Annotated in this window: 58 protein-coding genes, 1 tRNA gene and 1 pseudogene (2 of these 60 cut by a window edge); 36 read left to right on the top strand and 24 right to left on the bottom strand. The window is 54.8% G+C overall.

Annotated features, from left to right (window positions below; genetic code table 11):
• Positions 1–616 carry the 3' portion of an alpha/beta hydrolase gene (locus ACOSDR_RS01355; RefSeq protein ID WP_420723029.1) on the top strand. 35 nt of this gene lie to the left of the window's left edge, so only the last 616 of its 651 coding nucleotides appear in the window; its start codon lies beyond the left edge, outside the window; the stop codon is at positions 614–616.
• Here ACOSDR_RS01355 and ACOSDR_RS01350 read toward each other — a convergent pair.
• Positions 613–1,698, bottom strand: coding sequence for an anhydro-N-acetylmuramic acid kinase (locus ACOSDR_RS01350; protein ID WP_420730176.1), 1,086 nt, complete (start codon positions 1,696–1,698; stop codon positions 613–615). The genes ACOSDR_RS01355 and ACOSDR_RS01350 overlap by 4 nt on opposite strands.
• A 104-nt stretch (positions 1,699–1,802) precedes the next feature.
• Between ACOSDR_RS01350 and tyrS the strand changes: the two genes are divergently transcribed.
• Positions 1,803–3,053: a tyrosine--tRNA ligase gene (gene tyrS, locus ACOSDR_RS01345; protein WP_420730174.1), complete on the top strand. Its 1,251-nt coding sequence runs from the start codon at positions 1,803–1,805 to the stop codon at positions 3,051–3,053.
• A 24-nt stretch (positions 3,054–3,077) separates the two neighbouring features.
• Here the strand turns inward: tyrS and ACOSDR_RS01340 are convergent, their stop codons facing one another.
• Entirely contained in the window at positions 3,078–3,668 is a 591-nt protein-coding gene (locus ACOSDR_RS01340; protein WP_420730173.1) for a TetR/AcrR family transcriptional regulator, read from the bottom strand.
• Between the two features lie 138 nt (positions 3,669–3,806).
• Between ACOSDR_RS01340 and ACOSDR_RS01335 the strand changes: the two genes are divergently transcribed.
• Positions 3,807–6,044 carry a xanthine dehydrogenase family protein molybdopterin-binding subunit gene (locus ACOSDR_RS01335; protein WP_420730171.1) on the top strand — a complete coding sequence of 746 codons (2,238 nt, stop codon included), beginning with the start codon at positions 3,807–3,809 and terminating at the stop codon, positions 6,042–6,044.
• Positions 6,045–6,132: 88 nt separating this feature from the next.
• Here the strand turns inward: ACOSDR_RS01335 and ACOSDR_RS01330 are convergent, their stop codons facing one another.
• The 7 genes from ACOSDR_RS01330 to panB all read right to left on the bottom strand — a co-directional run bounded on the left by ACOSDR_RS01330 (position 6,133) and on the right by panB (position 12,261).
• Entirely contained in the window at positions 6,133–6,930 is a 798-nt protein-coding gene (locus ACOSDR_RS01330) for a sterol desaturase family protein (protein ID WP_420730169.1), read from the bottom strand.
• A 110-nt stretch (positions 6,931–7,040) separates the two neighbouring features.
• Positions 7,041–7,910 carry a phytanoyl-CoA dioxygenase family protein gene (locus ACOSDR_RS01325; protein WP_420723023.1) on the bottom strand — a complete coding sequence of 290 codons (870 nt, stop codon included), beginning with the start codon at positions 7,908–7,910 and terminating at the stop codon, positions 7,041–7,043.
• A 37-nt stretch (positions 7,911–7,947) separates the two neighbouring features.
• A complete protein-coding gene (locus ACOSDR_RS01320; protein WP_420723022.1) occupies positions 7,948–9,291 on the bottom strand; it encodes a TRAP transporter large permease in 1,344 nt (447 codons plus the stop codon).
• A gap of 4 nt (positions 9,292–9,295) precedes the next feature.
• A complete protein-coding gene (locus ACOSDR_RS01315) occupies positions 9,296–9,817 on the bottom strand; it encodes a TRAP transporter small permease subunit (RefSeq protein ID WP_420723021.1) in 522 nt (173 codons plus the stop codon).
• Positions 9,818–9,897: 80 nt separating this feature from the next.
• A complete protein-coding gene (gene dctP, locus ACOSDR_RS01310; protein WP_420723020.1) occupies positions 9,898–10,959 on the bottom strand; it encodes a TRAP transporter substrate-binding protein DctP in 1,062 nt (353 codons plus the stop codon).
• 87 nt (positions 10,960–11,046) lie between these two features.
• Positions 11,047–11,349: a DUF6166 domain-containing protein gene (locus tag ACOSDR_RS01305; RefSeq protein WP_420730168.1), complete on the bottom strand. Its 303-nt coding sequence runs from the start codon at positions 11,347–11,349 to the stop codon at positions 11,047–11,049.
• A 42-nt stretch (positions 11,350–11,391) separates the two neighbouring features.
• A complete protein-coding gene (gene panB, locus ACOSDR_RS01300; RefSeq protein WP_420730167.1) occupies positions 11,392–12,261 on the bottom strand; it encodes a 3-methyl-2-oxobutanoate hydroxymethyltransferase in 870 nt (289 codons plus the stop codon).
• A gap of 125 nt (positions 12,262–12,386) precedes the next feature.
• Between panB and ACOSDR_RS01295 the strand changes: the two genes are divergently transcribed.
• The 4 genes from ACOSDR_RS01295 (at position 12,387) to ACOSDR_RS01280 (ending at position 15,120) form a co-directional block, all read left to right on the top strand.
• Positions 12,387–12,761 carry a hypothetical protein gene (locus ACOSDR_RS01295; RefSeq protein ID WP_420723017.1) on the top strand — a complete coding sequence of 125 codons (375 nt, stop codon included), beginning with the start codon at positions 12,387–12,389 and terminating at the stop codon, positions 12,759–12,761.
• A gap of 34 nt (positions 12,762–12,795) precedes the next feature.
• Positions 12,796–12,984: a hypothetical protein gene (locus tag ACOSDR_RS01290; protein ID WP_420723016.1), complete on the top strand. Its 189-nt coding sequence runs from the start codon at positions 12,796–12,798 to the stop codon at positions 12,982–12,984.
• A 118-nt stretch (positions 12,985–13,102) separates the two neighbouring features.
• Positions 13,103–13,801, top strand: a complete 699-nt coding sequence (locus ACOSDR_RS01285) for a GntR family transcriptional regulator (protein WP_420730166.1) — start codon at positions 13,103–13,105, stop codon at positions 13,799–13,801.
• 98 nt (positions 13,802–13,899) lie between these two features.
• Positions 13,900–15,120 (top strand): threonine synthase, encoded by a 1,221-nt coding sequence (locus ACOSDR_RS01280; RefSeq protein ID WP_420730164.1) that lies wholly within the window; start codon positions 13,900–13,902, stop codon positions 15,118–15,120.
• Positions 15,121–15,129: 9 nt separating this feature from the next.
• Here the strand turns inward: ACOSDR_RS01280 and ACOSDR_RS01275 are convergent.
• Positions 15,130–15,881: pseudogene (locus ACOSDR_RS01275) on the bottom strand (IS5 family transposase).
• Positions 15,882–15,952: 71 nt separating this feature from the next.
• Positions 15,953–16,453, bottom strand: coding sequence for a hypothetical protein (locus ACOSDR_RS01270; RefSeq protein WP_420730163.1), 501 nt, complete (start codon positions 16,451–16,453; stop codon positions 15,953–15,955).
• A 481-nt stretch (positions 16,454–16,934) separates the two neighbouring features.
• On the opposite strand from ACOSDR_RS01270, the gene ACOSDR_RS01265 reads away from it, so the two are divergent.
• The 14 genes from ACOSDR_RS01265 (at position 16,935) to ACOSDR_RS01200 (ending at position 29,282) form a co-directional block, all read left to right on the top strand.
• Entirely contained in the window at positions 16,935–17,165 is a 231-nt protein-coding gene (locus ACOSDR_RS01265; protein WP_420730162.1) for a hypothetical protein, read from the top strand.
• A 149-nt stretch (positions 17,166–17,314) separates the two neighbouring features.
• Positions 17,315–17,728 carry a hypothetical protein gene (locus ACOSDR_RS01260; protein ID WP_420723012.1) on the top strand — a complete coding sequence of 138 codons (414 nt, stop codon included), beginning with the start codon at positions 17,315–17,317 and terminating at the stop codon, positions 17,726–17,728.
• A 184-nt stretch (positions 17,729–17,912) separates the two neighbouring features.
• Positions 17,913–18,509, top strand: coding sequence for a TetR/AcrR family transcriptional regulator (locus ACOSDR_RS01255; RefSeq protein ID WP_420730161.1), 597 nt, complete (start codon positions 17,913–17,915; stop codon positions 18,507–18,509).
• Between the two features lie 171 nt (positions 18,510–18,680).
• A complete protein-coding gene (locus tag ACOSDR_RS01250; RefSeq protein WP_420723010.1) occupies positions 18,681–19,718 on the top strand; it encodes a hypothetical protein in 1,038 nt (345 codons plus the stop codon).
• Between the two features lie 30 nt (positions 19,719–19,748).
• Positions 19,749–20,210 (top strand): CoxG family protein, encoded by a 462-nt coding sequence (locus ACOSDR_RS01245; RefSeq protein WP_420730160.1) that lies wholly within the window; start codon positions 19,749–19,751, stop codon positions 20,208–20,210.
• A 5-nt stretch (positions 20,211–20,215) separates the two neighbouring features.
• The gene (locus tag ACOSDR_RS01240) at positions 20,216–21,088 is read left to right on the top strand and encodes an FAD binding domain-containing protein (protein WP_420730159.1); all 873 of its coding nucleotides are present in this window, start codon (positions 20,216–20,218) and stop codon (positions 21,086–21,088) included.
• The gene (locus ACOSDR_RS01235) at positions 21,085–21,555 is read left to right on the top strand and encodes a (2Fe-2S)-binding protein (protein ID WP_420730158.1); all 471 of its coding nucleotides are present in this window, start codon (positions 21,085–21,087) and stop codon (positions 21,553–21,555) included. Before ACOSDR_RS01240 ends, ACOSDR_RS01235 begins: the two co-directional genes overlap by 4 nt.
• A complete protein-coding gene (locus ACOSDR_RS01230) occupies positions 21,552–23,873 on the top strand; it encodes a xanthine dehydrogenase family protein molybdopterin-binding subunit (RefSeq protein WP_420723006.1) in 2,322 nt (773 codons plus the stop codon). Before ACOSDR_RS01235 ends, ACOSDR_RS01230 begins: the two co-directional genes overlap by 4 nt.
• Entirely contained in the window at positions 23,863–24,693 is an 831-nt protein-coding gene (locus tag ACOSDR_RS01225; RefSeq protein ID WP_420730157.1) for an alpha/beta hydrolase, read from the top strand. Before ACOSDR_RS01230 ends, ACOSDR_RS01225 begins: the two co-directional genes overlap by 11 nt.
• 69 nt (positions 24,694–24,762) lie before the next feature.
• Entirely contained in the window at positions 24,763–25,929 is a 1,167-nt protein-coding gene (locus ACOSDR_RS01220) for an amino acid ABC transporter substrate-binding protein (RefSeq protein ID WP_420730155.1), read from the top strand.
• A gap of 74 nt (positions 25,930–26,003) precedes the next feature.
• Positions 26,004–26,891 (top strand): branched-chain amino acid ABC transporter permease, encoded by an 888-nt coding sequence (locus tag ACOSDR_RS01215; RefSeq protein WP_420723003.1) that lies wholly within the window; start codon positions 26,004–26,006, stop codon positions 26,889–26,891.
• A complete protein-coding gene (locus tag ACOSDR_RS01210; RefSeq protein ID WP_420730154.1) occupies positions 26,888–27,829 on the top strand; it encodes a branched-chain amino acid ABC transporter permease in 942 nt (313 codons plus the stop codon). The genes ACOSDR_RS01215 and ACOSDR_RS01210 overlap by 4 nt, the downstream gene beginning before the upstream one ends.
• On the top strand, positions 27,826–28,572 hold the full coding sequence (locus tag ACOSDR_RS01205) for an ABC transporter ATP-binding protein (protein ID WP_420730153.1): 747 nt from the start codon (positions 27,826–27,828) through the stop codon (positions 28,570–28,572). The genes ACOSDR_RS01210 and ACOSDR_RS01205 overlap by 4 nt, the downstream gene beginning before the upstream one ends.
• Positions 28,569–29,282, top strand: a complete 714-nt coding sequence (locus tag ACOSDR_RS01200) for an ABC transporter ATP-binding protein (protein ID WP_420730152.1) — start codon at positions 28,569–28,571, stop codon at positions 29,280–29,282. Before ACOSDR_RS01205 ends, ACOSDR_RS01200 begins: the two co-directional genes overlap by 4 nt.
• Before the next feature lie 197 nt (positions 29,283–29,479).
• Here ACOSDR_RS01200 and ACOSDR_RS01195 read toward each other — a convergent pair whose 3' ends face one another.
• Positions 29,480–30,049: a hypothetical protein gene (locus tag ACOSDR_RS01195; RefSeq protein ID WP_420730151.1), complete on the bottom strand. Its 570-nt coding sequence runs from the start codon at positions 30,047–30,049 to the stop codon at positions 29,480–29,482.
• 361 nt (positions 30,050–30,410) lie between these two features.
• Positions 30,411–30,485: transfer RNA gene (locus tag ACOSDR_RS01190), tRNA-Gly, on the bottom strand.
• Between the two features lie 206 nt (positions 30,486–30,691).
• Here ACOSDR_RS01190 and ACOSDR_RS01185 point away from each other — a divergent pair.
• The 5 genes from ACOSDR_RS01185 (at position 30,692) to ACOSDR_RS01165 (ending at position 33,692) form a co-directional block, all read left to right on the top strand.
• Positions 30,692–31,207: a prolyl-tRNA synthetase associated domain-containing protein gene (locus ACOSDR_RS01185; protein WP_420722999.1), complete on the top strand. Its 516-nt coding sequence runs from the start codon at positions 30,692–30,694 to the stop codon at positions 31,205–31,207.
• Positions 31,208–31,299: 92 nt separating this feature from the next.
• On the top strand, positions 31,300–32,223 hold the full coding sequence (locus ACOSDR_RS01180; RefSeq protein WP_420722998.1) for a tetratricopeptide repeat protein: 924 nt from the start codon (positions 31,300–31,302) through the stop codon (positions 32,221–32,223).
• Between the two features lie 118 nt (positions 32,224–32,341).
• Complete coding sequence (locus ACOSDR_RS01175; protein WP_420722997.1) at positions 32,342–33,007, top strand: LON peptidase substrate-binding domain-containing protein; 666 nt, start codon at positions 32,342–32,344, stop codon at positions 33,005–33,007.
• Positions 33,008–33,057: 50 nt separating this feature from the next.
• Positions 33,058–33,285: a Trm112 family protein gene (locus ACOSDR_RS01170; protein ID WP_420722996.1), complete on the top strand. Its 228-nt coding sequence runs from the start codon at positions 33,058–33,060 to the stop codon at positions 33,283–33,285.
• On the top strand, positions 33,282–33,692 hold the full coding sequence (locus ACOSDR_RS01165; protein ID WP_420722995.1) for a gamma-butyrobetaine hydroxylase-like domain-containing protein: 411 nt from the start codon (positions 33,282–33,284) through the stop codon (positions 33,690–33,692). Before ACOSDR_RS01170 ends, ACOSDR_RS01165 begins: the two co-directional genes overlap by 4 nt.
• Here ACOSDR_RS01165 and ACOSDR_RS01160 read toward each other — a convergent pair.
• The gene (locus ACOSDR_RS01160) at positions 33,676–34,320 is read right to left on the bottom strand and encodes a glutathione S-transferase family protein (RefSeq protein WP_420730150.1); all 645 of its coding nucleotides are present in this window, start codon (positions 34,318–34,320) and stop codon (positions 33,676–33,678) included. The genes ACOSDR_RS01165 and ACOSDR_RS01160 overlap by 17 nt on opposite strands.
• 243 nt (positions 34,321–34,563) lie before the next feature.
• On the opposite strand from ACOSDR_RS01160, the gene ACOSDR_RS01155 reads away from it, so the two are divergent.
• Complete coding sequence (locus ACOSDR_RS01155) at positions 34,564–35,859, top strand: GAF domain-containing sensor histidine kinase (protein WP_420722993.1); 1,296 nt, start codon at positions 34,564–34,566, stop codon at positions 35,857–35,859.
• Between the two features lie 21 nt (positions 35,860–35,880).
• Here ACOSDR_RS01155 and ACOSDR_RS01150 read toward each other — a convergent pair whose 3' ends face one another.
• Positions 35,881–37,110 (bottom strand): UbiH/UbiF/VisC/COQ6 family ubiquinone biosynthesis hydroxylase, encoded by a 1,230-nt coding sequence (locus tag ACOSDR_RS01150; protein ID WP_420722992.1) that lies wholly within the window; start codon positions 37,108–37,110, stop codon positions 35,881–35,883.
• 397 nt (positions 37,111–37,507) lie between these two features.
• On the opposite strand from ACOSDR_RS01150, the gene ACOSDR_RS01145 reads away from it, so the two are divergent.
• From ACOSDR_RS01145 to ACOSDR_RS01125, 5 genes are all read left to right on the top strand, one after another.
• A complete protein-coding gene (locus tag ACOSDR_RS01145; RefSeq protein ID WP_420722991.1) occupies positions 37,508–37,846 on the top strand; it encodes a P-II family nitrogen regulator in 339 nt (112 codons plus the stop codon).
• Between the two features lie 14 nt (positions 37,847–37,860).
• Positions 37,861–39,171 carry an ammonium transporter gene (locus ACOSDR_RS01140; RefSeq protein ID WP_420722990.1) on the top strand — a complete coding sequence of 437 codons (1,311 nt, stop codon included), beginning with the start codon at positions 37,861–37,863 and terminating at the stop codon, positions 39,169–39,171.
• A gap of 260 nt (positions 39,172–39,431) precedes the next feature.
• Positions 39,432–40,667, top strand: a complete 1,236-nt coding sequence (locus ACOSDR_RS01135) for an aminotransferase class I/II-fold pyridoxal phosphate-dependent enzyme (RefSeq protein WP_420722989.1) — start codon at positions 39,432–39,434, stop codon at positions 40,665–40,667.
• A 23-nt stretch (positions 40,668–40,690) separates the two neighbouring features.
• Positions 40,691–43,075, top strand: coding sequence for a DNA translocase FtsK (locus ACOSDR_RS01130; RefSeq protein ID WP_420722988.1), 2,385 nt, complete (start codon positions 40,691–40,693; stop codon positions 43,073–43,075).
• Positions 43,020–43,775, top strand: coding sequence for a LolA family protein (locus ACOSDR_RS01125; RefSeq protein ID WP_420730149.1), 756 nt, complete (start codon positions 43,020–43,022; stop codon positions 43,773–43,775). The genes ACOSDR_RS01130 and ACOSDR_RS01125 overlap by 56 nt, the downstream gene beginning before the upstream one ends.
• A 9-nt stretch (positions 43,776–43,784) precedes the next feature.
• Here the strand turns inward: ACOSDR_RS01125 and ACOSDR_RS01120 are convergent, their stop codons facing one another.
• The gene (locus tag ACOSDR_RS01120) at positions 43,785–44,591 is read right to left on the bottom strand and encodes a DODA-type extradiol aromatic ring-opening family dioxygenase (RefSeq protein WP_420730148.1); all 807 of its coding nucleotides are present in this window, start codon (positions 44,589–44,591) and stop codon (positions 43,785–43,787) included.
• A 493-nt stretch (positions 44,592–45,084) separates the two neighbouring features.
• Here ACOSDR_RS01120 and ACOSDR_RS01115 point away from each other — a divergent pair, with 493 nt between their 5' ends.
• Entirely contained in the window at positions 45,085–47,103 is a 2,019-nt protein-coding gene (locus ACOSDR_RS01115; RefSeq protein WP_420730147.1) for an aminopeptidase P family protein, read from the top strand.
• A gap of 6 nt (positions 47,104–47,109) precedes the next feature.
• Here ACOSDR_RS01115 and ACOSDR_RS01110 read toward each other — a convergent pair whose 3' ends face one another.
• Both ACOSDR_RS01110 and ACOSDR_RS01105 read right to left on the bottom strand, forming a co-directional pair.
• The gene (locus tag ACOSDR_RS01110; RefSeq protein ID WP_420730146.1) at positions 47,110–47,895 is read right to left on the bottom strand and encodes a DUF6980 family protein; all 786 of its coding nucleotides are present in this window, start codon (positions 47,893–47,895) and stop codon (positions 47,110–47,112) included.
• A complete protein-coding gene (locus ACOSDR_RS01105; RefSeq protein ID WP_420730478.1) occupies positions 47,855–48,091 on the bottom strand; it encodes a colicin E3/pyocin S6 family cytotoxin in 237 nt (78 codons plus the stop codon). Before ACOSDR_RS01105 ends, ACOSDR_RS01110 begins: the two co-directional genes overlap by 41 nt.
• On the opposite strand from ACOSDR_RS01105, the gene ACOSDR_RS01100 reads away from it, so the two are divergent.
• Positions 48,008–48,220, top strand: coding sequence for a M24 family metallopeptidase C-terminal domain-containing protein (locus tag ACOSDR_RS01100; RefSeq protein WP_420730145.1), 213 nt, complete (start codon positions 48,008–48,010; stop codon positions 48,218–48,220). The two genes, ACOSDR_RS01105 and ACOSDR_RS01100, sit on opposite strands and share 84 nt — an antisense overlap.
• Before the next feature lie 6 nt (positions 48,221–48,226).
• Here ACOSDR_RS01100 and ACOSDR_RS01095 read toward each other — a convergent pair whose 3' ends face one another.
• The 6 genes from ACOSDR_RS01095 to ACOSDR_RS01070 all read right to left on the bottom strand — a co-directional run bounded on the left by ACOSDR_RS01095 (position 48,227) and on the right by ACOSDR_RS01070 (position 54,417).
• Complete coding sequence (locus ACOSDR_RS01095) at positions 48,227–49,012, bottom strand: DUF6980 family protein (RefSeq protein WP_420730144.1); 786 nt, start codon at positions 49,010–49,012, stop codon at positions 48,227–48,229.
• Entirely contained in the window at positions 48,972–50,474 is a 1,503-nt protein-coding gene (locus ACOSDR_RS01090) for a colicin E3/pyocin S6 family cytotoxin (RefSeq protein WP_420730143.1), read from the bottom strand. Before ACOSDR_RS01090 ends, ACOSDR_RS01095 begins: the two co-directional genes overlap by 41 nt.
• Positions 50,475–50,864: 390 nt before the next feature.
• Positions 50,865–51,425, bottom strand: coding sequence for an RNA 2',3'-cyclic phosphodiesterase (thpR, locus tag ACOSDR_RS01085; protein WP_420722982.1), 561 nt, complete (start codon positions 51,423–51,425; stop codon positions 50,865–50,867).
• Positions 51,426–51,470: 45 nt separating this feature from the next.
• Positions 51,471–52,523, bottom strand: a complete 1,053-nt coding sequence (locus ACOSDR_RS01080) for an NADP(H)-dependent aldo-keto reductase (protein WP_420730142.1) — start codon at positions 52,521–52,523, stop codon at positions 51,471–51,473.
• Positions 52,524–52,567: 44 nt separating this feature from the next.
• On the bottom strand, positions 52,568–53,716 hold the full coding sequence (locus ACOSDR_RS01075; RefSeq protein ID WP_420730141.1) for an FIST signal transduction protein: 1,149 nt from the start codon (positions 53,714–53,716) through the stop codon (positions 52,568–52,570).
• Complete coding sequence (locus ACOSDR_RS01070) at positions 53,713–54,417, bottom strand: arylesterase (protein ID WP_420730140.1); 705 nt, start codon at positions 54,415–54,417, stop codon at positions 53,713–53,715. Before ACOSDR_RS01070 ends, ACOSDR_RS01075 begins: the two co-directional genes overlap by 4 nt.
• Between ACOSDR_RS01070 and ACOSDR_RS01065 the strand changes: the two genes are divergently transcribed.
• The gene (locus ACOSDR_RS01065; protein ID WP_420730139.1) at positions 54,416–55,147 is read left to right on the top strand and encodes an ABC transporter ATP-binding protein; all 732 of its coding nucleotides are present in this window, start codon (positions 54,416–54,418) and stop codon (positions 55,145–55,147) included. The two genes, ACOSDR_RS01070 and ACOSDR_RS01065, sit on opposite strands and share 2 nt — an antisense overlap.
• Position 55,148: 1 nt before the next feature.
• Positions 55,149–56,674, top strand: partial view of an ABC transporter permease gene (locus ACOSDR_RS01060; protein ID WP_420730138.1) — the 5' portion only. The gene runs 994 nt beyond the window's last position; 1,526 of the gene's 2,520 nt are visible here — the first part of the coding sequence; its start codon is at positions 55,149–55,151; its stop codon lies off the right edge, out of view.

Below are 56,674 nucleotides of genomic sequence, written 5' to 3'. Positions count from 1 at the left end.
CCTTGAAGGGCGTTACACCCACGGAACCGACAGCAATGCGCCCATCGCCCTGTTCCTGCACCCGCACCCACAGCATGGCGGCACGATGAACAATCGTATCGTCTATGAAATGTATCATACTTTTGCCAAGCGCGGGTTTTCGTGTTTGCGCTTCAATTTTCGGGGGGTTGGGCGATCGCAAGGCGTGTTCTCCCGGGGCGAAGGCGAGTTGTCCGATGCAGCGACGGCATTAGACTGGCTGCAGACCTATAATGAAAACGCTCGCGATTGCTGGATTGCCGGATTTTCCTTCGGGGCTTGGATTGCGATGCAATTGCTGATGCGCCGACCGGAAATCAATGGGTTCATTTCCATCGCGCCGCCTGCCAATCAATATGACTTCACCTTCCTGGCACCCTGCCCCTCTTCCGGGTTGATTTTGCAGGGTGATGACGATGACATCGTCCCCCATGAAACGGTTGGCAAGCTGGTGGACAAGTTGCGGGCGCAAAAGGGCATCACGATCGATTACGAAGTCATGCCCGACACGAATCATTTCTTCACCGGTAAAGTCGATGATCTGAAGGACAGCGTCAGCACCTATCTGGATAAACGCCTCAGCAACGGCCCTTTCTAAGGTTTTGACACGAAGCGACCCCCCGTCAAAGGGGCTTTAACGCCAGTTGTCATTGGGAAACTGATCGGCAGCCCCTGGCGGCTGCGTACGGCCATATAGGCGAAAGCCTGTGCCTCCAGCACATCCCCGTTCCAGCCAACGGCCTCAACAGATTGCACGGGCAGGTTCAGGTGGTCAGCCATGCCTGTCATAAAGGTTGGATTATGACGCCCCCCGCCGGTGACCAGGATTCGAACCGGCCGGACCGGCAGCAACTCGATACCTCTAGCCACGCTTTCAATTGTAAAGGCAGCCAGGGTCGCTGCACCATCCTGAAGAGACAAATCCGCCACAGGGCCGGGGTCAAACGCATTGCGGTCCAGCGATTTCGGGTAAGGCTGATCAAAATAGGGATTGCCCATCAACTGATCCAGCGCACCAGCATTCACCGATCCTGAACCGGATATCCGGCCATTTTCATCCATGTGGCCCGCACCATTTCGACTGATCCAATCATCCAACAAGGCGCTGGCAGGACCAGTATCAAAAGCAATGGGATCGCTGTCGGGGCCTTCAAGGAAGGTGATATTGCCGACACCACCCAGATTCAGGATTGCCACAGGCATTTCCAGGGATTTTGCAAGGGCGCGATGATAGACCGGTGCTAAAGGGGCCCCCTGTCCGCCTGCCGCCACATCCGTGCGCCGAAAATCATAGACTGTATCGATCCCCACAGCCTTTGCCAGCCGCCCCCCCAGCCCCAATTGCCAGGTCCATCCCAGATCAATGCGATGATTGATGGTCTGACCGTGGAACCCAATCACATCAATGCAAGGGGCCGATAGCCCGGCCTGATCCAGCAAACGGGTTACTGCAACAGCATGCAGGTCGGTCAATTCCCGCTCTAGGATATCAATTGCGGCATTGCGTTCCACTGCACCCAGAACCGACCGCAAGCGCGATCGAAATGCCGGGTCATAGGGCAGCGTCAAATACGGACCAAAGGACTGAACTCTATCCCCGTCGGTTTCAATCAACGCCGCATCAATACCGTCCAGGCTGGTGCCGCTCATCAATCCAATAGCGCGACTGTTTTTTGTCAATTTTAGGTTCCTCCCCAACCCGGTTTAAAGCAGCTTGGTTGCCGGGCCGTGACCGACATGCTATCTCGCGCTTCCTATTTTCTACAAACAGCAGTTTGCACATTATGACACAAATACGCTCGGAATTCCTGAAAGCCGTCCGTGACCGGGGCTTTTTGCATCAATGCACGGATATGGACGCCTTGGATGCGCGTGCCATGGAAGGACCAGTTCCCGCCTATATCGGTTTCGATGCGACGGCTGATTCGCTGCATGCTGGGTCTCTGGTGCCAATCATGCTGCTGCGTCTGCTGCAACAGACCGGCCATAAACCCATCGTCTTGATGGGCGGCGGTACGACCAAGGTTGGCGACCCCAGCGGCAAGGACGAAGCACGTAAGATGCTGACCGATGCCGATATCGACCGCAACATTGCTAGCATCAAACAAATTTTCCAGAAATTCCTGACCTTCGGGGACGGTCCTACTGATGCTGTGATGGTCAACAATGACGAGTGGTTATCTGGAATCAACTATATCGATTTTCTGCGTGATTATGGTCGGCATTTCTCTGTCAATCGCATGCTGAAATTCGACAGTGTCGCGCTGCGCCTGGAGCGAGAACAGCCGCTGAGCTTCCTGGAATTCAACTATATGATTTTGCAAGCCTACGACTTTGTGGAGTTAAATCGGCGTCACAAGGTCTGTCTGCAAATGGGGGGATCGGACCAGTGGGGCAATATCGTCAATGGGGTCGAATTGGGGCGTCGCACCGATGACAGTTCGCTTTTTGGCCTAACGGTTCCACTGCTAACGACATCTTCTGGCGCAAAGATGGGCAAAACAGCCTCTGGTGCTGTCTGGCTAAATGCGGATCGGTTGAGCCCTTATGACTATTGGCAATACTGGCGCAATACTGAGGATGCTGATGTCGGGCGCTTCCTGAAACTGTTCACGGATCTGCCGCTGGACGAAATTGCACGTCTGGAAGCCCTGGATGGCGCAGAAATCAATGCCGCGAAAATTGTGCTGGCCAATGAGGCAACGCGCCTGTGCCATGGTGATGATGCCGCCCGGGCCGCGCAGGAAACCGCCCATAAGACCTTTACCCAGGGCACGATTGGTGATGACCTTCCAACCATCGATGTGACCGCTGCGGAAATAGAGGCAGGCATCGGGGTTCTGGAAGCCCTGACACGTGCGGGTCTGACACAAAGCAACGGGGATGCCCGACGCCAAATCAAAGGCGGCGCGGTGCGCATCAATGACGAAAAAGTGGACGATGATCGCCGCGTTCTGGGGTCGCTGGATGTTTCAGAGGGCGTGATAAAACTGTCTTTGGGCAAAAAGAAACATGCCCTGATCAGGGTTGCCTGATCAGGATTTGCCGCAGCGTTGACGTCAGGAAACGGGGGCCAATGCGGCGGCGATGGCCTGATCGGCGATCTGTCGCAGGGCGCGGGCATCCGGATTCACTTTCGAGATAACCTGCAGGCCCTGTATCGCGGCCAAAAGCAGCCGAGCGCGGGCGCGGGCATCAGCCTGTGCCGGCACCTCCCCCGTTTGCTGGCCCCATCGCAACAATCGATCAAACGCGTTTTCGACACCGGCCAGTGCTATGCGTGTCTGGGCCAAGATATCGGCATCCTGACTGCCGAACTCCGCCACTGTATTGGTTATAAAACAGCCCCGGTTTCGCCCATCTGACATCAAGTCCAGGACCTGATCGATATAGGCCTGTAAGGCGGCTCGCACCCCACCCTTGCGGGTCGAGGGATCCAATTCAATGATCGGCCCTGTTTGGACATAAAGCTGAAGCGCTTTCAGAAACAGGTCCCGTTTGTCCCCGAACGCGCCATACAAGCTGGCGCGGTTGATCCCCGTACACGCGACCAGATCCTCAATGGACGTTGCCTCAAATCCCCGTGCCCAAAAGGCATGCATCGCCCTGTCCAAAACACTATCAGGATCAAAGGATCGCAACCGGCCCATGCATTATTCTCCTTTTCTTTACCAAAAACAGCTTATCAGCATTTACTGGAATGATCATTCAATAATTATGGGAATTTTGGTGTTTGTCCGGACCGTCTGGCATTGCTAAACCTAATTTAAGACAGGAAGGAACAGGCAATGACAGAATTTACAGGCACATCGGTACATCGGGTTGAAGATCAGCGACTGCTGACCGGCTTGGGGCAGTTTGTTGAGGATATTCAACTGCCAGATACTGCCCATGCCGTAGTCCTTCGTTCCCCCATTGCGCATGGTCGGATCACCAGCCTGGATATCAGTGACGCAATGGACATGCCGGGCGTTCTGGCGATCTATACGGGGGCTGATCTGGAACGGTTGGGGTGTCACCCCATGCCCTGTGTAACCGCCCATCCCAGCAGCGATGGCACCCCGTTCCAGGCACCAAACCGGCCCCTTCTGGCACAAGACACGGTGCGGTTTGCAGGCGATCCCGTCGCCTTTATTGTCGCCGAGTCAGAAGCCATGGCGATTGAGGCGATGGAACTGATTATGGTCGATTATGAAGAAGAAGATGCCATCACAGAACCGACCCAATCACAGGATATCGCCTGCATCTGGGAGGAAGGCGACAAAGCGGCTGTAGATCAGGCGTTCGCTGGGGCCTCACGGGTTGTGGAAATCACCCAGCGCAGCGACCGTATTGCCGTTAGCCCGATTGAAACCCGCTCTGCCCTTGGCACGTTTCAGGACGGCCAGTACACATTGCATACCCAAAGCCAGGGTGTGCATTTCATGCGCGACATGATGGCAAAGACGATTGGCGCGGACCCGGCCACGATCCGCGTGATCACCGCCGATGTAGGGGGAAGCTTTGGCATCAAGATTACAAATTATCCCGAGCAGAGTCTGGTTCTGGTGGCCGCCAAAGACCTAGGTCGTCCAATACGTTGGGTTTCCAGCCGCTCTGAAGCCTTCCTGACCGATGCCTATGGGCGTGGCCAGGCCAGCACAGCAAAACTCGCCCTGGACAGCGAGGGCGGTATTCTCGCCCTCTCCGTCGACTCCATTGGGGATATGGGGGCCTATGCCTCTGCGCTTGGGATCAGTGTCCTGACAAAAGGGTTCGGGAAGACGCTGGGCCATGTCTATGACATTCCCATGCTGCATTACCGGGTGAAGGCGGTCTATACTAATGCCGCCCCGACGGATGCCTATCGGGGGGCCGGTAAGCCCGAAGCGCAGTATCTGGTGGAACGCCTTATCGACAAGGCCGCGACTGAAACCGGGCTGGGAGCCATTGCCTTTCGCCAGAAAAACCTGATCCCGCCCAGCAAAATGCCCTACACAGCCGCCAACGGCTTCCCCTATGACTCCGCGCATTTTGAACAGGCCATGATGGCGGGGGTAAAGGCTGCGGATTGGGTTGGCTTTCCAGCACGCCGTGCGGCCTCCGAAGCAAAGGGTCTGAAACGGGGCATCGGTATTGGTGTCTATCTGCATCTGACTGGTGGAAGCCCTAAGGAAAAGAGCGAAGTTCTGTTGCAACAAGACGGATCAATCCTGATCCTGACCGGCGTCCAGGCATCAGGTCAGGGGCACCAAACCGCCTTCGCCCAAATGGTCGCCGACCGGCTGCAAATCCCGATGGAGCGCATTGATGTCGTCGAAGGCGACACCGCACAGGTCAAGACCGGTGGCGGGACTGGCGGGTCGTCGTCTCTGCCCATCGCCGGGGTCACGATCCTGAAGGCGACGGACGCCCTGATTGATCTGGCAAAGGCACAGGCAGCCGAGCAATTGGAAACGGCCATCGGGGATATTGAATATGGCAATGGGGGCTTCACCGTGATCGGGACCGACAAGCGCATCAGCTTGATCGAACTGGCAGTTGCCCAACCGACTGAGGGCGAAAAACTGTGTGGCATGGCCGACAGCGATCATGAAACCCAGACCGTGCCCCATGGTGCCTATATCGCAGAGGTTGAAGTGGACCCCGAGACGGGACATGTCGCATTGGTAGCGCTAACCGCTGCAGATGATCTGGGCCGCCGCGTTAATCCAATGATCGCAGAAGGCCAAATTCATGGCGGTCTGGCCCAGGCAATCGGTCAGGCGATGTTTGAACGCACCATCTTTGATCCCGATACCGGGCAATTGCTCAGCGGCTCCTTCATGGACTATCAGCTGCCCCGCGCCGGGGACCTGCCCAATTTTGATTTACATGATGTCGATATTCCAACGGATAATAATGTCCTGGGGATGAAAGGCGTTGGGGAAAATGCCTCCATCGGTGGCCCCGCCGCCGTCATCAATGCCATTGCAGACGCTCTGGGCACACAGGATATCGATATGCCCATGACCCCGGAACGGGTCTGGCGTGCGCTGTCGCGTTAAGTGATATTTCGTTAAGGTTCCACAAAAGAACAGGACCTCAGATTTCCTGAGGCCCTGTACCAACTCCCACCCTTAACGAGATATGACTTTAGCTGGCCATGCTGGGCGCTGTGCTGGCAGGTGTCGCAACTTTCGGGGTCTTCGAGGTTTTGCGCATGTCCTTACGGATATGTTTTGTGCTGTAGCCGTTGAAGATGTGCCCCAGCAAACCGCGATTGAGATCCGATGTCCCGAAGAACCAATCCGCAATCGGGAAGGTCAGGTTCATATTCCGCTCCATCATTAAGGATTGATCATGATGGGCGGTATGGTGGCGGCGGATCGTGTTCACGAAGGGCATGTTGCGCACGAAGGAGTTTTCCTCCACATGGCAGCAGAAATGCATGAATTCATAGGTCAGATACATGCCGGTCGTCGTGCACATTGTCAGCCAGCCCACGGTCGGGGAAATCAGCCAGCCAAGTACCAACGCGCCTGGGATGGTTGCCAGAATGAATGTTACCAGCGCGTAGGGCGGGAAAAATGTAACACGCCAGTCTCGCTGATCGGCGAAGCGCATTTCATTTTCCGTGAAGAACTGGTGATGCATCAGGGTGTGGCGCGTATAGATCGCCCGCAGGCCGATGATGTTCAGCGGCCGGTGCATAACATGGCGGTGCAGGAACCATTCAAACAGATTGCATAACAGGAACACGACCGGCACGGTCAACCATTCCCACCACAACGGCGACTGCATATTGCTGATGTAAATGTACAGGGCCGCGATGCCGATCGTATAGATCACGGCGACATGCAAGAAACCATTGTACCATCCGGCAATACGATCCCGGTACTCACCACGATACTTGCGCTGGCGGTCCGACATGGGAGACGTTTGAAGTTCCATTGCTCTCTCCTTTAGATGCTCTGCGCGATGCCCGATGAGATAATCAGGTTCGCCCCTTCATCTGATATATCAGTTGCACATCATATATTCAATGGTAAACGCATATGACATCACATCTGTTCGCGCTGTTGTGTCGCAAAGATTGAGGTATAGCCCCCGCTCCAATCCGGCGGAACGATGTAATCGCCATCCTCATGATGCGCCCAACGCGCCTGTTGGCCGCGAATAATCGCCTGCTCATAGCGCGATGGCAGCGGTTGCGAGGTATAGGGCAGTGAATCCGCTGCGGATACGACATTCAGCAGAAGGGGTCGCCCCCGCCCGGTCAGGTTCGGTTTGGACCCATGCACCGTGCGATAATTATGGAATGTCACGGACCCGGCTGGACCGTGCAGATAGCGGACATTATCGACATCCAGCTTACCCAGATCCTTGTCCTGAATGTCGCCGGTCCAGTGCCCGTCTTCTGTATAGTGATCATAGATCGGGCCTTTGTGACTGCCCGGCAGGATGGCCAGCGGCCCCTGATCCATATCGCAGTCGTTCAGATACAGGCCACAGGTCAACACACTGGTATTGGTGTGGGGAAAGAAGGGGGCATCCTGATGCCATTTCACCTCTGCCCCACCCTTGGCCCATTTGAAATTCAGTTTGGACTGATAGAATTTCACATTCGGACCCAGCAGATCTTCAAACGCATCCCCAATCTTGGAATCTGTCAGGAATTGCCAGAACACCTCATCCTGATCGCACGGGCTGGAAACACGACGCAAGCGCGGCTCTTCTGCGGTATGATCACGCTCCAGATCAAAGATTGAACCGCTTTTGGTTTCTGCGCGGCTCAACTCGATCTGCCGATCAATCGCTGCGCGTAGTTTTGCCAGCCATTCCGTACCAATCAAGGCGGGAACCACGACCGCGCCATCATTGAAATATTCGTCGCGTTGCGCCTGACTCAATACTTTGGCCGGACGGCTCATTATGTCTTCTTTGCGCATCGTCCCATCACCTCATCAGTTAGTTAAAGCCGAGAAGCTGCTTAGGCAGCCACAGCGTGATTTGGGGGAAAGTCATGACAATCGCCAGGGTTATGCCCTGTATGACCAGGAATGGCACAACGCCCTTATACATATCCTTCAGCGTAATCTCCGGCGGCGCGATGCCCCGCAGGTAGAAGATCGCCGGTGCCATAGGCGGGGATAGATAACTGGATTGGATCATGACCAGAATCAGCATGCAGAACCACACTGGATCGAAATATCCGCCATAGCCGGTCGCGGCCCAGCTTTCCCGAATGAACGGGATGAACAGAGGCACAAAGATCAGCAGGATCGAAATCCATTCCAGGAAGAAACCGGCAATAAAAACCAGGGCCAGGAACAGAAATAACAATCCCCATGGACCCAGATTTACCGCTTCAATCAGCTCGCGCATGATACTCATGCCGCCAGATCCAACAAAAACCCCGGTAAAGATGCTGCCGCCCAACAGGATCAACATGATCATCGCCGTCACGGTCAGGGTTTTTACAATGGCTTCTTTAAAGGTCTGCCAGGTGCATTTGCCATATAGAACCGTCAACAGGAACGCACCCAATGCGCCTAGGGCGGATGCTTCCGTTGGCGCAGCCCATCCCATCATGATGGAGCCCAGTACAGCGAAAATCATCGCAACCGGCGGCACCAGAGCCTTTGCCGTGATGATTAGTTTTTCGGCAAGCGGCAATTCGACTTCACCAGGTGCCAGAGTCCGGCGCGGGCCCGCTTCAGGCTTCAATATGCACAGGCCCAGAATGTAGACGATGTACAGGAAGGATAACAGTAAGCCGGGGAAGATCATCCCGACCATCAGGTCGCCAATGGATACATCGGCAATGGGACCCAGAACGACGACCACGACGGAGGGGGGAATAATTGTTCCCAAGGATCCGCCTGCACAAATCGTCCCGGAAATCAGGGACTTGTTGTATTTGTACCGCATCATCGCTGGGATCGCCAACAAACCGACCACGGTTTCCGTGGCCCCGACCACACCGGTCGATGCGGCGAAGATGATGCACATGATGATCGTCCCGATCGCCAGACCGCCTGGCAGTCGCCTTGTCCACAAATGGACGGCGCTGAACAGATTTTCGGCAATACCAGACCGTTCCAGCATAGCCCCCATAAAGACAAACATAGGAACTGCAGCCAGCACGAAATTACTGGCTATATCCTCAATCTTCTGGGTGTACAGAAAGAACGACGCCTCACCAAAGGCAAACAAGCCAAAGACAAAGGCAACCCCCATCAAGGCGAAGGCGACCGGCACGCCCATAAAAATCAAAAACAGCAATGCCGGGAACATCAAAAGGGCTTCCATTGCCTTATCTCTCCACGTCAGAATAGGGTCGATTGAGCAGGGTCAGCAGGCTTTTCAGGCATTCTGCGATGACTTGCAGTGCCAACAGGGTAAAGCCACAGGACAACAGCACGCGAAACGGCCAGATCGGCGGATTCCATGCAGAATTACCGGACCGCTCTCCACTGGCGAAGGCCGCCAATGCGTAATGCCAAAGCGCATCGTTCAACAAAACGAGGAAAGGAAGAAACAGCGCCACATAGAAAGCCAGGTTCACAAGCGCCCGCGACTTTAAGGACAGTCGATCATATAGGATATCAATTCGAACATGGCTGTCGCGCGCCAAGGTGATCGCTGCGCCAATCAGAAAATGCGTACCGGTGATCATGTACCCCAGTTCATAGGCCCAGATCGTCGGCGCGCCAAAAACATAGCGGGCGAAGACCTCATAAGTCGCGGTCAGCACCAGCGGAATAATGGTCAATGAGATCAAAAAGCCTGTCCGTGTTGTCAGGCTTTCGATCAGGCGAATGATTGAGTGCATCATAGCCCTCTTTGTAAAAAGATACCTAAGAAGGATTCGGTCGAGAGGCCTGTTGCACCTCTCGACCGAACTTATTCACAGTGCTATTCGCTGATAACGTTGCGATAGCGGTTGGCATCTTTCCAAAGGTCTGCGAAGGCTGCCTGATCATCCAAAACTCGTTTGAACCAGGCATTTTCCGCCGCGATTTTATTTGCCCAATCGATCCCCGCATTATGCGCGGCAATCTGGGTTTCTGCATCCAATTCAATGATTTCATTGCCCTGGGCCCGATAGAAGGCCAAGGCTTTGGCATCTTCCTGACCAATCGTCAGCCAGGAATTCATCGTTGTATCAAACGCAGCATCCCTGATCAGCTTCTGGTCCGCTTCGGACAAGGATGCCCAGGTCTCGCTGTTGATCACCAGTTCAAACGGGGCGGTCGGCTGATGCACACCCGGAATGATCACATATTTCGTGACACGGTGGAAACCAGGAGAAATGTCTTCCCACAAAGTGCCCCATTCCGTTGCATCGATTGCGCCGCGTTCCAGGGATGCATAAACGTCACCACCCGGCATCGTGACCGGAGCAGCCCCCATGCTTTGTGAGATTTCCAACCAGGCACCGGCCGTACGCAATTTCAGGCCCTGCAAGTCAGCCAGGGATTTCACAGGCTTGCGGGAATGCAGGAACACTTCCGCAGTCCGGATGAACAAAGGCATTGAAACAAGGTTGAATTTTTCCTTGCGCCATTCCGCCTGCAGTTCAGCACCACCGGCACGATACAGCCAATGCAGCATCCGTTCCGTGTCGAAGCTGCCGGCATAACCGCCGAACAACACAGCCGTCGGATCCGCGCCCCAGTCATATCCTGCCCAGGTGTGACCCATTTCCGCCACACCACTGCTGACTGTTTCTGAAACCTTCAGACCCGGGCCAAGCGTCCCGGCGGCAAACACTTCAACTTCAATCCGGCCATTCGATGCTTCTTTGACACGATCCGCGAAAGCCTTCGCGCCGATTTCCATCAATGGCCCACCGGCCCAACCGGTCGCCATCTTGAATTTATGCTCCTGCGCGAAAGCCGTGGTCGCCGCAAAGGACATCCCAAAAACTGCCGCACACAGGGTCGATACGACCCCAATCTTTTTCAGGTTAAACATAGCAATCCTCCCACTCTTCCTTGGGGCCCCGCTTGGCCACCTTGTTGATGAAATCTGGTGACTTTTTGTCACCTTATTGCGCGGTTGTTATTTCAGTGCCACCTGGTCCGACACGGCGTCTTTAATATCGCCTTCCGTCATGACCCATTCATTGGCAAAATTCGCGACCACCCTTTTCATCAGGGTGTCACAGACCTTCAGGGCCAGCGCGTCATCACCAAAAACATCTGCTGCCAGCGCCAGGGCCAGTTGTGTCGGGGCTGTTCCTTCATATCCCCATTCAAACCCCAATTCGCTGAGCGTTTTCAGATCAAATCTGGGGTCAAGGGGCGCGCCATCCACCATGACTTGAACGCCATCTATGGTGCGGTCTCCGGTATAAGTTTTCACAGTCGTTTCCCCTGGTCGTCCGCAGGTTTATCCCTGCGGTTTTCAATGTTGTTTACGCTTCTCAATCAAGGTCTGGAATTCCTCCAGCACGCCATCGGCGACCGAATAGCTGTGATCGTCATCGGGGAACTGGCTTTCCTTAACCTCCCGCACATATTCTTTCAGACCCGCAACAGCGACATCGGTCAGATTGGCGTATCGTTTTGTGAATTTGGGTTTGAAGTCGGTAAAGACGCCCAGTAAATCGTAGCTGAGGAGAATTTGACCGTCGGTGCCAACACCGGCCCCGATCCCAATTGTGGGGATTTCCAACTGTTCAGAGATCAGCTTGGCAATCGGCGCGGGAACGGCTTCGAATTCCAGCATGAAACATCCGGCATCCTGAATGGCCAGGGCATCTTCCAGAATCACCATGGCGGTTTCCGCCGTGCGCCCCTGAATTTTGAACCCGCCAAACATGGCGATCGTGTGGGGCGTCAATCCGATATGGGATGCAGTGGGAATACCTGATTCCACCAACGCCTTCAGGATATGTGCTTGCGACTTACCGCCCTGGGGTTTGACCGCATCACAGCCTGCATCCTGCATGAAGCGGGTCGCATTCATCAGCGCCCGATCCACCGTGTTATAGCTTTGATAGGGCATACAGCCCAATGTGAAAGTATTTGGAGCCCCGCGCCGCACGGCAGCGGCATGCATCACCATCATGTCCATCGTCGCGGGGATTGTGCTGGGATATCCATGGGCGACCATCGCCAGGCTGTCACCAACCACACAAACATCGACACCAGCAGCCTCTGCCCAGCGCGCCGACGTATAGTCTGGCACAGATGTGTAGACCATTTTCTCGCCACTGGTTTTGGAATCTCGTATCTCCCCGATGGTCCGCTTCTTTTTTTCTTCGGCGGTCATCAAACTCTCCCTTTTCACAAACACGCAACTGATATATCTGTAATATCTGTAAGGGATATTGAAACAGCTGGTCAAGTAGTGATTTCACCAAAGTCCAACGAATTCACGGAAAGGACGCCCGAGCCGTGTTTGTGCAATTCCTTCCCGGTCTGATTACTCTGTTTGGCACGGTGGCCCTGTTGACGGCAGGCATCATTCTGTTGGCCGGGTTTCTGCCAATGGATATGTCAAAGAGGGATGGTGCCAGCATCGCAATGACCTTGCTGGTCTGTGCGACAGGCGTAGCGATTGCGGTCTGTGCCGTTTCTCTGATTGTGTGGTGCATAGACAGCCTGCCCGTCAGTTGGGCTATTGTCGCCGCCGGGCTGGGACTGTTAACCGGCCCTTTGGTGTTTCAAATACTCCCGAACCCGTTGCGCAATCAACCAATGGGGTTGATCTGTACAATGGGCGTAAGTCTGATAACAGGTTTCCTGCTACACGGGACCATCCCGGTATGATAGAAACAGAGCAAAAGAATTAGGAGGATTATTCATGCCAGTTCCCTTTAAAATTCTACTGACCGTCTTGGTCGCGCTAGTCGCAGCCACCGCCCATTTCTGGCAAATGGATATCGGGAATGTTGTGCCTGCCTGGGTAGTGCTGGGTCTGGGCGCCTTCATGATTTTTGCACTGTGGCTTTTTCCGGAAACCAAACGCCGCAGCCCTACCAGTCGCAAGTGAGCTCATCGGAACTAGGAATAGATGTATTCCATTGCCGCATGTCAGGGACTCCGCAATACTGAGCGAACGACAGTTTGATCACGCGATTGAACTGCACAGATTGCAGGACGGGTTTTAGATGGATCGTGGTTTGGAGCGCAAAGAAGGGGTACCTGTAAAGGCAGAGGCACGCCTTAGTCTGACAGAACAGGCCTATCGCCAGATAGAAGAGCGAATCGTGACGTTGCGCCTGGAGCCTGGTGAGGTTTTGTCCGAAGCATCGCTGTCGCTTGAACTGGGAATTGGCCGCACCCCGATCCGGGAGGCGCTGCAACGGCTGGCCCGGGAAGGATTGGTCAATATTCTGCCCCGTCGTGGCATTCTTGTATCTGATATCAATGTGCGTAACCAGTTGGAGTTGCTGGCCGTTCGGCGCGAAGTGGAACGACTGATGGCGCGTCTTTGCGCTGTTCGTGCCAGTCAGGAAGAGAAAAACGCCTTTCTGACATTGGCCGCGAACCTGGAAGAAACGTCGCACACTGCCGATGACGTTGAGTTCATGCGCCTGGATCGTCGCATGAATGGCATGATCTCCCGTGTCTGCAGAAACGACTATGCGCGCAGTGCCATGGGCCTGATGCACGGACTGTCGCGCCGATTCTGGTATCAACACTACAAGCAGGTGTTGGACCTGTCGCTATGCGCACGCCTTCATGCGGCGGTAGCCAAAGCCATTGGCAATGGCGATTCCAGCGGTGCGGCAGCGGCATCCGACACCCTGATCAATTACATCGAGAAATTCACCCGGGCGACCCTGGATCAATCGAATATCAACTGATCCTTCGTGAACAATCGACGATTCCCTTGCGCGTTGACCGACCAATTGAGGAGGCGTAAGTCTGCACTCCCTTCCCTTGGCATCGCAACGGAGCTCCCATGACCGACACCCCCACTTTCGTTTCCCATCTGGAATGTTCCATGACTGGAAAAACCTATCCGGCAGATACGGTGCAAGGCCTGTCAGAAGCTGGGCGGCCCTTGCTGGTTCGCTATGATCTGGATGCGCTGGCGAAAGCCGTGACCAAGGAAGACATCGCCAAGCGCACGGATGGCTTTTACCGCTATCGCGAGTTTCTGCCGATACGCCGGGATGAAAATGTTGTCAGCCTGGGCGAGGTTGTGACGCCCCTAATTCCCCTGCCCCATACAGCAAAGCGCCTGAATGCGACGTCGATTATCGTGAAGGATGAGGGACGCCTGCCAACCGGATCCTTTAAAGCACGGGGCCTGGCGCTGGCGGTTTCCATGGCAAAGGAATTGGGCCTGACCCATTTGGCCATGCCAACCAATGGAAATGCAGGGGCGGCGATGGCGGCCTATGCCACCCAGGCCGGAATTCGCAGCACTGTTTTCTGTCCCGCCGATACGCCGGAAGTCAATGTCTCTGAAATAGAACTGCAGGGGGCGACTGTTTATCGCGTCAACGGGCTGATCAACGATTGCGGCAAGATTGTTGGCGAAGGCAAAGGCCCGGTCGGCTGGTTCGACCTATCCACGTTAAAGGAACCCTATCGAATTGAAGGCAAGAAGACGATGGGGCTGGAACTTGCCGAGCAAATGGGCTGGCAAGTACCCGATATTATCTTTTATCCGACAGGCGGAGGCACCGGTCTGATTGGGATGTGGAAGGCGTTTCAGGAGCTGGAAGCAATTGGCTGGCTGGGCCAGAAGAAGCCCAGAATGGTAGCCGTTCAGGCAACAGGCTGCGCACCAATCGTAAAAGCCTATGAGGCAGGCGAGGAGCACGCCCCCCTGTGGCAGGATGCCCATACATACGCGGCGGGCATTCGTGTCCCCATCGCCGTCGGCGACTTCCTGATCCTGCGGGCCGTGCGCGAAAGCGGTGGCTTTGCCATTGCTGTAGAGGACGAGGCCATTGCAGAGTCTCTGGACGAAGTGGGCAAACAAGATGGCCTGCTGTTATGTCCGGAAGGGGCGGCCACGATGGCGGCCTATAAACAAGCCCTGGCAAGCGGCCTTGTGGATCGTGATGAACGGGCCCTATTGTTCAACTGTGCAACGGGGTTGAAATATCCCCTTCCCAAAATTGACCGCGCCCTGGACCGACACCAGCCCATCGATTACACGCAGTTCTAGGGTGTGGACTCAATTGATCCAGCATTTGATAGCGAAGAGATGTAACATGTTTCGGAAGTTGTTTCCGTGTTTCTCAAACCGCGTTGGCAGTCTTCGCATATCCTTCATCTTGCAGAAGAAGCGCTCAACGATGTTGCGCATGGCATAGATGTTCTTGTCATGGGGGACTGGAGTTTGGGCATTGCTTTTCGATGGGATCACCGCCAATGCGCCTTCGTCTGCGATTTGACGTCGTATTTTGGCGCTGCCATAGGCTTTGTCCGCGACGATGGCGAGAGGTGGTTTCGTCCAGTTTAAAAAGGCATCCATGACCTGGCTGTCATGGACGTGTCCGCCGGTGATCTCCAGCCTGTGCGGGCGACCCTTGGCGTCTACGGCCACGTGAACTTTGCTTGTGCGACCGCCGCGTGAGCGTCCAATACCTTCTGCCAGTTCCCCCTTTTTGAGCCTGACGCAGCGCGATGGGCTTTAACGATGGACGCATCAATGAAGAGGAAACTATCCTCGACCTCTTCGGCCAAGGCATTAAATATGCCTTTCCAGACACCCCGTTCGCCCCACCGCACATAGCGATTGTAGACCGTCGTTCGAGGCCCATAGCGCTCTGGCAAATCCCGCCAAGGCGCACCGGTCCGCAAAATATAGAATATCCCGTTGAGAACCCGACGATCATCCTGCCGACGCGGACCACGGACATTTTTTGGCAATAAAGGCGCAATAACCGCCCACTCTTCATCACTCAAATCAAATCGACCTATCATTCCCTCCTGTGTTACAGAAGGTGAATCATGATTTGCTAAGTCTCATCAATACCTTGAATTGGGTTCACACCCTAAAAGAATGGGTTTTCGACAAACTCAGTCTCACTTGCCTTCACCTTACCTATATTATTCACATAGTAGTGAATTTTCTGATCGGATCTATCTGCTCCATCGAGATACAATCCGTCTAAATTTTCAATGTATTCTGCATTTTCTAATCCACCACAAAAATAAATACTTGGAGATAAGTTATATTGTCCATCCGTCACAGAAATAACAAGAATAACCTCAGAGCAACCACTTCCGCCCGTTGTGGCGGCAAAAACAAAATAAAAATTATCTTTCTTATCACGTTGTATTTTACGAACCGAAAGATCAATCGAAGTTATTTCACCAATGCTGCTTCCATTGTAAGAAAAACTATAGGTTTTATAAATACCATCACTACTTAATTCCTCAACTGCAAGGCTGTAGTCATTTAACAAAAATTTACCTGACGCACTCCCACTACTTGAAAAAAGCATCAAACAAACCATCCCAATTAGAATCTTTTTGAACATGTTTTTTCCCATTTTAGATGCATCCAAATATCAGGCATTCACAAAAGCTTTATCAAATCCACTTCCTGTCCTTAAGAGGTGGTTTGGATATAGTGTAATCAAAGACTACTTCACGTTTTACGGGCAGTCTAGAGCGCAGTTAACGTCTTTACACTAGGGCAATGACTTTGCCAGGAACATCGAGACAATCAATCCCGATTCTCGCGTCTCCCTGGTCCTTTCCCTAGGCTCCCAGCAAACTAACTGTAAACTTCTAAAGAAAGCACTGTTCAGGTTCGATGTATCGGAGTCGGATAGTCAATAATACTGGAGGTAAAGGAAGCGCAGCGCATCTGCTGAAAGAGCAGAAGGCCAGAAAAGGAGTTGTGTTTAGGGTGTGAACCCAATTCAAGGTCAGAAAATTATATTTGCAGTGGGGCCTTGTCCGCCTCTGGAAAGTCCATTTGGGGCAACCGATATCCGGGCCTCACCCCTTCTGGAGTTTTCTGTCATCATGGCGGGCAAGCTTTCCTGGTATGTCACAGCAGCGGCTGCGTCGCTGCTGACTGGCATCGTGGTTTTTGGAACCATCACTGCCCTGGTCTGGGCGATTTTCAACAATTTCACCTTTTCTGTGCCGATACTGGATATTGCAATGCTAGTCGCAGCCCTGCCCAGCGCGGCATCGATATGGTTTCTGGCCGGCGCCGCCTATCGAGTGGAACAGCGGTTGGACCCGCTTTAGAGGTTGGAACCCTGTGCCTTGTTTGCGCGATTCAATCAGATTTGCCGGGCTGTATTCTAAAACAGAAGCGCAGATTTTGCATTCCTGGCCTGCTGTTTAGCCCCCTGCTCAAACGATCACAGTTGCCGAATCATAAAATCCGGCAGTCGATGAAGACACAGCCTGTCTGCGCACTGCCCTCCTCTTTCTTAGAAAGAACCATCATGTCACCGGTGCTCATGGATTTCACGATCGCGTTGGGTTTTACTGGTTTTGCTGCCCTTATGCTGCCCTTGGCCTATGCTTTTTTTGAACGTGTCCCGGCCAACAGGGATATCAGCATCCAACTCTCACTTGTCGCCTTTGCGATCACAGTGATTCTGTCTTTTGCCCTTCTGTATTTCGTAACAGCAGCGTTTTCTGCTGAAACTGTTAGCGCCACTCTAACTGTTGCGACCCTCAGCCCAATTGCTGTGGTTCTGCTTTTAGTGGTGATCTGGAAGCTAGTGGTTCCGTTTCTTGTTCACGATACATCAAAGCGTATTGGCCTGATGCAAGCGCCAATCGGTCACCTGCCCGCCTGAGAACCAATAAGAAGCAGGCCTTCATCGAAAACCGTGCTGCGGGAGGTAACGTGATTTACCTCCCGCTTTGGCATGTCCAATTCTCATTTGAATTGCATCTCCCCTCGTTTGGCGGGTAAGAAAGATGGGGGAGGATTTTCATTGTCTGATGTTTAGATGACACAATTTTGAGGGTTGCACCGCAATGGCGCAGATAAAAAAGCCTGAAATTCAGCAAGCTATTCTTGATGCCGCAGGAAAAATGTTTCGGGAATACGGGTATCACGGTGCCTCAATGGCTCAGATTGCGAAACATTCGGGCGTTTCCAGTGCCAATATCTATGTCTATTTCGCCTCTAAGCTGGAAATCCTTTTTACCCTATTTGATCCATGGCAACGGGCCCGGCTGGAACAACTGGAAGCCGATGTCATGAAAATCAAAAACCCCCGCGAACGGTTGCGGTTTATTCTAAAGACCCTGTGGCATGAAATTCCGGGGGAAGAAAATTGCTTTGCAAATAACTTGATGCAAGCGCTGTCAACCGCCTCTCCAAAAGACAAATATTCCCGTGAATTACTGTTTTGGGCCGAACAGAAATTATCCATGCTGATCGCATCCTGCCTGCCGGAAGAACGCCGATACCTGTGCGAAAGGGGCAGCATTGCGCATATACTGTTTATGGCCTTTGACGGATTTGCCATGAATCATAAATTGAATGGTCCGTCCAAACGGATAGACCACTCCGTTGATCTGATGGTCACCATGTTGGCGGGAAGCCATCCAGATCCAATTTCCGATTAAATAGAGTATTTTCGAAAATTTCTTAAAAAAATTATTGACGCTGAATTAAAACCGAATGATAGTCGGTAATAGAAATTCAAACGATCCCGCCACCCCGTGTTGGCGACAACCAAGAGAGAGAAACCAATGCACGTTGCTTCAATCCGACCTCAGGAAATGAACCCAGCCAAAATGGCGTCACTCTTTGAACGCCAATTCAAATTGTCCAATGTAAAAAAGGGCGAAACGATCTGTTGTGTCAGTGACTTGACGACACGCCGCGAATACATCCAGGCGTCCTTTGCCGCTGCCGATACATTGGGCGCAGATGTCTATGAAATGTGTGTCAATTCGATTCCCGGCTGGACCAAGGTCGGTGTTCCAACCATTGGCCAGTGCAAGGGCACATTAGAAGCAGCCAGAGCAGCCGATATTATCGTGATCTTCCATGTGCCGCTGTTCACCAGCTGGTTGAAGGATGTGCGGGATAATGGCACCCGTGTGCTGATGATCATTGATGCGCCCGATGATCTGGAACACCTGATTGCCCCTCCGGGATTGAAAGAAGCCTGCCAATACGCAGACGACCTGTATTCAAAGACGAAATCTGTTCGGGTTACGTCAGCCGCCGGGACAGATTTGACCTTCACCCGGGGAGAGTATCCAGTTATGACGCAATGGGGTTTTGCTGACGAACCCGGCCGTTTCGATCATTGGGGCGGTGGTCATATCCACACCTTCCCGGATGAAGGGTCCGCCAATGGCACCGTTGTTTTCGCACCAGGCGACATTATCATCCTTCCCTTCTGTCGCTATGTCGTGGATGAGGTTCGCCTGGAAATCAGGGATGGCTTTATTCGCAAGATCGAAGGCGGCCTGGATGCAAAACTGATGCAGGACTGGCTGGATGATAACAAGGAAAGCCCGGACGATATGGATCCATTTGCAGTTTCGCATCTGGGCTGGGGCTTGAATCCACAGGCGCTATGGTATGGACTGGCCCTGAATGGTGACCAGCCGGAGCGTAGCCGGGCAGCGGCGCGCACTTTCCCAGGCAATTTCCTGTTTTCAACCGGACCCAACACGCAAGGGGGCGGCAATCGCAGAACGCGCGGTCATTATGATGTCCCAATGCGCGATTGCACGATCTCCTTGGATAACAAGGTCATCATTGAAAATGGTAAGATTGTTGACCCGAAGATGATTGTGGAACGCGTCAAGATCGTGTGATGTCTATACGGTTCCCAAAAGGATCAGATAATGCAGATTGAACAATCTTTTACCGTCAATGCGCCGCGATCCAGGGTCTGGACTCTGATCCGTGACCCAGAGCAGATGATCACCTGTGTACCGGGCTGCGAATCCATCGAGGAAACCGGCCCGGACACCTACAAGGCAGCGGTCGTTGTATCGGTGGGGCCTATTAAGGCACGGTTCAGCATGACCATTAAGGTAATTGAAGAAACAATAATGGAATATGTCCGGACCGAGTCAAAAGGTGAGGAAGGGTCCCGCGCCAGCGTCGTACAGGCCATCAGCGATATGCGCCTGACCGACACGCCGGAGGGGGGAACAGAAATCCACTATTCTTCAACCGTTGAGATCAGTGGCAGATTGGGTCGATATGGGTCCGGCATGATGAAAAAAATCGCCACAAAATTGGCCGCGAAATTTGAAGACTCCTTCCGTGCCATGGCTGAAAAACAGGAAGAAGTGTGCTGACGTCTATGACGAAACAAGATTTTCATAAGCCAAAGACCGTAGAAGACGCCATAGCCTTGTTAAGGGAAGCTGGCGAAGATGCCCGCCCTATTTCAGGGGGCGCCACATTGGTCGCACTGATGAATGCAAGGCTGGTTCAACCATCACGGTTGGTCAGCCTTTCTGCTATTGAAGAACTGACACAATGCACGCATCAACCCGATGGGTCGGTTCGCATTGGCGCCATGCGCCGCCATCGCCAGACCGCCTTTGAAAGTGACCTGAAGGCGGCGCATCAGGTCGTATCCTGTGCGGCATCCCAAATCGCCAACCCACCCGTGCGCAATATGGGCACAATTGGTGGATCCATTTCCTTTGCCGACCCGGCGGCGGATTATCCGCCATCCCTGGTCGCCGCAAATGCGGAAATTGAAATTGCCGGACCGGAAGGACGCCGCTGTATCCCGGCGGAGGAATTCTTTCTGGGCTGGTACGAAACCGCCCTGGAACCCGGCGAAATCGTCACCGCCGTCATCCTGCCCCCGATGCCTGCAAGCTCGATCGGTCACTATGAAAAGCTGTGCCGTGTGGCCGGTGACTTTGCCCTGGCATCCGTCGCAGTGACGATTGATTTCGATGACAACAACACCGTCTCCAGCCTGCGCCTTGCCGTTGGGGGATGTGGCGGTGGCCCGGTTCGGGTTGCAGCCGCTGAAGACACCCTGATCGGCACCGAACTGGAAACCGACGCAATCACCGCCGCTGCGGAATTGTTGGTCGCGGAATTGGATCCGGTTGATGATGTTCGCGGTAGCGCAGAATACCGGCTGAAAGTTGTTCCGCGCCTGTTACAGCGCACTTTTAATAATCTTGTTGATATCCGGGAGCCCGCGCAATGAGCCACCCCGTCACCCTGACCGTAAATGGAAAAGAAAATGAAGTGTCCTGTGGGGCGACGACCACCCTGCTGACCGTGCTGCGCGACACCCTGGCGCTGACCGGCAGCAAACGTGGCTGTAACCAGGGCGTCTGCGGCGCGTGTACTGTTCTGGTGGATGGCACCCCTGTGCGCGCCTGCCTGACCCTTGCGGTCAATACCGAAGGCCAATCAATCACCACCATCGAAGGATTGCCCGAAGGCGGCGAATTAAAACCAATCCAACAGGCCATTATCGATTCTGATGCCGTCCAATGTGGCTTCTGCACGTCGGGAATGATCCTGACCGCCCATGAATTCCTGCAGCGCAACAACAACCCATCGATTGATGATATCCGCACGGCGCTGTCTGGAAACATCTGCCGCTGCTCTGGTTATCGTAAAATTGTCGATGCTGTCGCTCTGGCGGCGTCCCGGGGAGGTGCATGATGGACGGTCTGGATTTTAACGGCGTCGGCAGCAGCCCCCATCGTCTGGAAATCATGGAAAAGGTAACCGGTGCGGCGGAATACATCGCTGATCTGTCGCGCCCGAACATGCTGCATGCGGCGATCACGCAAAGCACCGTCGCCCATGCGAAAATCCTGGGCTATGACCTAGAAGATGCGCTGTCAGTGCCAGGCGTTGTCTGCATCCTGACCGGGGAGGATTTCCCCGATGGGCGCATGGGGGCGTTCATCAAGGATGAGCACGCCATCGCCAAAGATAAAATCCGCTACTTTGGGGAACCTGTCGCCGTCGTTGCCGCCGAGACCGAGGCCATTGCCCGCGAAGCTGCAAAACGCGTCATTGTAAAATATGAAGAACTGCCTGCCATCCTGTCGCCCGAAGAAGGCCTGGCAGAGGGTGCTGCCATCATTCATGAAGAGTTGGACGATTATATCAAGGTCTTTCCGGCGATCAGTTCCGGCAACATGGCATCCTATACAGAGTTAAACGAAGGAGATCTGGAAGCAGGCTTTGCGCAAGCGGATCTGATCGTTGAAGGCACCTATGACACAGCCCCGCAGGCGCATCTGGCAATCGAACCCTGCGGCGCGCTGGCGGATATCGACAAACAGGGACGTGTGACCCTGTGGTCGGCCAATCAATCCGTCTTCCGGGTACAGGCGAATGTCTGTGAAAGCCTGAAAATGCCCATGGGCAAGCTGCGCTGTCTGACACCGCGTGTTGGCGGTGGCTTTGGCAACAAGATGGAGCCCCACATCCAGCCGCTGGTCGTACAAATGTGCCAGGCGACGAAACGCCCCGTGAAAATGATCCTGAACCGAGAGGAAGATTTTGAATGCGTGCGCGCCCGCCATCCCTTCAAGGTGCGCTGCAAGACCGGCGTGAAAAAGGACGGGACCATTGTTGCGCGCGAAGTAGAAGTGTTGCTGGATTGTGGTGCCTTTGGTGACGATAGTCCGGGCGTGCTGGGCTACAGTCTGTTGATGTGCCTTGGCCCCTATCGCATTCCCAATTCCAAGGCGCATGGCAAGCTGGTTTATACCAACAAGCTGCGGTTTGGTGCTTTCCGTGGTTTTGGCAATCCACAGGTCGCCTTTGCAGGGGAAACTCAATTGGATCAGATCGCAGAAAAGCTGGGTATGGACCCGCTGGATCTGCGCCAGAAGAACCTGATTCAGCCAGGCGATCCTTGGTTCGGTGGCGGTAAAGTGGCCTCCAACGGGCTGCAGGAATGCGTGGATAAAGCCCGTGCGGCCTCTGATTGGGACAACCGCAAATCCCGCACCGCGCCCAAGGGCAAGCGTCGTGGCACCGGTGTAGCCCTGGCCGCCCATATCTCCGGCCTGCTGGGCACGGGGGCGATCATCCGCGTGTTTGAAGACGGCAGTGTCGCGCTGAACACAGGGGCAGTGGATATCGGTCAAGGGTCCGATACCGTGCTGAGCCAGATGTGTGCCGAAGCCCTGAAAATCCCGCTGGAAAAGGTCAGCCTGGCCAGCCCGGATACGGATGGTTCCCCTTATAACTGGGGCACCACAGCCAGTCGTGTCACCTATACCACCGGTCGCGCGGTTGTCGGCGCTGCGGCGGAAGTTGAAAAACAATTGAAGGAACATGCCGCACAGATGCTGGAATGTTCAGAAATGGACCTGGAACTGCGGCCCGGCGGCATTGTCGGAGTGTCCGGGTCAGACAAGGAAGTCTCCTTCCACCAGATATCCCTGCGTGCCCATTGGGCGGCGGGTGGACCGATTGTCGGTCATCACACCTGGGTCTTCAACCAGCCGACTGTCGATCCCAAGCGGGCTGTGTGCAGCGGCATTCCCTTCCCTCAGGTCGGTGTTTTCAGCTTTGGCTGTCTGATCGTTGATACCCTGACCGACGAGGCCAGCGGCAAGACAGAAGTGGTGGAAGCCTGGTCTGCAGTCGATGTTGGCAGGGCAATCAATCCGTCTTCTGTCGAAGGCCAGATCGTGGGTGGTTTCGTCCAGGGCATGGGCTTTGCCCTGACCGAAGAAATGGTCTGGGATGGTGCCAAATTGGCCAATCCCACATTGCTGGACTACAAGGTGCCGACCGCCCTGGATACGCCCTATGACATTCATTCGATCATTGTAGAGGCTGCCGAACCGGACGGGCCATTCGGTGCCAAAGGGGCGGGTGAAATAGGACTTGTCCCTGTCCCCGCCGCCATTGCCAATGCCATTGCCGATGCCATTGGCGGCCATGTGCACAGCCTGCCCATGAAACCGGAAAAAGTTCTGAACAAGATGTTGGAAATCGAAGATGCGACCTGAAGACTATCCACCGCAGGAGCCGTTCAGCGAATTGGGCTCGCGCCATCAAAAGGAAATCGCATCCCGTATCGCTGATATCGAGGGCGAAAACTTCATCATTGGTGAAAACCCCTATCAGTCCGTTGTTGTCTATCCGGCGGACCAGCCCTCAGGCGTGGTTATCGGCCTGATGCATGGTGGCGGATGGACCAATGGCTATAAGGAATGGATGGCCCTGATGGCACCGGGGCTTAACGCACGGGGTGTTACGGTGGTTTCCATTGGCTATCGCCTGGCCCCACAACATGTCTATCCCGCGTGTTTCGATGATTGCGCGGATGCTGTCGCGTGGATGTACAAGTCCATTGCAAAATGGGGTGGCGATCCGGACCGGATTTATGTTTGTGGTCATTCTGCCGGGGGTCATCTGGCCGCCTTGCTGGCACTGAAGACCGACTGGCAAGGCGAGCGTGACCTTCCCGCCACAGTCATCAAAGGGGCGTTGCCGATTTCCGGCACATTCCAGTTCGGCCCGGAATCGGGCCTGTCGATGCGCCCCAGATTTCTGGGCGATCCAGCCGATAATGCAGAGGTGGATGCCTCCCCGCAAACGCATTTGCGCGCGGATGCACCCCCTTTTCATGTGTCGTACGGCACGAAGGATTTTCCACATCTGATCAAACAATCTGAAAAGTTCGCAACGGATTTGGAAAAATTGGGCGTCACGGTGGAAACCTTGGCGCTAAATGAATGCGATCATCTGGGCGCAAGTTATGCGGCCGGGGAACAAGACGGACAATGGGTCAAGTCCGCGGTTAAATTTATGAATTCGGGGACGTAACAGGTGCATGGCGGATATTCCGCAGGCCTGCAAATCTAAGCCAAATGGCTTAAAATGGGAGAAGAAGGAATGTTAAAAAAGATTGCACAGGGACTGGCATTGGCAGCCGCGCTGTCGCTGCCGACCGCAGCACAGGCTGCTGATACACTGAAAATTGGCTATTCCATCGCCAAAACCGGACTGTTCTCACAAGCTGCGCCGTCACAGGTCAATGCCTATGACCTGTGGGCGGAACAGGTGAATGCTGCCGGTGGGTTGGATGTCGCCGGGGTGAAGCATCCAATTGAACTGGTCTGGTATGACGATGAATCCGACCCGGTCAAATCCGCACAGATTTACGAACGCCTGATCAGCGACGACAAGGTCGATCTGCTTCTGGCGCCCTGGGGCACCCCCCATCACCTGAATATCGCGGGTGTTTTGGAACAGCATGGCTTCCCCATGGTTGGCAACACTGCAGGCTCCGTCGCCATCCGGGAAGTTGAGCCCGGCAATATCTGGTTCCCAACCGCTGTGCTGCCCGACCGGATCGGCCCTGCGCTGGTTGATATGCTGGCGGCAAATGGCGTGAAATCCGTTTCGATCATCGCCAACGTCCTGCCTTTCAGCCAGGAAAACCTGCAATTCCTGGTCCCGGCCCTGGAAGCGGCGAATATCGAAATCAAAATGAATGAAAGCTATCCGCCGGATATCAAGGACATGACCCCCCTGCTGACGCAGATGAAATCTGCCAATGCCGATGCGGTGATCGCCCTGACCTATCCGTCAGATGCTTTCCTGTATACCGGTCAGGCAAAGGAATTGGGGATCACCACACCCTATCAGTTCCTGCTGATCGGCCCGACGATTGCTGCCTATAAGGATGCTTTTGGTCCGGTTGCCGACGGGATCATCACTCTGGGCCATTGGTCACCTAAGCAAAAGGACTGGCCACGGGCACAGCCTTTCTTCGACGCCTATGTTGCAAAATATAACAGTGCACCAGATTACTTGGACTCCGCGCTGGCCTACATGTCCTGTGAAATTCTGCAACAGGCAGTGGCGAAGGCAGGACTGGACCACGACAAACTGCGTGAAGTCATTTCCAATGACACATTCGATACCATCAATGGTCCGGTGAAGTTCAAAGGCGTGGAAAACATCATCACCCCCAGCGCCTTCCTGCAGATCCAGAAGGGCGATATGGAACTTGTCTGGCCGAAATCGATTGCTACAGCCGATCTGATCAAACGCTAAGACCAGCGCGTTAAATCCCCAACGGCACATTTGTGTCGTTGGGGTCGTGCTGTTGCTTCATAGAAAGCCCCTCGATGGAGAGTCTTCTTTCAGGACAACTATTATTCGCCGCGCTTGTTCTGGGCGGGCTTTATGCGTTGATCGCCCTGGGCTTGAATCTGGTCTATGGGACGATGCGCCTTTTGAACATTGCCCATGGCGATTTGCTGATGATTGGCGGCTATGGTGCGTTCTGGTGTTTCACGCTGACCGGCATGTCCCCCCTGTTGGGCCTGCCCGTCATTGCGGCGATCACCGCCGGTCTGGGCATTGCCCTGTATTACCTGCTGTTTCGCGGCCAATTATCCTCAGGCAAGCCGATCCCGCAAATTGAAGCAAACTCCCTGTTGTTGTTTTTTGGTGTTTCTGTCGTCACCCAGAATGTGATCGCGCTGGCCTTCAGCGCGACCCCCCGGGCCTATCGCTATCTGGACGATGTCTATCAATTCGGACAGGTTGCCATGACCGGTAATCGTATCGCGGCCCTGGCGATTTCTCTGACCTGTCTGGTTGCCATCATTCTGGTTCTGAACCGCACCATGTTTGGCATGTCGATCAAGGCCCTGATCCAGAACCGGGACGCCGCACGCATTGTCGGCATCAATGTAGAACGCGTTCAGTTAACCAGCATCGCGCTTGGCTTTGGCGTGGCTGGCATCGCTGGTGGCCTGGTCAGCATGGCCGAACAGATCTCCCCCTTCATGGGCTTCCCTTTCACCATTGCCAGTTTTGTGGTGATCATCATGGGGGGGCTGGGCAATGTGTTTGGCGGCATTATTGCAGGGTTCCTGCTGGCCTTTATTGAGATTTATGCCGTTGCCCTGACCTCTGCCAATATGCGATCGATCCTTTTATACGGGATCTTCGTGGCTGTCTTGATCCTGCGCCCCCAAGGCCTTTTGGGGAAAGCCCGCCAGTCATGACCATTCCCTTTATCAGGACCAACAGCTCGCTTCCTGCTGTAAGCGCCACGCTGATCGGCGCCGCCCTGATTGTCGGCCTGGGGGTCACGATGGGGTCCTATTGGACAGTCGTTGCCCTGAACCTGTTCATGTGGATCGCGTTGACGCAAAGCTGGAGCCTGTTCAGCGGCATGACCGGCTATATCTCTCTGGGTCATGTGGTCGCCTATGGCATCGGGGCCTATCTGGTGGCAATCACCTTTAAGATGATCCCCCTGTGGCTTTCCATCCCTCTGGGCGGATTGGCCGCCGGGTTGTTTGCCCTGATTGTCGCCATCCCTGTCCTGCGGGTGCGCGGCCCCTATTTCGTGATCCTGACATTCGGCCTGGCGGAACTCGTAAAATATATCCTGCTGTACACAGAAACCACCTTCGGCAAATCCAGCCGCCTGCTGTTCGGGGCCCCGAAGACCGAAATCCTGTTATACTGGGTCGCAGCCCTGGCCGTCATCGCAACATTGATCACCTATTTCGTCGGCCGTTCCCGCTTTGGGAAGGGACTGGCGGCGGTGCGTGAAGATGAGACGGCGGCAGAAACCATTGGCGTCCCCGTCACCCGACTGAAAGTGCTGGCCTTTGCGGCATCGGCCGTCATTCCCGGCATGATCGGTGGATTGATGGCGATGCGATCCACCTATTTCGATGTGCTGCAGGTCTTCAATCCAACCATCTCCTTCTCCATTGTGACCATGGCGATCATAGGCGGGGCGGGTGATGCGCGCGGTCCGATCCTGGGGGCGCTGTTCATGCTGGGACTGGCGGAACTCCTGTGGAGCACCGCGCCACAGCTTTATTTCATCCTGCTGGGCCTGTTCCTGATCGGCTTTGTCCTGTTCGCGCCCAACGGTCTGATCGGCTTGATCAAGCGGCGCAAACAGCAAAAGGGCGCTGTGTCATGAGCCTGCTGTCGATCAAATCACTCAGCAAGAATTTCGGCGGGTTGCAGGCCTTGAACCAAATCACCCTGGATGTGGCGGAAGGCAGCGTCCATGGCCTGATGGGCGCGAATGGGGCCGGCAAGACAACCTTGTTCAGCATCATCGCCGGCAATCAGCGGGCGTCGTCTGGCGCCATCCTGTTCGCGGGCCAGACGATCAGTGGACTGCGCCCGGATCAGGTCTGTAAGCGGGGGATTTCCCGAACCTTTCAGATCGTGCGCCCCTTTGCCGGTCTGACCGTGCGCGAAAATGTTGAAATCGCCATTTTATATGGCCGCCAGGCGCCCCCAAAAGTGTCTGAAGCCGCTGCCCTGGCCCAGGACATCCTGGCCGATATCGGCCTGGACGCCGTATCGGACCAACCGGCCGGATCTCTGACTCTGTCCGGGCGTAAACGGTTGGAGGTTGCCCGCGCCCTGGGCACAGAACCGCGCCTGTTGATGCTGGACGAGGTCATGGCGGGTCTGACGCCGGTGGAAGTCACCGACATGATCGCCAGCCTGCGCCGGGTCAAGGACGGCCACGGCCTGACCATCCTGATCATCGAACATGTGATGAGCGCCCTGACCGATATGTCAGATACCATCACGGTTCTGCATCATGGGGAAAAGATCGCCCAAGGCACACCACAGCAGATTGCGGATAATGCGGCGGTCCAGGAAGCCTATTTCGGTATTGCGGAACCCCTGGAGGCACCGGTATGACCCCATCCCTTCTGGTCACCGATCTGACAGCTGGCTATGGCGAGGTGCAGGTCCTGAAGGGTGTCTCCCTGACGGCCAGGTCTCAAGGGGTCACAGCGGTCATCGGCTCCAACGGGGCGGGCAAGAGCACCCTGATGCGCCGCCTCGCCGGTCTGCTGCCCCACACAGGCGGACAGATCACCTTTGAGGGTCAGGATATCAGCACCCTGGCCAGCCACGATCTGGTGGCCCGTGGCGTCGTCCTGGTGCCGGAAGGCCGATTGATCTTCTCTGACATGACGGTTTTCGAGAATCTGACCATCGGCGCGGTCAATCCCCGCGCCAGGGCGGACCGGGACAATACGCTGGAAACCGTCTTCGACTTCTTCCCCCGCCTGAAAGAACGCCGCAGCCAGTTGGGCGGCACCCTGTCTGGCGGCGAACAGCAGATGCTCGCCCTGGGCCGGGGCCTAATGGCCAATCCAAAACTGCTGCTGCTGGACGAGCCCACATTGGGCCTGGCCCCTGGAATCGCCAAACAGATCTTCCAGATCATCCCCAGCCTGGTCAAACTGGGCCTCAGCGTCATCCTGGCCGAACAGGACGTCCACAAGACACTGGCCATCGCCGACTATGTTTATGTCCTGGAAAACGGCACCATCGGCGCAGAAGGCCTAAGCGCCGACCTGCAAAACGACCAACGCATCAAGGATGCGTATCTGGGTGCTTAGGCCGAAAAGCCGACCAACCGCATAAAATTGTAGCATTTTAGGTATGGTTATAAAGCGAGATAGGCATTTACTGAAGTAACACGTTCGGCGGCTAAATTCATAGAAACGACAATACAATCATACCCGCATACGTCTGACTCAAAGTTTAATCGGCTATTTTCGGTACTTCATATCAAAGTAAAATATAGAATCGACGGCTATACAGAAAACGACCTACAAAAATCTTCCTCATCAACCAGTTTCGACCAGAATCTTCCAATCGCAGCATGTTTATCCCAGAATTGGTCAATAGAGACAAAATGATCTAGCAATACTCCTGGGTCATGTTTGGCTTTGTTAACCTGAATACGCATAGAATCTATCTCCACCAACTCGTCTGCCAAACTTTGTACATCAAAGGCGGTTAACTGCCTCACAACGACATCGACAATCGACTCATTTTTCTTTTTCTCAAACTGACATCGTATATCTGAAAATGATAAACCATTATTAAAAAATTGATCTGAAAAGTATTCCTTTGCCTCTTTTTCCCACAAATGAAACTCTCGCACATATGCTCCTTGCACCAGTGTTTCTAGTATCGAATTCCTATTATACACCTCAAATTCAGCGAAACATGGGTCTTCTTTATAGTGTTCTAAGATTTCCCGATGGACTAATGAGGTACCATGAACTAGATACTCCAAAGCGCTTTTGCGATGCAAGGATTGCATTAGATATTTGAGCGCACTTGGCATTATGAACCCACGAACCAGCTTTAGAGCCATTGTGTCCCTATGACGCGATAATAAGTGAAGAAATTTCCGTTAGGATTCTGATTAGATTTCGGAAATGTGAGCATTGGCTGTTCTCACAATACGCCTAAAATTGAATTATGTTGTCAGTGTTGCTTCCATAACTCCTCAATTTTCTCGGTCCTACGTCTCTGACCTCCCAGTTACTTGCTAAAATGAATACCATACAATTCATTAAAACGACCAGTCGTCGCTTAGTGACACTTAAAATTATGTTAGTGTCAGAGAGTCGATTGATCTTTATCGACATAAAAGTCTTAGAAAGTATGACCACCGGCGCATAGGCCCAGCAGGTCAATGAACGCATAAAATCATAAGAATTGGGGAGAAAAATTGGAGCGGGCGAAGGGATTCGAACCCTCGACCCCAACCTTGGCAAGGTTGTGCTCTACCCCTGAGCTACGCCCGCTCCGAAGACCGTCCGCCGTCACTGGCGGGGTGGTCACGCCTTATCTCTAAGGCAGCGGTCGTATATACCCTTAGTCCCTTTCCTGGCAAGCCCGATTTCGTCAAAAATTTATCATATCTTGGAACACGCCGCTCTCTGCGGGTTTTCTAACCCTTCCGAATGGGTTAGCACAGCGCAACACTTGCACAGCGGGAGAGAGAATTGCCATGCCGAAACAGGATCACGACCTTTTTGCGCGACTCGATGACCTGGGAATCGCCCATGAGACCATCGAACATCCCGCCGTCTTTACCGTTGAGGAAAGCCAAAAGCTGCGCGGGCGGTTGACCGGTGCGCATATTAAGAACCTGTTCCTGCGCGACCGCAAAAAGCGCCTGTTCCTGTGCAGCGTGCTGGAAGACCGGGAGGTCGACCTGAAGGCCCTGCGCAAGCGGTTGGGGGCAAAGGATTCGCTGAGCTTCGGATCACCGGAGACATTGATGGAGGTGCTGGGCGTCCTTCCAGGCTCTGTGACGCCGCTGGCGGTAATCAATGATACAGACCGCCAGGTCACTGTCGTCCTGGATGAGGGAATATTCGCCCAGCCCGTCGTGAACTGTCACCCGCTGCGCAACACCGCGACCACCACAGTGGCGGTCGGTGATCTGCTGCGTTTTCTGGAGGCAGAAGGGTATCAGCCGGAGCGCATTGATTTTGGACAGGCGCTGTTTCCTGACAGCTAAGGACTTGAGGGAGACGGGCGGAACGCCTAAGTGATGGGACATCAATACGGCGAGCCGCCGAGCTACAACGAGACAATTGGAGTGATGCGTCTATGGAACCCTTAATTGGACAAGCTGATGCCCAAGCGGGCGCTGCTGCGATCATTGATGGCAGCGATGCGACCTTTCGCCAGGACGTGATGGAGCCCAGCCAGACGACCCCGGTTATAGTCGATTTCTGGGCCCCCTGGTGCGGCCCGTGCAAGCAATTGGGCCCAGCCCTGGAAAAGGCGGTCACGGCCGCTGGTGGCAAGGTCAGGCTGGTTAAAATCAATATTGATGAGAGCCCCATGATTGCCCAGCAATTGCAGGTTCAATCCATCCCTGCCGTATTTGGATTCGTCGGTGGGCGTCCGGTGGATGGCTTTGCCGGTGCACAGCCAGAAAGCGCTATCCGCGATTTCATTGCCCGCCTGTTAAAGGCAGCAGGCAATGATGACAGCCAGGATCCGATTGAGGCCGCACTGGAACAAGCGGATGCAGCCATTGAAGCCGGCGATTTCGCCATGGCTGCTGGCATCTTCGGACAGGTTCTGGAACACGACCCGGAAAATTTCAAAGTCGCGGCCAAGTTGGCACAGGCCTATATCAAATTGGGAGAGGTCGAGGCCGCCAAGGCCATTCTGGCGGAAATCCCTGTCGCAAAATCTCAAGACCCGGACGTCCTGTCAGCGCATGCTGCCTTGGAATTGGCAGATAAGGCAGCAGAGGCCCATAGCCAGTTGGCAGACCTGGAGGCCAAACTGGCCGCAGACCCGAAGGATCATCAGGCAAGACTGGATCTGGCGGAGGCACAAGCAGCCGTTGGACAGTCAGAAGAGGCCGTTGATAACCTTTTACACATTATTCAGGTCAACAAGGACTGGAATGATGGCGCGGCCCGCCTACAGTTACTGAAAGTATTTGAGGCGCTGGGACCGATGGACCCTGTCGTGCAATCTGGACGCCGTCGCCTGTCGTCATTATTGTTCAGCTGACACCATTGTATAGCTGACAACGACAGACACCAGCGCCTGAAGGCCGAAACAGGGCGGCAGAGACCAGTCCTGAGCGCGGGCCAGTATGCGAGGTGACTGAAACGATGTGTGGTCAAGTATGAGCCATTTTGATGTTAGTTTCGAAGATCTGCCAGCCAGTGTGCCGATTTTTCCCCTAACCGGGGTTTTGTTGCTGCCGCGCGGTATGCTGCCACTGAATATCTTTGAACCTCGCTATCTGAACATGGTCAAGGATGCGCTAGCTGGGGATCGGTTGATCGCGATGGCGCAACCCTGCCAGAAATCTGCCGCAGTTAAATGCGATCCCCCGGTATATCCGATATGCTGTGCCGGGCGGATTACGGCATTTGAAGAAACAGACGATGGGCGCATCCTGATCTCCCTGAAAGGTCTCAGTCGTTTCCGGATATCTGAAGAACTGGCGACCACACGCGGTTATCGGCGTGTGATGGCAGATTGGCAGGACTTTGAAGCCGATCTTCAGGAAGATGCGGGGGACGGCGTTGATCGTGACGCCTTGTTTAAAAGCCTGAAGGCCTATTTCACCGCCCAGGGCATTCAGGCCAGCTGGGATGCCTTATGCGGAACCCCTAATGAGCGTTTGATAAATTCTCTGGCGATGATCTGCCCTTTTGCGCCCCCGGAAAAACAGGCCCTGTTGGAGGCGACCAGCCTGGCCGACCGCGCCAGGGTCCTGACCACGCTGGTCGAGATGGCCGTGCTTGACACAGGCGGGGATGGCAGCGAGAAATCTAAGCAATAGTCTGATGCATGGGAACGGCAGCGATGCCGCAATAAGAGGAAATGGACGCGATGGCTGGCGATACGAACAAGGATGTTCCTGGGGGACCCCAGGCTAAAACGCCCGGCATTGACAGGAACCTGTTGGAGTTTCTGGTCTGTCCCGTCACCCGCGGCACCCTGCGCTATGACGCCGCCGCGCAAGAGTTGATCAGCGATACGGCGGGGCTTGCCTATCCAATCCGCGACGGCATCCCGATCATGCTGCCCGAAGAAGCGCGGGAGATTAAGGCTAAATGACCGCCGGTTCCGATAATGGGTCCGACGCAACTGCACAGGATCGCTTTTCCACCAAGGCCTGGCCGACAGAGGTCAAACACATCAAGGCGGAAAAGCGACTGGAAGTACAATTCGACGATGGGGTGCGGTTTTCCTATCCCGCAGAATATCTGCGGGTCGAAAGCCCCTCTGCCGAGGTGCAGGGCCATTCTGCCAGCCAGAAGCAACTGGTCCCCGGTCGCCGCCATGTCGGCATCATGAAGCTTGAGCCCGTCGGCAACTATGCCATGCGCATCCTGTTTGATGACATGCACGATACGGGCCTCTATAGCTGGCAATATCTGTATGAACTGGGCGTCGAATACGATGAACGCTGGCAGTCCTATCTGAACGCCCTGGATTCAAAAGGCCTCAGTCGGGATCCGTGAACAGGGGAACCGTCTCCATAACCGCCGGTCGCGCCGCCATATCCTGACGCCAGTGTTCCAAGCCGGGATATTGGCGGATCATTTCCGCCCCTTCGGGTACCATCGCCAGATAAGCCAGCATTGGATATAAATGGATATCTGCCAGGGTTATCGCGGATCCCAGCATCCAGGGGCCATCCCTCTTCAATGCGGCGATAACATGCAGAATGGCAGGGGCAGTCTTAAGCCCCGCCGCCAGGGCGTCCGGATCCACCCTTTCCCCGAACTGTGGCGCAAAAAACCCCTGTGCAAAGACCTGACGCACAAAAGGCCAATAGGCATAGCTGTCAATGATTGAGAGGATCTGAGACTGCCTGGCGCGATCAACGGGGGTGGACGGTTGCAGGTCGGGGCCAGCGAATGCCTCATCCACATAACGGGTGATGGCGACAGTCTCATACAGGCTGAAATCTGCATGCTGCAGCACAGGCACACGCTTGAACGGACTTAGCGTCAGGAATTGATCTGGCAGGTCTGCCGCAAAGGGATCTGTTTCAACCCACTCATACACAATCCCTTTTTCCACCAAGGCTAGCTTGGCAATCCAAGAGTAAACACTGTAACGATAACCAATCAGGGAAAGAATCATCCTGTCTGTCCGTTCAATCTAAAAACCCCAAAAAATGTTGAACTCAAACAACACCTTATACCATCACAACCGTTAGCAGTTAACGGCACACGAAACATCAACTGTACCAACAAAAAATTGCATAACCGACAAAAGATTCAAGCGACTCATAAAGCTTTTGTTAATCAAAATCCTATAGTAAATAGCGCGATGATGCATCATCAGAGGGTGGGAACCTGAAACTCTGTATGAGACGCATGAAAAATGGAAAATGTGAACGCCCTGAATTATCCTATCCCATTCGATGAGGACTATCGCCTCCAGGTTCTTCATGAATTGAACATTCTCGATACTGAGAAGCAGACAGAATTTGACAGACTCGTCATACTGGCCAGCAAGTATTTCTCCACGAAAATGGCGCTCGTATCGCTCGTCGATAAAGACCGTCAATGGCTGAAATCAGCCTGTGGCGTGAATGTCACGGAAATGCCCCGGGATGCCTCATTTTGCACCCATAGTGTGGCAAAAAGGCGCCCTTTGTTGGTATTGGATGCGACGGAGGACTCCCGCTTCTATGACAATGATCTTGTGACCGGACCACCACACATTCGATTTTATGCTGGTTTCCCGATTTTCTTTGAAAATGCGGCTATTGGCAGCTTCTGTATCATTGATGACAAGCCACGCGACAACTTTTCCGAAGAAGATCAGGCCGCATTGAAAAATTTTACAGAAATCGTGCAGGATCAAATCAAGTTATTTTCGATTACCCGTTCGAATTCAAAAACCGCAGCAGAAGCTTTGCAAAGTTCCAAACGCTTGACCAAGGCTGGTACCCTGGCAAAGAAGCAATTCTTAGCCCTTATGAGCCACGAGTTGCGCACCCCCTTGAATGCCGTCATTGGATTTGCCGATGTCATTCACAACGAGCTGTTGGGACCCATCGAGAATTCTGCATACACATCCTATGCGAAAGAGATATCCAGATCTGGGCATCGCCAGTTGGAACTTATAAATCGGGTGTTGAAACTCGTTCAAACCGGGTCCCTCGAACTGGAGAAAACCAGATTTGATCTGGTGGAATTGGTGAAAGACTGTGCAGAGATTTTACGCAGCGAACAACTGCACAAGAAAATTGAACTATGCTTAACCCTGCCGTCGGACCCGATTTACATCAAATCAGACCAGACGATAACGCAGCAAATTATCTTGGAGCTTTTTGCGAACTGCATCAAGTTTTCCCCGAACAACAGTAAAATTTACGCCTATGCGGCAACCGACAGCCTGGGCCAAACCGTTTTGACAACCAGAAATCCTGGAAGAATAGAACGAGAGCTGGAACCAGAGTCCGATATCCAAGAAATTGGGGATATCGGCGATGTCTATTCGAGAAAAAAAGACGGGATCGGGCTCGGCTTACCTTTGGTGCAGAAGCTCTGCAACCTGCTGGGCGCGAAGTTCTTCATCGAAAATGAGAACAACAATCTGGTCCAAACAAAGGTCTTTTTCACCAAGAAAAATCAGGCCCCCGGTGCCAGCGAAAGACGCCAAGCGAGTTAGACAAGGTCAGACAAAAGTGCTCTAAAGCGCTTCGCCCCGCACCATGCGAGGCAGGTCTCCAACGACCCCCATGGCGTGGCGCATCAGGAAGTTTTTGGCGGGGGGCAGCCGATTGACGGCTGCCAGCCCAATATCCCGGATGGTGCGCAACGGCGGTACATCATTGGAGAACAATCGAACCAATCCGTCCGTCACGACCGTCAACAGAATGTTATCAAACCGCCGCCGCCGCTCATAGGCGCGCAAGGTCGCCGCACTGCCAACATCCAGGCCCAGTCGATGGCTATCGACGATCACCTCCGCCAGGGCGGCGACATCGCGCAACCCCATATTCAGCCCCTGCCCTGCAATCGGATGAATGGCATGGGCGGCATCTCCGATCAGAGCGAACCGTGTATCAGTATAACGGTCGGCCTGAAGCAGGCTAAGCGGATAGGCAAAGCGCGGGCCCACCAGTTCCAGGTCGCCAAGCCAGTCGCCAAACCGCAACGCCAGTTCCTGCAGGAACGCGTGATCGTCCATCGCCATAAAGCGTTGCGCAAGATCTGTCTGTTCTGACCAAACAATGTTGCAACGATTTTCCGTCATGGGCAGCATTGCAAACGGACCACCGGGCAGGAACAGTTCCACAGCAACCCCGTCATGGGCGCGCTCATGGCGCACGGTTGCGACAATGGATGTCTGATTATACGTCCATCCACTGGTTTTGATGCCCGCTTCTTTGCGGCGCATGGAGAATTTTCCATCCGCAGCAATCGCCAATGACGCATGGATTTCCCGGCCATCCTCCAGAACAACCGTGGCACAATCTGCATCGCGATCAATGCGCACGACGTCGGCGGGTGCGATCAGGGTCAAACCGTCTGTTTCCGCCGCAACCTTCTGCAAGGCCGTGCGCGTGATCCGGTTTTCAATGATCCATCCAAAGGGATCATCACCGACATCGGCGTGATCATAATGCAGGAATAAAGGCGACACACCGCGCAACGGATGACCATCAGCGACACGGATATCCCATATCGGCGATGCGTCAGCGGCCATATGCTGCCACACGCCCGCTGCTTCCAGCACCCTTTTGGATCCCAGGGCAATCGCAGATGCGCGACCGTCATAGGCCAGGTTCAGCACGGATGCCGGGGGTTCCCGATCCACCACGACAACCGATAGGCCCGACCGTGCCAAGGCAATCGCCAGAGTCATTCCCACCATGCCGCCGCCCGCAAAGACAACATCAACACGCTTGTTTGCCATTCGGCCACCCTTCGTCAAACACCAAATCCTTCCGTCAAAGGTTGCGCCATACGACCCGGAAGTCCAGCGTTCGATTGTCGCATTATTTTGCCTAAAAAATATGCAAATTTTATTTTCGGCTATTAATTGGGCATGAAAACTGTATCAAAAATTACCTAACCCTAAATAAATTTTACCTTAATGTATTGATAATTAACAATATTTCAAATTCATGACGGTTTGGCACGCATCTTGTTATTACCAATGCGAGCCTCATGCGTGGTGCAGGGTTCGCGCAAGCGAGCCATCGGGGATGTCGGCCGGGGGGTCGGTGATCATCCGGATGTCCCGAAGACTGTAGCGGCGCGTGGGAGGGAGCAATATCGCTTCAATAGAGAGGGAGCCCTCGGGGAAATCTATGAAACTGATCATGGCGATCATCAAACCCTTCAAGCTGGACGATGTGCGCGAAGCACTGACCGGACTTGGTGTACAGGGGTTAACCGCTACCGAAGTCAAAGGCTTCGGTCGTCAAAAGGGGCAGACAGAAGTATATCGCGGGGCTGAGTATTCCGTGAACTTCCTGCCAAAAGTCAAAATCGAAGTGGTTGTGCCATCTGATTTGGCCGACCAGACCGTCGAAGCAATTCAGAAGGCCGGCAACACCGGTCGAATTGGCGATGGCAAGATCTTCGTCCTCGACGTCGCTCAAGCCGTGCGCATTCGCACCGGCGAGACCGATGCCGACGCGCTTTAAGGGGAGATAATTCGATGATGACCGCATCAATCAAACGTTATGGTATTGCAGGAGCTGTCGCCGCTGCGATCAGCTTTATTGCAATGCCCGCAATGGCGGATGTTCCGCTGGAAACGCAGTATATTTTCAACAGCCTTTCCTTCCTGATGCATGGCTTCCTGGTCATGTGGATGGCGGCAGGTTTCGCCATGCTGGAAGCGGGTCTGGTTCGCTCTAAGAACACTGCGGCGCAATGCCTCAAGAATATCGGTATCTATTCGATCGCCGGTATCATGTTCTACCTGATCGGCTACAACCTGATGTATATGGATGTCAGCGGCTATTTCGGCAGCTTCGCAATTTGGGATGCCGGAACAATCGCTGCTGCAGACACCCTGGAAGGCGGCGAGTATTCCGCTGGTTCAGACTGGTTCTTCCAGATGGTCTTCGTTGCGGCAACAGCCTCAATCGTCTCTGGTACAGTGGCAGAGCGCGTCAAACTGTGGCCGTTTTTCGCATTCTGTGTCGTGCTGACCGCAATCATCTACCCGATCCAGGGTTCCTGGACCTGGGGCGGTGGCTGGCTCAGCGAAATGGGCTTCTCAGACTTCGCTGGCTCTACAATCGTGCATTCCGTTGGTGGTTGGGCAGCTTTGGCCGGTGCCCTTGTCATTGGTGCCCGTAAGGGTCGCTATGGTGACGGCGGACATCCAATGCCCGGTGCGAACCTTCCCCTGGCCACGCTTGGGACGTTTATCCTGTGGATGGGCTGGTTCGGCTTCAATGGCGGCTCTCAGCTTGCTATGGGCACAATGCAGGACATCTCCGACATCGGGACGATCTACATCAACACCAACCTGGCCGCAGCGGCTGGCGTTGTCGTGGCGATGATCCTGACCCAGATCCTGTATAAGAAAATCGATCTGACGATGGCTCTGAACGGTGCTTTGGCTGGTCTGGTCTCTATTACGGCTGAACCTTTGGCACCAAGCCCGATGCTGGCGATCTTCATTGGTGCCGTTGGCGGTGCCTTGGTTGTCTTTGCCGTGCCTCTGCTGGACAAGCTGAAAATTGACGATGTCGTCGGCGCAATCTCGGTCCACCTGGTTTGTGGTATCTGGGGCACGCTGGCGGTTGTCTTCTCCGGTGCGGACTTTGTTGTCCAGTTGACCGGTATTGTTGCAATCGGCGCCTTTGTCTTCGTCACCAGCTTTATCGTCTGGACGGTATTGAAACTGGTGGTCGGTGTCCGCGTCTCTGAAGAGGCTGAAATGCTCGGCCTCGACAAGGCGGACCTGGGCATGGAGGCCTATCCTGAATTTGGTGCGGGTTCGGCTTCTAAGTAAGAAGCCTGACGAAAACAAGGAAACAACCCACACCACACTGTTTCCACCCCGCAAACCTTATCCCCCGAGGAGTTCGCTCTTCGGGGGCCTTTTTTTTGCTTTGCAGCTAGCTGCGAACAAGCGCTGTTATTTTCCTCAATATCTAGTATATGGTACCCTATACACGGATTGGCGCGCATATTGCTTCTAGGGCTAGAAGAGTGAGGTCCTAAGCGAGCGCCAGAAGACCTTGCGGCACAAACAGCAATACGGATCGCGATATGGCCGGGCATCGGCTTGATCAATTGAAGAATTTTCCATTTCGTCGCATCGACGAATTGCTGACCGGCCTGGCGCCGGGTTACCCCCCTGTATTCATGCAAGTGGGCGAACCACAGGCCGCCGTACCTGCCATCGTTGCCCAAACGGTTACACAAACAGCGGCACTGTTTGGCAAATATCCCCCCCCCGCCGGATCGCCTGGATATCGGGAGGCCGTTGCGCGCTGGCTGGAACGTCGATACGGATTACAGGCAAACGCGATCAATGCAGCAGCACAGATTTCTGCCCTGTGCGGATCACGCGAAGGGTTGTTTCAGGCAACCCTGATGGCGATCCTGCGTAAGCGGGACCGGCTGGGCGATACCAGCATCACGCCAACTGTACTGGTCCCCAATCCGATGTATCATGTCTATTTCGGGGGCGCGATTGTCGGCGGCGCGGAACCGATCCTGGTTGATACAGTGGCCGAAAATGATTTCGTCCCGAATTATGCGGCACTGCCGCTGGAAGTATTGGATCGCGCAGCCATCTGTTTCTTTTGCACGCCTGGCAATCCAACGGGTGCAGTTGCAACCCGGGCAGCATTGACAGAAATGCTGGCCCTGGCCCGAAAGCATGACTTCGTGCTGGCAGTCGATGAATGTTATTCGGAAATCTGGTTTGATGCTCCACCGGCTGGCGGCTTTGACGCGGCCCAGGATTTGGGGGGATCGCCCGATAATCTGCTGGTCTTCAATTCCCTGTCCAAACGCTCTGGTTCTCCCGGCTTGCGGGTGGGATTCGTTGCTGGGGACCCCGCCTTAATCGAGCCCCTGCTGATGCTGCGCAGTTATGGCGGCGCGCAGGTGCCAGGCCCCCTGATGGCGGCGGGAGAGGCCCTATGGCAGGATGAAACCCATGTGACCGCAAATCGCGCCCATTACCTCAATTTGGTCGAAATTGCCGACTATCATCTGGGGCGGCTCCCCGGTTTTCATCGACCGGAAGCAGGGGTTTTCCTGTGGCTGAACACGAAAGCCACAGTCGGTGACGGAGAAACGGCGACGCGCCTGCTGTGGCAGCATGCCGGAATCAAGGTTATGCCAGGGCGATACATGTCCCAAACCGACCCGAATACCGGAAAAAGCCCAGGGGATGACTATATCCGCATTGCGCTGGTTCATGATCCGAAAACGGTTGAAGACGCCATGGGGCGCATTGCACAAGTTTTAAGCACACATAACTCGATCAATTGACGACGACACAGAGAGAGTAAGAGATGGTGGCAAAGACACAGGAAAAAGCAGCCTTTCTTCCAGATGGGGCAACTGATTACCTGAAGAAGCGAGGCATTGAATGCCTTGGCATCGGGCTGATCATTCTTGCCTTCGCGCTGTTGACGGCGCTTGTCTCCTATAGCCCTGCAGACCCATCGCCGAATAATGCCACCAGCCAGCCAGTCAGCAATCTGTTGGGGTATCCCGGTGCAAGCATTGCCGATGTCGCGCTGCAAAGCCTGGGCTTAGCCAGCTTCCTGGGATTCCCGCTTCTGGCCGGCTGGGGATGGCGGCTGGTTATGGATCGCGTGCTACCGCGCGCCTGGATCCGACTGGCCCTGACCCCGGCCCTGGCGGCCTTGACCGCCCTGGCACTGGCAACGCTTCCCCGCTATGACGCCTGGCCTTTGGGGGCCGGATTGGGCGGAATACTGGGGGATGTTATCCTCTCTGGAATAAGACCCCTGTTGGTTGGCATTGACCTGTCCTGGATCGGGCTGGCGGCTGCGGTTCCGGCTGTGACTATCGCCTTGTATGGATTTGGCATCACGTTATCAGAATGGCGCACGGTCATTGTGAAATCCTGGGCCGGTGCCAGGCGGGGTGCCGGCGCGCTGCGTAATGCCGACCAACTTGCCCCTGCCCTGAAAGAACTGGTTCTGCGGCGGGGCGATGGCCGCGTAGAGCCAACCCTGGCCCCGGCGATAAAGCGCGCAACGCCGCCGCGCGCCGCACCTTCTGCTCCCCGCGCCCAGCGAGAAGATCGGGTTGAAACACCGGAAAGCCCAAAACCATCCAAACGCGCCACAGAAGAGCGTCAGATCAAACTGGCCCTGCCGCCGCAGGATGGGGAATTCCACCTCCCTCCGTTGGATATTCTGGTCGACCGCCACCCTGATTCAGAGGCACAATCCAAGAATTCTGAAGGATTGGAACAGAATGCCCGCATGCTGGAAGGGGTGCTGGAAGATTTCGGCGTCAAAGGAGAAATTACCAAAGTACGCCCCGGCCCCGTCGTCACCCTGTATGAGTTGGAGCCCGCGCCTGGAACCAAAACCAGCCGCGTGATTGGTCTTAGTGATGATATCGCACGATCCATGTCCGCAATTTCCGTGCGCATCGCAACCGTTCCAGGGCGCAGCGTTATCGGGATCGAACTCCCCAATGCGCGCCGGGAAATGGTGGGCTATCGGGAACTGGTCGCATCCGACACATATGATAAGTCAAAGGCGAAATTGCCCTTGATTTTGGGGAAGGATATTGGCGGCACGCCGGAAGTTGTTGATCTGGCAACCATGCCCCACCTGCTGATCGCCGGGACCACCGGGTCCGGGAAATCCGTGGGCATGAACACAATGATCCTGTCCCTGCTGTATAAGCTGACGCCCGATCAATGCCGCTTTATTATGATCGACCCCAAGATGTTGGAATTATCCGTCTATGATAACATTCCGCATCTTCTGGCCCCGGTGGTGACCGACCCGAAGAAAGCCGTTGTCGCCTTGAAATGGGCGGTGCGTGAAATGGAAGACCGCTATCGTTCCATGTCCAAGCTGGGCGTGCGCAATATCGAAGGATACAACAAGCGCGTTGCCGAGGCGGATCGCAAGGGTGAGGTCATCACAAGGCGCGTACAGACCGGATTTGATTCCGAGACCCATAAGCCGATTTTTGAAGAAGAGCCGCTGGACCTGACCCCCCTGCCCTATATCGTCGTATTGGTCGACGAAATGGCGGATTTGATGCTTGTCGCGGGCAAGGATATTGAGGCATCCATCCAGCGCCTGGCCCAGATGGCGCGTGCGGCGGGGATCCACCTGATCATGGCAACCCAACGCCCATCCGTTGATGTTATCACGGGGACGATCAAGGCGAACTTCCCGACACGGATTTCATTTCAAGTCACCTCGAAAATTGACAGCCGCACAATTCTGGGCGAACAGGGCGCGGAACAATTGCTGGGCAAGGGCGATATGCTGCATATGGCAGGCGGTGGGCGCATCACCCGCGTCCATGGTCCTTTCGTCGATGACACAGAGGTTGAGGCCGTCTGTCAGTTCTTAAAAGCACAAGGTGTGCCGGCCTATGTTGAAAGTGTGACCGATGAAGACGATATGTCAGGGGGATTCGATACCGATGTCAGCGGCGCAAGCTCTCTTTCCGGGGGCAGCGGTGGTGACGACGGTGGTGAAAACGCGCTGTATGACCAGGCGGTTGCCCTGATTGCACGGGAAGGCAAATGCTCTACCAGCTTTGTCCAACGTCATTTACAAATCGGGTATAATCGTGCCGCCAGGATCGTTGAGCGCATGGAAAAGGAAGGGGTCGTCAGTGCGGCGAACCATGTTGGAAAGCGTGAAGTCTTGGTTGGTGATCATTCCCGGTAATCTTAAATACACTGCATCGCACCGCCGAAGCCGCGGCCTATTGGCCGCGCTGATTCTGGTGGCGGGGCTTGGTCTGTCCGGTCAAGTGAAGGCGGAATCCCAGGCCGTCGATCCCAACGCCGCGATTGAACGGCCAGAACAACACCAAATGGGCTCCGTCGAGCAGAAAATTCTGCTGTCAGAGATCGAAAGCTATTTTGACAAAATCAATACGCTAAAGGCGCGATTCCGCCAATTCAACATGGATGGAACTGTGTATCAGGGCGATGTCATGATGGACCGTCCCGGCAAGATGCGCATCGATTATGATGCCCCCCTGCCGTTCAAGATTATCGCAGATGGCACATTCTACATTTTCGTCGATGAAGATTTGAAAGAGGCGAGCCACATTCCTCTGGGGCTGACCCCGGCCTCCATGCTGTTGCGCCAGCCAATGAAACTTGGTGAAGAGCTTACAGTTCTGGATGCCGCCAAAGATAAGGGTTTCCTGCATATCACAGTTGCCCAGAAGGATGCGCCCGATGCAGGGTCACTGACCTTCACATTCTCAGAACAACCGTTGAGTCTGGTGCAATGGACTGTGGTTGATCAGCAGGGCACTGTCACCCGTGTCCTGCTGGAAAATGTACAAACCGGGATTGATTTGGATTCTGACCAGTTCTATTTCGTCAATCCGTGGATCACTAAAAACAATCGATAACCTGCGGTCTTACCCGAACGCATATGCATCCATGGCAAGAACATTATAGCATATGCTGTGATGCAATCTGCGCCCTTGAACAGCAGGATGCCCGCCCGCCATACCAGCCCCCAGGGCGACAAAGAAGGGCAGGAAATGTTCTGGTGTCGGATGGTTTTCGCGCCCCATCGGGGCCTGCATGAAATCCAATAGGGCCGGGATATCAGCGGCTGTTACCTTGTCATAGACCCAGTCCTGAAAGGTTGTAACCCAATCAGGCACTCCATCCTGCCCCAACTGACGCAGGCGCGCCCAGGCCCGCAGGTTATGGGTGATATTACCCGAGGCGAGGATCAGAATTCCCTCGTCGCGTAACGGAGCCAACGCCCTGCCCAGCGCCAGATGATGCGCCGCCCCAAGGTCTGTCTGGATGGACAATTGAATGACCGGAATATCCGCCTCCGGATAAATCAGGGTCAACGGCGTCCATGCCCCATGATCCAACCCCCGTTCTGAATCGCCATGGGTGGGGAAACCTGCATTTGAAAGCATGTCTTGAACCTGCCGGGCCAGATCGGGGGATCCGGGCGCGTCATACCGCATTTGATACAGGGCATCCGGGAACCCATAGAAATCATGCAAAACTGTCTGGTCAGGCCGAGTCGTGACCGATGGTTCAGCGGTTTCCCAATGCGCAGAAACCGCCAGGATCGCCTTCGGCCGAGGCAAATCCTTGGCCATGCACGACAAGAATTCCCGTGCCGGAATGTCTTCGAATGGAAGGGTCGGTGGGCCGTGGGACACAAAAACGGCGGGTATAGTTTCCTGTAACGTCATCGGGCCTCTCCATCATCACCAGAACTGTATAGTTACGAGAAGGACAAGCGGACGATAAGCCCTGTTGAAGGAAACGCATCGTCGACAAACAAGTGGCAATAAGAACAACGCCATTGTCTTAATACAAGAGCGCCCCGTCTCAGGGGGAGGGGAGAGACGGGGCGCATGCCTGTTTAAAGGCACCCAGGGCAACCACCTAAAAGGTTTATGCACCTGGTAGATACGCCGCTTGGGGTTTGGGGGAGGAGGTCAGCGGCGCATCCTCTATACCAAGGATATGGCCCGAACCGAGGCTTCTTAAAAGGTGAACAATATGCACCCCCGCTATGTTACAGGTGCATAGCTATTGCTCATTGCCGCGACCGTATCTGCCGACTCTTGCTATTCATAAAGTGACTGGTGCGATATTTACAAGGTACTGTCGCTTGCAAATGGCCCACGGCCTTCATAGCTTATTCTAAGTATAGTTCCCCAAACACCAGGATCCGCTTCTATGACATCGGCCACTCTTTTTGATCTACAGAAAATACTCCAGGACGCAGATATCATACGGGATGAAGCAGAAATAGAAGCGCTGTTGCGCGGTGCCGCCGCCGCCCCGCCAGACTCTCAAGACCGCTGGACGGATTTGATTGCCCCAAATGCGACCACGGCTGTGCGCGCCCAATTGGCCCAGGCTGGTCGTGCTTACATGGACGGGCTGGGCAGCCCCTTTACCGATGGGCCAGCGCCAAAGGAACGCCTGGACGCCCTGCGCGTTGAAATGCGCAAACAGGGATTGGATGGGTTGGTCATTCCCCGAACCGATGAATATCAGGGCGAATATATTGCGCAAAAGGCGGAACGGGTGCTGTGGCTGACGGGCTTTGCCGGGTCGGCCGGGACTGTTGTAGTCGGCCTGGACAAGGCGGCAATCTTCATTGATGGCCGCTATACGTTGCAGGTTCTCGATCAGGTCGATACCAGCCTGTTTACACCCCAGCATATGATTGAAGCCCCGGCAACTGACTGGATCGCGGAGAATTTCAAAGCCGGGGACAAAATTGGATTCGATCCCTGGCTGCACACACAACATGGCGCAGGCCACCTGAATTTAGCGGCCCAGCGTGCGGGGGCCAGCCTTGTGCGGGTTGAGCCAAACCCCGTCGATACGGTTTGGCAGGATCAACCCGCCGCTCCGCTGACCCCTGTTGTGCCGCAAACCCTCGAGTTCGCGGGCGAGGCATCAGAGGATAAACGCGCGCGCCTGGGCGCCGCCTTGGCCAAAAAGAGCATCGACGCCGCCGCAATCACCGCGACCGACTCCATCGCCTGGCTGTTGAATATGCGGGGCGGCGATGTGCCAAACTGTCCCCTACCGCTCAGCTTCGCGCTGTTACATCAGGACGGTGCGGTCGATTGGTTCATTGACGAGCGCAAATTAACGCCGTCTGTCCGCGCCTCGCTGGGCAATGCCGTCTCCCTGCGCCCGGAAAGCGACTATGCTGATGCATTGGCCGAACTGGGTCGCCAGGGCAAAACTGTGCAGGCCGATCCTGCCACGGCCCCCTGCCTGATCTTTGATCGCCTGCAGCAATATGGTGCCAGGATCGTGGAGGCCCCCGATCCCTGCCTGATGCCGAAATCCTGCAAGAATGCTGTTGAGATTGAGGGTACCCGCAGCGCCCATAAGCGCGATGGCGCGGCCCTGTCGAAATTCCTGCACTGGATCGCTGAAACAGCGCAGAAGGGCGGGTTGACTGAGTTGGAAGCCATCGACCACCTGCGCAGCATTCGCGAAAAGGGAGAGAACTTCCGGGGTCTGAGCTTCGACACGATTGCAGGCGCTGGCTCTAACGGCGCGGTGATCCATTATCGCGCTGGCCCCCGCACCAATAAGGCCATTGAATCGGGTCAATTACTGTTGGTCGACAGTGGCGCGCAATATCTGGATGGCACCACCGATGTCACCCGCACCATGGCGATTGGCACCCCAACGGCGGAGATGATCCACCGCTTCACGCTGGTCCTGAAAGGCCATATCGCGATTGCCACCGCCCGCTTTCCTGTTGGCGTGACCGGCAGTCAGTTGGACCCGCTTGCCCGCCTGCCGCTGTGGCAGGCTGGTCTGGATTTCGACCACGGCACCGGCCATGGGGTTGGCAGCTATCTGAATGTGCATGAAGGCCCGCAACGCATCGCCAAGGCCCATAACGCCGTCGCCTTGAAGCCCGGCATGATCCTGTCGAACGAGCCCGGCTATTACAAAGCGGGCGATTATGGCATCCGTATTGAAAATCTGGTCGTGGTGAAAGAAGTCGACACGCCCCCCACTGGCGCAGAACGCGCCCTGCTGGAATTTGAGACCATCACGCTGGCCCCCATCGACCGCACATTGATCGATGCGTCCCTGTTGTCACAGGACGAACGGACTTGGCTGAACGCCTATCACGCCCGAGTCTTCGCAGAAGTCGGACCGCAATTGGACGGGGCAGAGAAAGCCTGGCTGGAATCAGCAACCGCGCCAATTTAGGGCACCTTAAAGCCCCGCCTCTTTCCACCAGGTGTCGGTCAGGAATTTGCCGGGCAGGTCTTCATCATTGGGACTGTGCCCAGCGATGGCGATTTGGCGCTGCCATTCTTGTTTCAGGCTGTCGGGCAGTTTTTCCCCGCACCAGGGGCAAAAATCAATCTTCACCATTCGGACGGGGTGTTCATCCTTTAGTCGATCCACCGCCAGACGCCGAATGCCATATTCCCGAGTCCAGGGGATGTAGCAGATCATCACCCTGATATCTTCCATAGCATCTGATAAATTGCGACACAGATGGGCAGGCTTTTCCCTGGACCGATATTTACCAGTTCCCTTTGGATCTTTTAGCAAAAAATGATACCGCACCATGTAGTATCCTTCAGGAACATGAGGACGATGAACCTTCGGGCGGCGGCGGCGGTCTATTTGGCGGGTTACCCACCATTCCTCTGAACCATAAAAGCCATCCGGCAAGTCAACGAGTTTTGGATTCCCCCAATAAGGAAGGTAGATACCATATTCCTCTTTCAAAACCTTGGACCGGGCATGCTTCAGATTCCCAGGCAAGACGCGCCCTGACCAGGGGCAATAATCAATCCTGGCCGTATAACTCCTAAAAAACTCATTGTTCGTGCCGTGGGAATAAAACTCCTTCCAAATAGCCTGATTCACAATATAGATGCCATAATTCCGCGTCCCAGGGTCATACATAAGGCACACTTCGGGGTCCGACGCCGCCGCCTGCAGCGCCTCATGCTGATCCTGAAGTTGTTTTCCCCGTTTCAATCTCATTTTCTGAAACTTTACCATCTTTGATCGTATCTGCCCTGTCGGTCCATTCCCCAGTGACACCATCAATCGCCCCAAGATGACGGCCACTTTTAGAATAAACTTCTATTTCACTATGACCATAATCCCATTCATAGTAGCGGGAGTCTTTGCCTTTGAGACCATCACGCTGGCCCCGATCGACCGCACATTGATCGATGCGTCCCTGTTGTCACAGGACGAACGGACTTGGCTGAACGCCTATCACGCTCGAGTCTTCGCAGAAATCGGACCGCAATTGGACGGGGCAGAGAAAGCCTGGCTGGAATCAGCAACCGCGCCAATTTAGGGCACCTTAAAGCCCCGCCTCTTTCCACCAGGTGTCGGTCAGGAATTTGCCGGGCAGGTCTTCATCATTGGGACTGTGCCCAGCGATGGCGATTTGGCGCTGCCATTCTTGTTTCAGGCTGTCGGGCAGTTTTTCCCCGCACCAGGGGCAAAAATCAATCTTCACCATTCGGACGGGGTGTTCATCCTTTAGTCGATCCACCGCCAGACGCCGAATGCCATATTCCCGAGTCCAGGGGATGTAGCAGATCATCACCCTGATATCTTCCATAGCATCTGATAAATTGCGACACAGATGGGCAGGCTTTTCCCTGGACCGATATTTACCAGTTCCCTTTGGATCGTCGAGAAAGTCATGATACCAGACTTTATAATAGCCTTCCGGCACATGAGGTCGGCGTATCTTCGGGCGGCGGCGGCGGTCAATACCGCGGGTCGCCCACCATTCCTCTGACCTGTAAAAACCATCCGGCAACACTGTCGTATCAGGTGTCTCCCAATGGGCGCAGTTGATACCAAATTCGTCTCTTAGTGTTCGGGCCCTGGCATAGCGCAAATCACCGGGCAAAAGCCGACCAGACCAGGGGCAGTAGTCAATTTGCGCACCCCGCCTATGAAAAAAAATGTTCCCTGGCCCATAGTAGTAGAACTCTCTCCATATGGCTTGGTTCACAACGCAGACGCCATAAGTTCGAATTCCAGGATCATAGACAAGGCACACTTCGGGGTCCAACACCGCCGCCTGCAAAGCCTCATGCTGATCCTGAAGTCGTTTGCCCCGTTTCCGGCTCAAGTTCTGATCCTTTCTTCAAATCCGGTTTAGAAGTCCACTCCCCTGTAACCCCATCAATTGCCCCAAGATGGCGACCAGATTTATTGTAAACCTCTATTTCGCTATGACTGTAGTCCCAATCGTAATATCGATAATTCTTACCCTTAAGCCCATTAGTATATTTTCCATCTTTCATTGGATTTTTCTTGATCTGAGTCCATAAAAAACTCTGAGACGGGGCAATTTTGAGGTTCTCGCGAATTTTCCGCTCTTCCATAAGACGTCCTCCCTCGCCTTTTAAATAGTTATCATAAGCGCGTCTCTGTCCCTCAGTCAGCGAGATATTCGGTTCTTGGGTCATTCCCTCCCTATCGACATCAAAGCCTCTAAAGCCTTTGGCAAAAGGTGTTCTTCCTCCATGAATAATATGACCGCCGGCACCGCCGGGTTTCACATAGGTTCCAGGCAGAGGTTTACTGGGAAGTAATGTAATCTGCGGTACTTCATCGGACTGATCAGGAAAAGGGGATGGGTTGTTAGGCCCTAAGACATCGGATTGATCAGGACGACCGGAGTCACTTGGGTTTTGATCGTCATGAGCCCGTGAACTATCTGGGTAGGTTTCAGGCGCATCCAGGCCCGCAGGCGGGATAGCGGGGAAGGGCGGCATGATCGGGGGAAGAGTTTGGTTTGGATCCAATTGACAGGATGGATTTCTTACCCAACCGAATGGAGCAGACCATAGAAACGCAGGCTGGCCATTCGCGTCTTTTGGAATTTTATTTGTGTGCGCATACTGAACAAATGGGGCCTCCTTTCGCTCATCTGAGATACCCTCATTATTCTCTACAGCCAGTTTCTCCACCTGCGCTCGAATGGGGGTGGTTTGGTCAAAGGTCGCAGCCTGAGCGGGAGAAACACCCAGCGCCTTTGTTACCAGCCCCAGCAATGGGGAGGGGTGGGCTGGTTTGTCATTGAGAGCCTTTGGTGTGAAAAGCTTGTTCCTGTCGCCGGCAGTCGGAGTCGGCGTGCCTGATCCTCCCCGTATAAACGCGTCTGACAGATCGGGCGTTGACCCGGGCAATGGGGTCTTAGTGCCAAGCCGGTCTTGAAAAAGGGCGCGCAAATCCGCGGCACGGACCGCAGGCTTATCATCCTTCCCAAAACTGCCGGGCTTGTACTCGCCTGGATAAGCAAGCTTAAAGCCATCGGTAACCGCTTTGCGTAAACGGTCCCCAGTCTCCCCTTCCGCATGATAATCCGGATGGACCATCAGACCCTTTAGCACTTCATCAGGATCATCTTTTAGATCATTTTGCTTAGAACTTGGTTGATCCCCCATGCCGTGGGGTTTGGGGATGCTCAGGTTGTTAAAATCGTCCGCCGAGGTCTTGCCCTGGGATTGGCGAAATGCCTGCATACCCTGCACCAAGCCGCCCCGGCGGGGTTGCGTCGACCGAGAAAAGAAATCACTAAACGACATCTGATCTTCCTTTGTTCTTTTTAATGGTCGCTTTCGATAAGGTTCCTTATCCCTTAACGACCAAATGTGGGTTTGAATCGATGCTTCCCCGAAACATCGCACTAAAACAGCCCCATAAGGATGCAATCCCTTTAGGCTGAAATCAAAACGTGCAACAAAATATAATTTTTGTCAATTAAAAAGAACAAATAGGAACAAAAAATCGAAAATGGCTGGGAGCGCTTTCTTAGGGCGGGACTAGTCCCCCTGCGCATTCCAAAAGATTTCTTGATCAGTTGTCCCGCGAGCCTACCCGATAAAGGCTCAAGCATCTGGCGACTATAGTCCAGCATCCAACAATGCAGACGCATCAGCCCGCCGAGAGACAAACTTGCGGGGCGCGCCGGGGTGCTATTCCGCAGCGGCGTAGGCGGCCCAGCGGAGGTAGTAGTCGGCTTCTTCGGTATAGATCGAGCCTGTATGGGCCAGGAAGCTGGAATACAGTACGAAGCGGTCCGCCTCGAAGCTGCGATCCAGCGGCAAGCGCCGTTCCGCAACGAAGCGTTCCGCCTCCTGGATGCTGGTCGTTTTCAGGCGGGCCAGCGTCACATGGGGCAGGAACTTGCGGCTTTCAGGCTTGAACCCGCAGCGCACGGCGGCGGATTCGACCTTCCTTTGCAGATGCATCAGCCCCTCATCCTTGCGGGCCTGGGCGATTAGGGCACTGGGTCGACGCTTGTTGCCGAACCAGTTGAGCTGGTCCAGCGTGACGTCGAACGCCGGTGCATCAATGCGCATCAGGTCATGGGCGAGATCTTCGGCAGCGCCGTAATCAATCTCCCCAATAAACCGCAAAGTGAGGTGGAAGTTATCCGGATCGGTCCAACGAGCCCCAGGGAGCCCGTTCTGTAACCCGGTCAGCGCATCCCGAATATGGTCTGGGATGGGCAGGGCGACGAAAAGCCTAATCATGGCGCGCCTCCACTATATCTGGGGCCAAAATCGACCCCTACCCCCTTAATACCCGATTGGCGTAGCTTTGTGAATGGTTTCTATGTCGGAAAGTACATCTTCCGACAATTTCATGTCCCCGGTGGCGATTGCGGCCTTTAACTGATCCATCGTGCGGGCGCCGATAATGTTGGCGGTGGTGAATTCACGGGTGTTTACAAACGTATTGGCCATCTGGGCCGGATCCAGGCCATGTTTGCGCGCAACGGCCACATATTTCGCCGTTTCTTCGACGGCGCGAGGCGAAAGGTAACGCCCGAAATACTTACCAAACAGGGTCAGGCGCGCCCCTTCCGGCCAGGCACCGTCCAGATACTTACCCGACAAAGTGCCCATTGCCAGGGGCGAATAGGCCAGCATCCCGACCCCGGTGCGGCAGGAAACTTCTGCCAGTCCGAATTCATAATCCCGTTTCAACAGATTATAGGCATTCTGCACGGAAACGATTCGCGGCAGGTTCATCGTCTCCGCCATGCGCAGAAATTCCATCACGCCCCAGGGGGTCTCATTGGAAACGGCGATATGACGAACCTTCCCCGCAGTAACCAATTCTTCCAGGGCGCGCAGGGTTTCTTCCAGCGCGACACCATCTTTTTCCGGCACATGCGTGTAATTCATCGTGCCGAATGTCGTGGTTTCCCGTTCCGGCCAATGCAGTTGATAGACATCGATATAGTCGGTCTTCAGCCGCTTCAGACTGGCGTCACAGGCTTCCAGGATCGATTGACGGTCCAGGCGGGTTTCCCCGTCATGCAAGTGCGGGCGCATCCAGGGCAGTCGATTGGCGCGACCGGCGATCTTGCTGGCCAGGATGACTTCAGACCGGCGGCCCGTCTTTTCAAACCAGGTGCCGATGATTTCTTCGGTCCGACCATAGGTCTCTGCGCTGGGCGGAACTGAATAAAGCTCCGCCGTATCCCAGAAGTTAACCCCCTGATCCAGGGCATAATCCATCTGTTCATGGCCTTCAGCCTCGGTATTCTGTTGCCCCCAGGTCATTGTGCCCAAGCAGACAACGCTGACATCCAAATCAGTATGGCCAAGCTTATTGTAACGCATGGTAGATCAGGTCCCCTTTAATGGATTTCAGGGCACACGCCCCGTTATAGAAACAGTGTTAACACGCCCGTATAGGCATAAAGGCGATCCCGGCAGAATTCACCATTAGCGAAAAAGCCCGTGATAGGAAAGGTCCCTAAGGCCTCCGCAATCAATTGTGTTTCCTGACTGGGATCACTGAACTGGTTGGGACCACGTGCCGCGCAGGACACATAAACTCCACCCCGAATGGGTTGCTTGCCAGTCCGGGATTTCAATTCCGACAGCATGCGACGCATATCGGAAACGGCGGTGGTTGGATCGCGCCGACAGAACATCACCCGATCGCCCGGATTAAGATGCGCCGCAATTGCCACGGCCCCTTGATGCGGATCTATGGCCACCAGATTGCGCACGGTATAATCACCCAAATCGGACCCTTCCACGGGCAAGGCGGCGAAAATGTATCCCGCGCACCGATTAAGATCCCGCGCCAGAATTTCACCAATATCCTCCTTGAAGACCTCCAGCGCGGGACGGCCATTCAATTCCAGAATCACATGGTCCTGAGCATTGGTGATAGTGTGAGCGGGGCCAATCGGGCTGCATCCCTGGCTTAATGCTGTTTGCAGCGGGATATGCGCCAGCGACAGCAACGCCCCGCTGAGACCCTGCCCGTCCGGGCCATCTGCGATTTGGGAGCCTGGACCCTGAGCGGCGCTCAATCCCCCGATCAGGAAGCCATCCGTCTCCTGGACGATATCATCCATCAGGCCACCCAATAACCCATTCCCAGGATCGCCATGGGCCAGAACGACCGGCGGCACATCAGAAGACAGCCAATCACTGTATTGCGCGCTGATCCGGTCACTTTCACCCCGCAGGCCAGAAAAGACCCGAAAGCCATCATTCTGGAACGGACACAGCATGACCGACAGGCTGGGGGTGCCGAAATTTTCTGCAAAATCTCCAGTCGCCGCATCCGTCCCAATCGTCCCGTAGCCAACAGTTCCCACCCAATGGGGAACACCCGTGGCCTGACCCAGCGCAGCCTCTATTTCTGCGGAATGCGTCGCATAGTGGGGCGTCATGTATATCAGGCCCAACTGGTGATCGGAATTCGCCCCCCGCAATGCCGGTAACAGGGAGTCCAATGCCTCCTTCCAGGTTTGTCCGGTCCCTTGTGCTGATAAGAAGTCTGCACCCGCCGTCACGATGCGCCCTTTTGGCTTAAATCGGACAGGGCCTTTTCAACAATGGGCAGAATGCGGGTCACGATCACGTCCACCCCCGCCCCTGTCGGATGCATGCCATCCCCCTGATTCAAGCTGGCATCGGCGGCAACCCCATCCAGAAAGAAGGGATAAAACAAAGTATCATATTCTGCCGCCAGGTCTGGGAAGACCGCATTGAATTCGTCGCTGTATTCCCGCCCCAGATTTGGCGGTGCCATCATTCCGGTCAGGAGAACCTTAACTCCGGCTGCCTGAGCTTTTTCGATAATAGCCGCCAGATTTTTCCGGGTCTCAGAAGGCGGCAATCCGCGTAATCCATCATTAGCGCCCAATTCCAGGATCATCAGGTCCGGCTTATCAGCAAACAGCCAATCAACACGGCTCAACCCGCCTTTCGAGGTATCGCCCGATACGCCCCCATTGACGACCCGCGCGTCATGGCCCGCCTCGGTCAGCGCTGCCTGCAGCTTGTTGGGGAAACTTTCCGCCTTGGACAGGCCATATCCTGCCGTCAGGCTGTCGCCCAGCGCCAGAATGGTTGTTTCCGCTGAGGCGTGCCCAATTCCCAATGTCCCAAAAACTAAGGACATTGCGACCAGCAATCCATTGATTGTGCAGCGCAACGGGCCATATAGCCTTGAAACGCTGATATAGATCGCATCGAAAGAAAGTGAGTTCATGACATCTCGCGCTGAAACTGAAGAAAACCAAAACGGAGTATCGCCGATGATTGATCTGCGCGATGTCCACCTAACACTTGGGTCTTTAGCGGGCGAGGTCAACATCTTGCGCGGCATTGATTTGTCGGTTGGGCGTGGAGAGACGGTCAGTGTTGTGGGACCATCGGGGTCCGGCAAGACATCCATGCTGATGATCGTGGCCGGGTTGGAACAGGCAACTTCGGGCAGCGTCCGAATTGGCGACCAGGATTTCCGTGGCTTGAGCGAAGATGGTCTGGCAGAATTTCGCCGCGACAATCTGGGAATTGTGTTTCAAAGCTTCCATTTGGTACCCACCATGACAGCGGTTGAAAATGTCGCAATCCCCCTGGAACTGGCCGGGCGACGCGACGCCTATGAGCGTGCCGCTGAGGTTTTGGAACAGGTCGGCCTGTCACACCGGCTGAGTCATTATCCTGGCCAGCTATCGGGCGGGGAACAACAGCGTGTCGCCCTGGCGCGTGCTTTTATCGGCAGCCCTAAATTGATCCTGGCCGACGAGCCGACAGGCAATCTGGACGCCGACACAGGACAACAAATCATCGATCTGATGTTCAATCTGGCACGCGATCATAAAACGACCCTGATGCTGATCACCCATGACGCGGATCTGGCGCAGGCCTGTGACCGAACCGTTGAGATGCGCGACGGGCGTCTGGTCAAAGACGCCGCATTGAAGGCGGCGGAATAAGATGGTTTCTGCACGCATCGCACGACGCGAATTGCGCGGCGGCCTGAAAGGGTTCCGTGTCTTTGTCGCCTGCCTGGCGCTTGGTGTTGCCGCCATTGCAGGCGTTGGGTCCCTGGCTTCCGCTATCGAGGCTGGGCTGAAAGCTGATGGCCGCGTTCTATTGGGCGGGGATATCGATCTGCGCCTGACCCATGTCGCCGCCGCCCCGAACAAACTGGAATGGCTGCGTGCCAATTCAGAACAGGTTTCCCAGGTCGTGGAAATGCGCGCCATGGCCATTCGCGCCGATGGGACGGACCGGCATCTGATCGAACTGAAAACCGTGGATGAGGCCTATCCCCTATACGGTAAACTGGTGCTGGAAGACGGCGTTTCGCTAAATGAACTGGACAAGCGCGATGGGGCATGGGGCCTGATTGCCGCGCCGCAACTGGTTGAGCGCATGGGGCTGTCCAAGGGCGATAGACTGAAAATCGGGGAAGCAACATTTGATTTGCGTGGAACCTTTCTGTCAGAACCGGATAAAGGAACACAGGCGTTTGACCTGGGCCCCCGCGTCTTCATTCCGCGCGCTGCCCTGGCAGAGACTCAATTGGAACAGCCAGGAAGTCTGATCCGATACCATTATCGCATCGCCCTGGCACCGGGCACCGATGTCGCCGCCTGGACGGAGCAACTGAACACTACCTTCCCAGGGGCTGGCTGGCGCGTTCGGGCCCTGGATGATGCCGCGCCCAATATTCAACGTTTCGTTGACCGCGTTGGGCTGTTCCTGACGCTGGTGGGGCTGACCGCATTGCTGGTCGGCGGCGTCGGTGTCGGCAATGCGGTACGGGCCTTCCTGAACCAGCGGACCGCGACAATCGCGACGCTGAAATGTCTGGGGGCTTCCAGCAGCACGATCTTTTCCATTTACATGCTGCAGGTCGGCGCATTGGCGATTGTTGGCATCATCGCTGGCTTGATTATTGGCGGTGCGGGCCCTGCATTGATCATCCCCTTGCTGGCCGACCGATTGCCGGTCGAGGCGCGAATGGGTCTTTACCCCTTCCCCCTGATCCTGGCGGCGGCATTCGGATTGCTGACAACATTGGTATTCGCATTGTGTCCGCTGGCAAAGGCAAGCAACTTGCCCGCCGCGACGCTGTTTCGCGACCTGCTGAATCCGGTAATGGGACGACCCGGCCCCAGAATGGCCATAGCCCTGTCACTTTGCGCCATTGCTCTGGTTGGTTTGGCGGTATTGACCGCAGATCAACCCCTTGTCGCCCTGGCTTTCTGTGGTGGGGCGGTTGGCACCCTGTTGGCCTTTCGCGCCGCAGCCAGTGGGGCAATGACCTTGGCCAGGCGTTTGCCACGCGCGCGCAATATCCGCATCGCTTTGGCGGTCGCAAATCTGCATCGACCCGGCGCGCCGACAGCCAGTGTTGTCGTTTCGTTGGGCCTGGGCCTGACCGTCCTGATCGCCGTTGCAATGATCGAAGGGAATCTGTCCAAACAGGTTTCCGAAACCTTCCGGGGGGAAGC

This window comes from Hwanghaeella sp. 1Z406, from assembly GCF_048892425.1.
Taxonomy (GTDB): domain Bacteria; phylum Pseudomonadota; class Alphaproteobacteria; order UBA8366; family Aestuariispiraceae; genus Pacificispira.
This window is presented reverse-complemented; position numbering and strand designations above follow the sequence as displayed.

Bases quoted from the DNA above. Each gene is read 5' to 3' on its own strand.
- ACOSDR_RS01180 (WP_420722998.1), top strand. From the start codon at position 31,300: ATGGAACCCTTAATTGGACAAGCTGATGCCCAAGCGGGCGCTGCTGCG.
- ACOSDR_RS01155 (WP_420722993.1), top strand. From the start codon at position 34,564: ATGGAAAATGTGAACGCCCTGAATTATCCTATCCCATTCGATGAGGAC.
- ACOSDR_RS01250 (WP_420723010.1), top strand. From the start codon at position 18,681: ATGGCGTCACTCTTTGAACGCCAATTCAAATTGTCCAATGTAAAAAAG.
- ACOSDR_RS01215 (WP_420723003.1), top strand. From the start codon at position 26,004: ATGGAGAGTCTTCTTTCAGGACAACTATTATTCGCCGCGCTTGTTCTG.
- ACOSDR_RS01175 (WP_420722997.1), top strand. From the start codon at position 32,342: ATGAGCCATTTTGATGTTAGTTTCGAAGATCTGCCAGCCAGTGTGCCG.
- ACOSDR_RS01065 (WP_420730139.1), top strand. From the start codon at position 54,416: ATGACATCTCGCGCTGAAACTGAAGAAAACCAAAACGGAGTATCGCCG.
- ACOSDR_RS01185 (WP_420722999.1), top strand. From the start codon at position 30,692: ATGCCGAAACAGGATCACGACCTTTTTGCGCGACTCGATGACCTGGGA.
- ACOSDR_RS01335 (WP_420730171.1), top strand. From the start codon at position 3,807: ATGACAGAATTTACAGGCACATCGGTACATCGGGTTGAAGATCAGCGA.
- ACOSDR_RS01330 (WP_420730169.1), bottom strand. From the start codon at position 6,930: ATGGAACTTCAAACGTCTCCCATGTCGGACCGCCAGCGCAAGTATCGT.
- ACOSDR_RS01100 (WP_420730145.1), top strand. From the start codon at position 48,008: ATGACCATAATCCCATTCATAGTAGCGGGAGTCTTTGCCTTTGAGACC.
- thpR (WP_420722982.1), bottom strand. From the start codon at position 51,425: ATGATTAGGCTTTTCGTCGCCCTGCCCATCCCAGACCATATTCGGGAT.
- ACOSDR_RS01280 (WP_420730164.1), top strand. From the start codon at position 13,900: ATGACCGACACCCCCACTTTCGTTTCCCATCTGGAATGTTCCATGACT.
- ACOSDR_RS01230 (WP_420723006.1), top strand. From the start codon at position 21,552: ATGATGGACGGTCTGGATTTTAACGGCGTCGGCAGCAGCCCCCATCGT.
- panB (WP_420730167.1), bottom strand. From the start codon at position 12,261: ATGACCGCCGAAGAAAAAAAGAAGCGGACCATCGGGGAGATACGAGAT.
- ACOSDR_RS01170 (WP_420722996.1), top strand. From the start codon at position 33,058: ATGGCTGGCGATACGAACAAGGATGTTCCTGGGGGACCCCAGGCTAAA.
- ACOSDR_RS01160 (WP_420730150.1), bottom strand. From the start codon at position 34,320: ATGATTCTTTCCCTGATTGGTTATCGTTACAGTGTTTACTCTTGGATT.
- ACOSDR_RS01145 (WP_420722991.1), top strand. From the start codon at position 37,508: ATGAAACTGATCATGGCGATCATCAAACCCTTCAAGCTGGACGATGTG.
- ACOSDR_RS01130 (WP_420722988.1), top strand. From the start codon at position 40,691: ATGGTGGCAAAGACACAGGAAAAAGCAGCCTTTCTTCCAGATGGGGCA.
- ACOSDR_RS01325 (WP_420723023.1), bottom strand. From the start codon at position 7,910: ATGAGCCGTCCGGCCAAAGTATTGAGTCAGGCGCAACGCGACGAATAT.
- ACOSDR_RS01205 (WP_420730153.1), top strand. From the start codon at position 27,826: ATGAGCCTGCTGTCGATCAAATCACTCAGCAAGAATTTCGGCGGGTTG.
- ACOSDR_RS01225 (WP_420730157.1), top strand. From the start codon at position 23,863: ATGCGACCTGAAGACTATCCACCGCAGGAGCCGTTCAGCGAATTGGGC.
- ACOSDR_RS01285 (WP_420730166.1), top strand. From the start codon at position 13,103: ATGGATCGTGGTTTGGAGCGCAAAGAAGGGGTACCTGTAAAGGCAGAG.
- dctP (WP_420723020.1), bottom strand. From the start codon at position 10,959: ATGTTTAACCTGAAAAAGATTGGGGTCGTATCGACCCTGTGTGCGGCA.
- ACOSDR_RS01195 (WP_420730151.1), bottom strand. From the start codon at position 30,049: ATGGCTCTAAAGCTGGTTCGTGGGTTCATAATGCCAAGTGCGCTCAAA.
- ACOSDR_RS01245 (WP_420730160.1), top strand. From the start codon at position 19,749: ATGCAGATTGAACAATCTTTTACCGTCAATGCGCCGCGATCCAGGGTC.
- ACOSDR_RS01235 (WP_420730158.1), top strand. From the start codon at position 21,085: ATGAGCCACCCCGTCACCCTGACCGTAAATGGAAAAGAAAATGAAGTG.
- ACOSDR_RS01140 (WP_420722990.1), top strand. From the start codon at position 37,861: ATGATGACCGCATCAATCAAACGTTATGGTATTGCAGGAGCTGTCGCC.
- ACOSDR_RS01110 (WP_420730146.1), bottom strand. From the start codon at position 47,895: ATGAGATTGAAACGGGGAAAACAACTTCAGGATCAGCATGAGGCGCTG.
- ACOSDR_RS01290 (WP_420723016.1), top strand. From the start codon at position 12,796: ATGCCAGTTCCCTTTAAAATTCTACTGACCGTCTTGGTCGCGCTAGTC.
- ACOSDR_RS01115 (WP_420730147.1), top strand. From the start codon at position 45,085: ATGACATCGGCCACTCTTTTTGATCTACAGAAAATACTCCAGGACGCA.
- ACOSDR_RS01150 (WP_420722992.1), bottom strand. From the start codon at position 37,110: ATGGCAAACAAGCGTGTTGATGTTGTCTTTGCGGGCGGCGGCATGGTG.
- ACOSDR_RS01080 (WP_420730142.1), bottom strand. From the start codon at position 52,523: ATGCGTTACAATAAGCTTGGCCATACTGATTTGGATGTCAGCGTTGTC.
- ACOSDR_RS01090 (WP_420730143.1), bottom strand. From the start codon at position 50,474: ATGTCGTTTAGTGATTTCTTTTCTCGGTCGACGCAACCCCGCCGGGGC.
- ACOSDR_RS01135 (WP_420722989.1), top strand. From the start codon at position 39,432: ATGGCCGGGCATCGGCTTGATCAATTGAAGAATTTTCCATTTCGTCGC.
- ACOSDR_RS01210 (WP_420730154.1), top strand. From the start codon at position 26,888: ATGACCATTCCCTTTATCAGGACCAACAGCTCGCTTCCTGCTGTAAGC.
- ACOSDR_RS01120 (WP_420730148.1), bottom strand. From the start codon at position 44,591: ATGACGTTACAGGAAACTATACCCGCCGTTTTTGTGTCCCACGGCCCA.
- ACOSDR_RS01240 (WP_420730159.1), top strand. From the start codon at position 20,216: ATGACGAAACAAGATTTTCATAAGCCAAAGACCGTAGAAGACGCCATA.
- ACOSDR_RS01265 (WP_420730162.1), top strand. From the start codon at position 16,935: ATGGCGGGCAAGCTTTCCTGGTATGTCACAGCAGCGGCTGCGTCGCTG.
- ACOSDR_RS01320 (WP_420723022.1), bottom strand. From the start codon at position 9,291: ATGGAAGCCCTTTTGATGTTCCCGGCATTGCTGTTTTTGATTTTTATG.
- ACOSDR_RS01220 (WP_420730155.1), top strand. From the start codon at position 24,763: ATGTTAAAAAAGATTGCACAGGGACTGGCATTGGCAGCCGCGCTGTCG.
- ACOSDR_RS01255 (WP_420730161.1), top strand. From the start codon at position 17,913: ATGGCGCAGATAAAAAAGCCTGAAATTCAGCAAGCTATTCTTGATGCC.
- ACOSDR_RS01315 (WP_420723021.1), bottom strand. From the start codon at position 9,817: ATGATGCACTCAATCATTCGCCTGATCGAAAGCCTGACAACACGGACA.
- ACOSDR_RS01340 (WP_420730173.1), bottom strand. From the start codon at position 3,668: ATGGGCCGGTTGCGATCCTTTGATCCTGATAGTGTTTTGGACAGGGCG.
- ACOSDR_RS01165 (WP_420722995.1), top strand. From the start codon at position 33,282: ATGACCGCCGGTTCCGATAATGGGTCCGACGCAACTGCACAGGATCGC.
- ACOSDR_RS01270 (WP_420730163.1), bottom strand. From the start codon at position 16,453: ATGGGAAAAAACATGTTCAAAAAGATTCTAATTGGGATGGTTTGTTTG.
- ACOSDR_RS01200 (WP_420730152.1), top strand. From the start codon at position 28,569: ATGACCCCATCCCTTCTGGTCACCGATCTGACAGCTGGCTATGGCGAG.
- ACOSDR_RS01070 (WP_420730140.1), bottom strand. From the start codon at position 54,417: ATGAACTCACTTTCTTTCGATGCGATCTATATCAGCGTTTCAAGGCTA.
- tyrS (WP_420730174.1), top strand. From the start codon at position 1,803: ATGACACAAATACGCTCGGAATTCCTGAAAGCCGTCCGTGACCGGGGC.
- ACOSDR_RS01260 (WP_420723012.1), top strand. From the start codon at position 17,315: ATGAAGACACAGCCTGTCTGCGCACTGCCCTCCTCTTTCTTAGAAAGA.